A 55,149-nucleotide genomic window follows, 5' to 3' on the forward strand; every position below is an offset into this window, starting at 1 on the left:
TGCACCGCGGCGGCCTGTTGCTCGCGGTGCTGGTGCTGCCGCTGTCGATCCCGGTACTGATCTTCGGTGTGGCGGCGTCGCAGGCGGCGATTACGGGCCCGCTGCCGTTTGGAACACCGTTTTCGATCCTGTGCGCGCTGTCGCTGGTGAGCCTCGTGGTTGGTCCGTTCGCCGCCGCGGCCAGCCTCCGGCATGGGCTCGACTGACCGCGACTTGACGCCGATCAACTCTCGCTGAGGCAAATTGAAACAAACAAAGCCGCATTGCCTGCCCCGCCGCTGACGACTATCAGGATGCCATGACGCTGATCGACCTCGCCAATCCCACCAAATTCCTGTCGCTGACAGCGCGCGTGCTGCCATGGCTGGCGGGAGCCACCGCGATCCTGTTGCTGGTCGGTCTCTATCAGGCGGCGATGGCTCCCGATGACTACCAGCAGGGCGCCACCGTGAAGATCATGTTCGTCCATGTTCCCAACGCCTGGCTGGCGATGTTCGTCTGGGGCGTGATGAGCCTGAGCGCGCTGGGCACGCTGGTGTGGCGGCATCCGCTCGCCGACGTCGCGGCCAAAGCCGCCGCCCCGATCGGCGCGGCATTCACCTTTCTCGCGCTCGTCACCGGCTCGCTGTGGGGCCGGCCGATGTGGGGCACCTATTGGGAATGGGACGCGCGGCTGACCTCGGTCCTGATCCTGTTCCTGATGTATCTCGGGCTGATGGCGCTATGGCGCGCGGTCGACGATCCGTCGCGGGCGGCACGCGCCGCCGCTGTCCTGACGCTGGTCGGCGCCATCAACCTGCCGATCATCAAGTTCTCGGTCGACTGGTGGAACACGCTGCATCAACCGGCGGCCGTGCTGCGAATGGGCGGCACGTCGCTCGACAAGGCGTTCCTGATTCCGCTGCTGGTGATGGCGGTCGCCTTCTCGCTGTTGTTCGTCACGCTGCATCTGGCGGCGATGCGCAACGAGATCCTGCGCCGGCGGGTGCGCAGCTTGCAGATGATGCAAGCCAGCCAGCAGGCGGCGTGACGCGATGTCGCTCGGTCCCTACGCATCCTTTATCGTGACGTCCTACACGCTGGTGGCGGCAGTCGTGCTGCTTCTCATCGTCTGGATCGCCATCGATTATCGTCATCAGAAGGAGCGCCTGCGCCAACTCGATGCCTCTGGGGTGACCCGGCGCTCCGGCCGCCAGGCGACGGACATTCGATGAGCGCGCCCGCAGCATCGGATCAACCACGCCGCTGGCGCTGGGTGGTGGCGCTGCCGCTGATCGCCTTTATGGCCATCGCCGCACTGTTCCTGCTGCGGCTCTACGGCGGCGATCCCTCAAAAATCCCATCTGCCCTGATCGGCCGTCCGGCGCCGCAAACCACGCTGCCGGCGCTGGAGGGCCTGGTTCATAACGGCGTTCCCGTGCCGGGGCTCGACCCTGCCGTGTTCAAGGGCAAGGTCTCCGTCGTCAATGTCTGGGCCTCATGGTGCGTGCCCTGCCACGACGAGGCGCCGCTGCTGACCGCGCTGGCCAAGGACACGCGGATACAGATCGTCGGCATCAACTACAAGGATTCGCCCGACAACGCCCGCCGCTTCCTCGGCCGTTACGGCAATCCGTTCGCCGCCGTCGGCGCCGACGGCAACGGCCGGGCATCGATCGAATGGGGCGTTTACGGCGTACCGGAAACCTTCGTGGTCGGCCGCGACGGCACCATCCGCTACAAGTTGGTCGGGCCGGTGACGCGAGCCAATCTGGACAGTGTGTTGAAGGTTGAGATCGAGAAGGCGTTGAAGGCGGGGAGCTAACCTCTTGCGCCATTCCGGGGGCGCATCGCAGATGCGAACCCGGAATCTCGAAACAGGAATCGACTCCAAATATTCTTCCGGTTTTATCTGCCGTTCATTTGCCAGCCATGGCGCCGCCATGAATTCGCAGCTAGCTTTAGGGTGTTACTTGAACCGTCCTTGGAGGGACACCCAATGCGTCATTTCACGCTCGCTTCTCTTCTCGCCACCGCGCTCACGCTCGGCCTTATGACGGCAACGCCGTCGATGGCCCAGAGCACGCAGCCCGCGGCCAAGTCCGAAAGCAAGATGGCTCCCGCGCCGAAAGCGTCCGAGTCGAAGATGGCGCCCGCGCCAAAGGAAGCCAAGGCCGAGCTGCTGGACATCAACTCCGCGACCGCCGACCAGCTCGACGCGCTGCCGGGCGTCGGCAAGGCCTATTCGGCAAAAATCATCGCCGGGCGTCCGTACAAGGGCAAGGATGATCTCGTGAACAAGAGCATTCTCCCGCAGGCGACCTACGACAAGATCAAGGACAAGATCATCGCCAAGCAGAAGAGCTGAGAACTTCTCTCCCACCTCGCCGCAAGCGGGGAGGTCGCGATCTGTCCTTTCGTCATTGCGAGCCAACGGGTCGCGCGAATGCGCGCCCGATGACAGGCTCCGCGAAGCAATCCATTGTCCCGTTGACGCGGTATGGATTGCTTCGTCGCTTCGCTTCTCGCAATGACGTGTGGGGCGCGATTTGCTAGCCCTTGCTCACATCCCCCGCTTCCGCCTCGCTCGCCTCCAGCGAAGCCGGCTCCAGGTGATAGCGCTTGATGACGGGCATCTGGAAAATCGCAAAGACCATCGTGATCGGGATCGCGCCGAACACCTTGAAATTCACCCAGAAGTCGGTCGACTGCGTGCGCCAGATGAATTCGTTCAGCAGCGCCATGGCGAAAAAGAACAACGCCCAGCGCATGGTCAGGATGCGCCAGCCCTTCGGCGTCAGGTTGAACACCTGATCGAACAGGATCGCGATGAACGAGCGGCCGAATAAAAGACCGCCGCCAAGGATCGCCGCGAACAGGCCGTAGACCATGGTCGGCTTGACCTTGATGAAGGTCTCGTCGTGCAGCACCAGCGTCAGCGTGCCGAACACCAGCACGATGACGGCGGTGACGATCGCCATGACGGGCACATGCCGCACCACCACATAGGAGGCGATCATCGCCGCCACGATCGCCACCATGAAGGCGCCCGTTGCGACGAACAGGTTGAACTTGGCGTTGGCGACAAAGAACACGATCAGCGGACCGAGTTCGGTCGCGAGCTTGAACATCGGATGCGGCTGGGTCTTGTCCATACTAACTTTCAATCCCTGCAATCGCGTTGGCGAAATCCCGCGCGGTGAAGGGCGCGAGATCGTCGATGCCTTCACCGACGCCGATGAAGTGCACCGGAAGCTTGAATTTCTCCGCCAGCGCCACCAGGATGCCGCCGCGCGCGGTGCCGTCGAGCTTCGTCATCACGAGACCGGTGACGCCAGCGGTACGATGAAACGCCTCGACCTGCGACAGCGCATTTTGTCCCACCGTGGCATCGAGCACGAGCAGCACGGCATGCGGCGCTGACGCGTCGACCTTCTTGATGACGCGAACGACCTTTTCCAGCTCGTTCATCAGCTCGGCCTTGTTCTGCAAACGACCCGCCGTATCGACCAGCAGCACGTCGATTTTTTGTTCCTTGGCCGCGCTCAGCGCTTTGAAGGCAAGGCTAGCCGAATCCGAACCCTGCGCACCCGCAATGACAGGCGATTTGGTGCGTTCGCCCCAGATCTTCAATTGCTCGATCGCCGCGGCGCGAAAGGTGTCGCCGGCCGCCATCATCACCTTGCGGCCCTCCGCGCTCAATTTCGCGGCAAGCTTGCCGATGGTGGTGGTCTTGCCGGAGCCATTGACGCCGACGACAAGAATGACGAACGGCTTCTGCGCCGCGTCAATCTCCAGCGGCTTGGCCACCGGCGTCAGCACCTTCTCGACTTCGCTCGCGACGACCGTCTTCACTTCATCGGCCGAAATCGCCTTGTCATAGCGCCCGGCGCCGACAGCGTCGGCAATGCGGACTGCGACGGCCGTGCCGAGATCGGCCCGCAGCAGCACATCCTCGATATCGTCGAGCATGGCGCGGTCGAGCTTGCGCTTGATGACGAGATCGGCAACGGCCGTACCGAGCGCGCTGGAAGTGCGCTTCAGGCCGCTCGAAAGCCGCCGCCACCAGCTCTGTTTTGGAGTTCCGGGAGTGGTATCGCTCATGTCGGGGACGTGTTAGCGGTTTCGCGCCATGAGCGGAAGTCACAACAGATCCATCGAAGTTCCCGGGACATCCTTTGATGTTCCAGGGCTAACGGCAGATGAAATTCAGGCCCGCGTGCTCCATCGCGACGGGCTGATGCTGGTCATTGACAAGCCTGCCGGCCTGCCGGTGCATCGCGGCCCCAAGGGCGGGGCCAATCTGGAGGCGTCCTTCGATGGCCTGCGATTCGGCCTGCCGCGGCCGCCGGTGCTGGCCCACCGGCTCGACAAGGATACATCAGGCTGTCTGGTGCTGGGACGCCATCGCAAGGCCACCGCCTCGCTCGGCCTATTGTTCAAGCATGGCAAGGTCGGAAAGACCTATTGGGCCGTCGTGGAGGACGGACCTGCCGAAGATGAAGGCACCATCGATATGCCGCTGGGCCGACTCAACGCCGAGCGCGGCTGGTGGCAGAAGCCGGACCCGGAAGGCCAGAAAGCCATCACCACCTGGAAGGTCTGCGGCCGCGGCGACGGCTTCGCCTGGCTGGCGCTGGAGCCGGTCACCGGCCGCACCCATCAACTGCGCGTGCACACGTCAGCGATGGGCTGGCCGATCGTCGGCGACAACATCTACGGCAACGGCCCGCGCTTCGGCGAGCCGATCCTGCACCTGCACTCCCGCGAAATCGTGATTCCGATTTCGAAGAACAAGGAGCCAGTACGCGTGACAGCGCCGGCGCCGGAGCATATGCGGGAGCGGCTCAGGAAGTGCGGCTGGAATGGGGGGTGATGGATTCGTAGACGCACCACAACTACCGCTGTCATCATCCGCGAAAGCGGATGATCCAGTATTCCAGAGACGTCTGTAATTAGCCGAGAAGCCGCGGCGTACTGGATCGCCCGGTCAAGCCGGGCGACGACGGTGGAATTTATGGCTCACACCGTCAGCCGCGCGCCGTCATGGCCCTTGATCGCAAGCGGCATCACCGCGCCAGACGTTTCGTCCGATATTGCGACCGGCAGAAAATGTTCAGTCCGCCCCTGCGTCGCGCTCTCGATCAGCACCTGACGCGTTGAACCAATCTCCGATGTCAGCCGCCTTTGCAGCGCCGCCTCGCCGGTTGCCCGCAATCGCTTCGCACGCGTCTTGATCTCGCCGCCCGCCACTTGCGGCATTCGCGCGGCCGGCGTGCCAGGTCGCTTCGAGTAGGGAAACACGTGCAGGAAAGTCAGATCGCACTCATCCACGAGGTCCTGCGAACGAGCGAACATGTCCTCCGTCTCGGTCGGAAAGCCCGCGATTATGTCGGCACCAAAGGTGATGTCCGGACGCAACCGCCGCACCTGCGCGCAGAATTCGATCGCGTCTTGCCGCGAATGCCGCCGCTTCATCCGCTTCAGGATCAGATCGTCGCCGGATTGCAGCGACAGGTGCAGATGCGGCATCAGCCGTTCGTCGCCGGCAATGACATCGAGCAGGTCACGGTCCGCCTCGATGGAGTCGATCGACGAAATCCGCAGACGCTTCAGTTCCGGCACATGCCGCAGGATTTGTTTTGTCAGTTGCCCGAGCTTCGGCGCGCCCGGGAGATCAGCGCCGTAGCTCGTCAGATCGACGCCAGTCAGCACGATTTCGGCGTGGCCGCGCTCGACCAATGCACGCACCTGGTCCACCACCGCGCCCATCGGAACGGAGCGTGAATTACCGCGGCCATAGGGAATAATGCAGAACGTGCAGCGGTGATCGCAGCCGTTCTGCACCTGCACGAACACGCGCGGCAGGCCGGCCTTGAAACCGTCAAGCAGGTGCGGCGCCATCTCCTTCGCCGCCATGATATCGGCGACCGCGATCTTCTCGCTTGCCTCGATACCAAACCCTCTATCGAGCGCCGTGCGCGCATCGCGCCAGGCTTCACCGCGCATCTTCTCGTCATTGCCGACGACGCGATCGACCTCGGCCATTTCGGCAAACATTTCGGCTTGCGTCTGCGCCGCGCAACCGGTGACGACAATGCGCACATCCGGCCGCTCGCGCTTCAGCCGGCGGATCGACTGCCGCGCCTGCGCCACCGCCTCGTTGGTGACCGCGCAGCTATTGATAACGACGGTATCGGAAAGGCCCGCGCGCTCCGCCTCGCGCGCGATCACTTCGGATTCGAACGCGTTGAGACGGCAGCCAAACGTGAGGACGTCGACGCTCATTGTTCTCAGGCGACGCTGGCGAACAGCGCCGGATCGAAGCGGCCTTCATATTCGAAATCGGCCGTCCCCGTCATCAGCACATGATCGTCGCGCTCGCGCCATTCGATCGACAACTTGCCGCCGGGTAACGCGATCTCGACCGCGCGATTGGCGCGCTTCAGCCGGGCGGCGGCAACCGCGGTGGCGCAAGCCGCCGAGCCGCAGGCCCTGGTCAATCCGGCGCCCCGCTCCCAGGTGCGGATCGTGATGTGGTCACGATCGGCGATATGGGCGAGCGTGATATTGGCGCGCTCTGGAAAGATCGGATGATTTTCCAGCAACGGCCCGAAGCGTTCGAGATCGTAGGCGTTGACGTCGTCGACCCAGAAGATCGCGTGCGGATTGCCCATCGAGACCACCGACGGCGAATGCAGCACCGGCGTATCGATCGGGCCGACCTGCAATTCGATGTAACGGGTGTCGCGAAACTCTTCGGCCAGCGGAATATCCTGCCACCCGAATTTTGGTGCGCCCATGTCCACGGTGTAGAGATCGGGCGCCGGGCCCTGCCAGCAGTTCAATAGCCCGGCGCGGGTCTCGAAAGTCACCGCGGTCTGGCCGGTCTTCTCGAACAGGCGGCGCACCACGCAGCGCATGCCATTGCCGCAGGCACCGGCTTCCGAGCCGTCATTGTTGTAGATGCGGATGAAGGCCTCGGTGCCCTGCAGCCGCGGGGGCTGCAATACCATCAACTGGTCATAGGGCACGCCCGCGGGCGAGGCCACGGCGCGGGCGTCTTCCGGCGTCACGGCGGCCTTCGAACCAGCCTTGGAATCGCGCAGGTCCACGACGACGATTTCGTTGCCGATACCGTTCATCTTGGCAAATGCGTGGTTGGCCAGCGCGCTCATGGAATTTCCCAATTTATGCCGCCCTTATATGGCGAATATTGCCGCATTGCCTAGTGCGCGGGGGCATATGACGCATCTGTCATGGGACGAATGCGGACCTTGCGTGTTAGGAAATGGCACCATTCTGGCGGACGCGGACCGGGGACATGCCGCCGCCAGGTGGGGTGGATGGAGAATACCTGAAATGAAGCTTACAAGCACTTTCCGTGCGGCCGCGGTCGCGCTCGCCATGGTTGCGCTGGGCGGGGCCGCGCTGGCGCAATCGCCTGCGCCATCTGCCTCGCCGACCGCAAGCCCGTCGGCTGTGCCCAGCCCCGCACCGTCAGCCGTGCCGGTCCCGCCGCCGGCCGAAACCAAGTCCCCGGCGGATACCCCGACCGCAGAGAAGGCCCCCACGCCCACGCCGCCTCCTCCCGCCGCCAACGTCCAGACCGCCGACCCCTTTGGCGAGGAATTTACCCTCGAGCCCAAGAAGGTCGTGGTGATGAAGGGCACCGCCAATTGGGATTCGGCGTTCGACACCCTGATCGATTCGTTCAAGGCGCTGACCGCCCTGCTCGACAAGCAGGGCATCAAGGCCACGGGCAATTCGATGATCGTCTACACCTCGACCGACGATACCGGCTTTACGTTCCTGGCGCAGATTCCCGTCGATCAGGACGTCAAGAACCTGACCAAGGACATGAGCATGGGCAAGTCGCCCGAGGGCAAGGCGCTGAAATTCGTCCATCGCGGTTCCTACGACAACATGGACAACACCTACGAGGCGATCACCAACCATCTCGACGACAAGAAGCTGGAAGCCAAGGACACCTTCATCGAGGAATACATCACCAATCCGCTGAAGACGGCGGAGGACAAGCTGGTGATCAACGTCTATGTGCCGCTGAGGTGATGGGCATGAAGCATGCGCTCGCCCTTGCCGCCGTAACCGCCGCGTGGCTTGCCGCACCCGCATTGGCGCAGACGGCGCCGCCGCCCGCGATTTCCGTGACCGGCGAAGCGAATGTGTCAGTGGCGCCCGATCAGGCGCAGATCGACGGCGGCGTGACGTCCGACGCCAAGACCGCGCGGGAGGCGTCGGATGCCAATAACGCTGCGATGGGCAAGGTGCTGCTGGCGCTGAAGGGCGCCGGCATCGAGGAAAAGGACTACCAGACCTCGCGGCTGTCGCTGCAGCCGCAATTTGCCACGTCGCCCAGAACCGCGGAGCGCACGGCAGGCATCGTGAGCTTCCGCGCCAGCAACCGCGTCACGGTCAAGATCCGCGATGTCACCAAGGTTGCGAACGTGATCGACGTGCTGGTCAGCGCCGGCGCCAACGATATCGGCGGCATCAGCTTCACGGTAACGCAGGCCTCGAAACATCTGGACGAGGCTCGCGAGAAGGCGATTGCGGATGCGCGCCGCAAGGCGGAGATTTACGCCAAGGCTGTCGGCGTCGCGCTTGGTGAACCGATCAGTGTCGAGGAAGGCGGACCGCCCGGCCCGCTATTCCGCGGCAAGGTGGCAGCCCCGATGGCCGCGGGCGCCCCAGTGGCGCAAGGCGAAGAGACGCTGTCGGTGACGGTGAACGTGTCTTGGGCGATCAAGGCGAAGGAGTAGCCTCCGTCATTGCGAGCGTAAGCGAAGCAATCCATAGTGCCGCAAGCGGATAGGTGGCTTGCTTCGTCGCGGAGCCTGTCATCGGGCGCGCATTCGCGCGACCCGTTGGCTCCTCGCAATGACGTCCTAAATCTCCACCACCTGCCCCGGCTTCAGCGCCGCGAACCGCTCCGGCGGAATCTTCGCTTCCTTGAGCGCGTCGGCCAATGCATTCACTGGTGCGTCGATAGCCTCATCGGTGAGTTGGAACGTGCCGTGGTGATGCGCGAGCGCGGTCTCGGCGCCGCAATCGGCCAATGCTTTCACGGCATCTGACGGATTCATGTGCTGGTCCTTCATGAACCAGCGCGGCTCATAGGCGCCGATCGGCAAGATCGCCAGCCGCAGCGGCCCGTGCTTCTCGGCGACGCGACGAAAGTGCTTGCCCTCGCCATAGCCGGAATCGCAGACGATGTAGAGCTTGCCCGCCGGCGTCTCCAAAACAAAACTCGCCCATAGCGCCTTGTTGCGGTCGAACAAGCCGCGCGCCGACCAGTGCCGCGTCGGCACCAGCGTCACCGCGATGCCGTTGCCAAGCTCGACACGGTCCTGCCAGTCGAATCCCTCGACTTTGATTGCACTGTCCGCATCGCGCATGGTGACGTCGTTGCCGAGCGGCGTGATCACGCGCGGCGAGAATTTTTCCGTAAGCTTCGACAGTGTCGCGATGTCGAGATGGTCGTAATGGCCGTGGCTGACCAGCACGACGTCGATCTTGGGCAGCGCGTCGAAGGCGATGCCGGGATCGTTGTGCCGCTTCGGCCCGGCGAACGTGAGGGGCGAGGCCCGCAACGACCACACGGGATCGACGAGAACGTTGAGGTCCCGCGTCTGGATCAGCCAAGAGACATGGCCGACAAAGGACAGCCGCACCTTATCGCCGGAAACGCGCGGCGGCGGCGTATCGCTGTGCGCGTTCGGCACCCAGTCCGGCCAACTTGCGCGCTTGCGGTCGCGGGCAAACTGCCAGCGCAGCACCTCCGCCAATGATTTCGGCGGCACGCCGTCGGGATCGAAGAAGCGCATGCCGTCGAAATGATCGGAGGCGGGACCTTCATAGGTTTTCATATTGCTGATCCAGACAGACGGCAGGCCGACGGCCGTGGCGGCCCCGGCGAGCAATGCAAAGACGCGGCGGCGGGTAATGGGCATCACGACAGGCGGGAGAGAACAGGAGACATGGGGCGTTATATGGCGTGTCATGGCTCAACTTGGAACCTGCGATAAAAACGACGCGCGCTTCACCAGTCGCCCTGAACGAAAATATATATAATTCAGAGGTTTACGGCTAGGCCACCAGGGCATTACGCCCTAGTTTCTCCTTGACTTTCGCTGCTTCCGGGCGTTTAACCCGCGCACTTTCTCGGAAAGACTTATCTTTTCGACCCGCCGCCCGGCCCATGAGACCGGAGGCCAACGCCCGACAGCGCGATGCGCCCTCGGGCGCGAAAGTGTTTGGAATATCGTCCTGGCGACGATGACGAGTTCAGGCAGCGCCTGCAAGGGCACAAAGGACAACGGCATTGTTCGACAATCTGTCGGAAAGGCTTGGCGGGATACTCGATCGTCTGACGGGGCGCGGTGCGCTGACCGAAAAGGACGTCGATGCCGCGATGCGCGAGGTGCGCCGCGCGCTGCTGGAGGCCGACGTCTCGCTCGACGTCGTCAGGAGTTTTATCGACCGCGTTCGTGAACAGGCGGTCGGCGCCACCGTGGTCAAATCGGTCACGCCCGGCCAGATGGTGGTCAAGATCGTCCATGACGAACTTGTCGCCACGCTTGGCGCTGATGGCCAGACCATCGACCTCAATGCGGTGCCGCCGGTCGCGATCATGATGGTCGGCCTGCAGGGTTCCGGCAAGACCACGACGACAGCCAAGCTTGCCCGCCGCATGACCCAGCGCGACAAGCGCAAGGTGCTGATGGCCTCGCTCGACATCTATCGACCCGCGGCAATGGAGCAATTGGCCGTGCTGGGGCGCGACCTCGACATCCCGACGCTGCCGATCGTCGCCGGCCAGAAGCCGGCGCAAATTGCAAAACGGGCGCTCGAAGCCGGCAAACTCGGCGGCTACGACGTCGTGCTGCTCGACACCGCCGGCCGCACCACGCTCGACGAAGAGATGATGAGCGAGGCGGCCGAGATCAAAGCCACCGCCAGTCCGCACGAAGTGCTGCTGGTTGCGGATTCGCTGACCGGCCAGGACGCGGTCAACCTCGCGCGATCGTTCGATCAGCGCGTCGGCCTCACCGGCATCGTGCTGACGCGCGTCGACGGCGACGGCCGCGGCGGTGCGGCGCTGTCGATGCGCGCGGTGACCGGCAAGCCGATCAAGCTGATCGGCACCGGTGAAAAGACCGATGCGCTGGAGGATTTTCACCCCAGCCGTATCGCCGGCCGCATCCTCGGCATGGGCGACGTGGTCTCGCTGGTCGAGCGCGCCGCCGCCAATATCGACGCCGAGAAAGCCGCACGCACGGCCGAGCGCATGCGCAAGGGTCAGTTCGACCTCAACGACATGCGCGAGCAATTGTTGCAGATGGCGAACATGGGCGGCATCAGCGGGCTGATGGGCATGATGCCCGGCATCGCCAAGATGAAGAACCAGATCGCGGCCGCAGGCATCGACGACAAGATCCTCAAGCGCCAGGTCGCGATCATCGATTCGATGACGCGCGCCGAGCGCAAGAACCCCGACATTCTGAAAGCCAGCCGCAAGAAGCGTATCGCCGCCGGCGCCGGCCAGAATGTCGAGCAGGTCAACAAGCTCCTGAAGATGCACCGGAACATGGCCGACATGATGAAGGCGATGGGTTCGGGCAAGCGCGGCCCGCTCGCCGGCATCGCCCAGGCGATGGGTTTTGGCGGCGGCATGAAGCCGCCTTCGCCGGAAGAGATGAAGGCGCTGGCCGACAAGATGCAGGGCGGCGCGGGCGGCGGCCTCCCGAATTTGCCAAAGGATCTTCCGGTCGGCCTGCGTCAGGGATTGCCGAATGTGCCGGGGCTTACCGGCCTCAGCGGCAAGCCCACGCTGCCGGGCCTCGGCGGCTTTCCGGGGAAGAAGAAATGACCTCTTTCGTCATTGCGAGCGCAGCGAAGCAATCCACTCTTCGCCAAGAACCAAGATGGATTGCTTCGTCGCTTCGCTCCTCGCAATGACGGCGTAACCGACCAACACTTGAATTGAATCACACTCAGGAGAACTAAATGTCAGTCGTTATCCGCCTCGCTCGCGCGGGCACCAAGAAGCGTCCGGTCTATCACGTCGTTGTCGCCGACTCGCGCTTTCCCCGCGATGGCCGCTTCATCGAGCGTCTCGGCCATTTCAATCCGCTGCTGCCGAAGGACAATGAGTCGCGCCTGAAGCTCGACATGGACAAGGTGAAGTCCTGGCTCGCCAAGGGCGCGCAGCCGTCGGACCGCGTGACCCGCTTCCTGGATGCCGCCGGCGTCGTCAAGCGCACCGCGCGCAATAACCCGGAAAAGGCCGTGCCGCGCAAGGAGCGCAAGGCCGCCGAAGCCGCCGCGAAGGCGTAAAACGTAGCGGCGCACGACGGTGAAAACACCGATTTGCGTCGCCCGGATCGGCGCCGCGCATGGCGTGCGCGGCGCGGTAAAACTGTGGACGTTCACCGAAGATCCGCTGGCCGTAAAGCAATACGGCCCGCTGATGACGAGCGACGGCGCGCGCCAGTTCGAGGTGACGCATGTCCGCGAGGCCAGGGACCACCTGGTGGCGACGTTCAAGGGCATCGCCACCCGCGAGGACGCCGAACGGCTCAACGGCATCGAGCTCTATGTCGCGCGCGACAAATTGCCCGAGACCGACGAGGACGAATATTACCACGCCGATCTGATCGGACTTGCGGCGGTCAACGCTGCCAACGATTCGCTCGGCCGTGTCGTTGCGATCCACAATTTCGGCGCCGGCGACATCATCGAGATTGCGCCGCCGCGGGGCGCCACCATGCTATTGCCTTTCACCAATGCGGTCGTGCCGACGGTCGATCTCGCCGGCGGCCGTGTGGTGATCGAGCTGCCGCAGGAAATCGAAGGCGACGAAGCCCCGACGCTCACGTGATGGGTTTGATATGACCTGGCGCGCCACGGTTCTCACCTTATTCCCGGACATGTTTCCCGGACCGCTCGGCGTCAGCCTGGCGGGCAAGGCGCTGGCGTCCGGGCTGTGGTCGCTGGAGGCGCGTGATATCCGCGATTCAGCCACCGACCGCCACCGCAGCGTCGATGACACCCCGGCCGGCGGCGGGCCCGGCATGGTGCTCCGCGCCGACGTGCTGGCGGCTGCGATCGATACCGCCGATGCCGGTCAGGATCGGCCGCACCTCCTGATGAGCCCGCGGGGTCGGCCATTGACCCAGTCGCGGGTCAAGGAACTCGCCCGCGGGCCGGGCCCCCTGATCGTCTGCGGCCGGTTCGAGGGGGTCGACCAGCGGGTGATCGAGGCGCGGAACCTCGAAGAGGTCTCGATCGGCGACTACGTACTGTCGGGTGGCGAAATCGCCGCAATGGCTCTGATCGACGCCTGTGTAAGGCTTTTGCCGGGGGTGATGGGCAAACAGGCCTCGGGTGAGGACGAAAGCTTTTCCGAGGGACTACTGGAATACCCCCAGTTTACCCGCCCGCAGGAGTTCGAGGGCCGCGGCATCCCCGAAATCCTGATCTCGGGCGACCATGCCAAGGTGGCGGCCTGGCGAAAGGCCGAGGCCGAAGCCCTGACCCGGGCGCGGCGGCCGGATTTATGGGCTGCCAGGCCCGGCCAAAAAGCCACAAAAAACAAGACAGAAGGGTGACAAGCGCGGCCCGATGCCTTATACGAGCGCCAAATCCGCGCACGCGCATTTTCAGGCAAAGTGGAATCCGGTTTGCCGTCCGGAAATGCGCTAACTCGTTAGAAGTGCGCGTATTCTTTTCGCAAAACCGGTGTCCACTTTTGCGGAATACGCGCTACAGGATAGATGGACGTCGCGCAGCCCGCTGCCGGGCGCGCCGCCGATGGAGATTTCAATGAACCTCATTCAACAGCTCGAAAAAGAGCAATTCGAAAAACTGTCGGCAACCAAGTCGATTCCGGAATTCGGCCCCGGCGACACCGTGATCGTCAACGTCAAGGTGGTCGAAGGCGAGCGCACCCGCGTGCAGGCCTATGAAGGCGTCTGCATCGGCCGTTCCGGCGGCGGGCTCAACGAGAGCTTCACCGTCCGCAAGATTTCCTACGGCGAAGGCGTCGAGCGCGTGTTCCCGGTGATGTCGCCGATGATCGACTCGATCAAGGTGGTGCGCCGCGGCAAGGTGCGTCGCGCCAAGCTGTATTACCTGCGCAACCTGCGCGGCAAGTCGGCCCGCATCGTCGAGAAGCAGGACCGCGCCGCTGCCGTCGGCGAGTAATTTTTCCCGAAACGGGATGTGACAAAAGCGCGGGGCAAAAACCCCGCGCTTTTTTGTTGCGCTATGCCTATCTAGGCAATGCCCCCCTGCCGCATCGATTGATTGTGGCGGCCGAGGAGCCTGTGTTAGAAATTCAGAATGGTTCTAGATCGCACCAGCGCCGCCTTCGGCTCCATCAGGAGGATCGTCATCGACGATCGCTCGCGCCTGCCCGGCCGGTTCTTCGGACGGTTCGCGACTTCGGCGACGTCAGAGCTTACGCGCGCAGCTTGATGCTGCGCTGACGTCCATTGCTGGCGCGCGTTCCGCGCTTAACCGCTCACACAGAATTTCCTTTGGAGCTTACGCTCATGTCCAAACCGACCACGCTGTATGACAAGATCTGGAACGACCATCTGGTGCACGAAGCCGAAGACGGCACCTGCCTGCTCTATATCGACCGCCATCTGGTGCACGAGGTGACCTCGCCGCAGGCGTTCGAAGGCTTGCGCGCCTCCGGCCGCAAGGTGCGCGCGCCGGAGAAGACGCTGGCCGTCGTCGATCACAACGTTCCGACCACTGACCGCACCAAGCCCAATCCCGATCCTGAAAGCATCGAGCAGATCAAGGCGCTGGCCGAGAATGCCAAGGAGTTCGGCGTCGAATACTACGACGAGTTCGACAAGCGCCAGGGCATCGTGCACGTGATCGGCCCCGAGCAGGGCTTTACGCTGCCCGGCACCACCATCGTCTGCGGTGACAGCCACACCTCCACCCATGGCGCGTTCGGCGCGCTGGCGCACGGCATCGGCACGTCTGAAGTCGAGCACGTGCTGGCGACGCAGACGCTGATCCAGAAGAAGGCGAAGAACATGCGCGCGGTGGTCGACGGCAAATTGCCCGACGGCGTCACCGGCAAGGACATCATCCTCGCCATCATCGGCGAGATCGGCACCGCCGGCGGCACCGGCTACGTGCTGGAATATGCCGGCGACGCCATTCGCGCGCTGACGATGGAAGGCCGCATGACGGTCTGCAACATGTCGATCGAAGGCGGCGCCCGCGCCGGCCTGGTCGCGCCGGATGAAAAGGCGTTCGAATTTCTCAAGGGACGCCCGAAGTCGCCGAAGGGCGCCGACTGGGACGCCGCGATGCGCTACTGGGAAAAGCTGCGCTCGGACGAGGGCGCGCATTTCGACCACGAGATCCGGCTCGACGCTGCAAAGCTGCCGCCGATCGTGACCTGGGGCACCTCGCCCGAGGATGTGGTGTCGATCTCGGGCTTCGTGCCCGATCCTGACAAGATCGAGGACGAGGCCAAGCGGCTCTCAAAACATCGCGCGCTGAAATATATGGGCCTGACGGCGGGGACGAAGATCACCGACATCAAGCTCGATCGCGTCTTCATCGGCTCCTGCACCAACGGCCGTATCGAGGACCTGCGCGCCGCGGCGAAGATCGCCGAGGGCAAGACCGTCAATGCCCACGTCAACGCGATGATCGTGCCGGGGTCCGGCATCGTGAAGGAGCAGGCGGAAGCCGAAGGCCTCGACAAGATCTTCATCAAGGCCGGCTTCGAATGGCGCGAGCCCGGCTGCTCGATGTGCCTTGCGATGAACCCCGACAAGCTGGCGCCGGAAGAGCGCTGCGCTTCGACCTCGAACCGCAATTTCGAGGGTCGCCAGGGCTTTAAGGGCCGAACCCATCTGGTGTCGCCGGCGATGGCCGCGGCGGCGGCGATCGCTGGGCATTTCGTCGACGTCCGGGACTGGCGTTAACGCTTTCTTTGTCTAGATTGCGAGGCGTTCCCGCAACGCTGCGTTAACAGGCAGAGCGCACACTGGTCCCTTGCGAAGGAGCTTTCGCGAGGGACTTTGGCCGTGACGGACAAGCCTGACTTTGTCGATATGATCAGCGAGGCGACGCGGCAGGCGCGACGCCGGATGACATCGCGCATCGTCGACCTGCAACCCGTCGCCACCAAGGAAGCCTCCCGCCTCAGTCACTGGCCGCCGGAGCACTGGCAGCAATGGCGGATGGAGAAGCTCACTCCGTGGAAGATCAAGCCTTGGGAAGGCAAGGACTGGTAGTCCGCAACATTCCCTGCCCCGAGAAAACAGGCGCCCGATTGGGGCGCCTGTTTCGCTTCTGGTCTCACCAATAACCGTAGTAGCGGGCGTGCCAGTAAGGCCGATACCAAGGTCTGCAGATCCTGCGCGGTCCGTAATAGGTCCAGATCACGCGGCAGCGGCGGGGATAATAGTAGGCCGGGTAGTACGAGTAGTAGGCCGGCGTGTAATAGAACCGACGATGGAAGAAGCGCCGGTGGCCGAAGTGTGGCCGATGGAAGACGTGAGGCCGGTGGAACGCGTGACGATGTACGAAGCGATGTCCGCCGCCATGGAAGACGGGCGCCGCACGAAAACCTCCACGGTGGATCGCCACCCCACCACCTCGGAACCCACCGCCGTGAAAGGCCGCGCCGCCACCGCGGAAGCCGCCGCCATGAAACGCCGCTCCGCCGCCGCGGAAGCCACCGCCATGGAAACCGCCGCCGCCACCGCCGCGGAAACCACCGCCGCCACCGCCACGGAAACCGCCGCCGCCCATCCCACCGCGGTGTTGAACCTGGGTAGCCAGTCCATCGGTTGCATATTTCGCTGACTGCGCCGTGCCCGGGCTCGCAAGCGAAAGCGCCTCGGCGCGCTGTTGTGATGCCGCTGCGAGCGCGAATACCGCCGCAGCCGTAACGCCCAGACAGCGGACAAGGCCGCGTCCGGGATCCGATATCGACATGGGTGAATCCTCCCTAACCGGCGACGGCGCCTTGCGCCGCACTGCGGTTGGCCCCGTCGCATCCCTTTGTCCCTTTGCGGTCGCTCCCAACGTGACGTTAGAGACAACCACGTGAACGCGCCATGAATGCGCTGTGCATTATGATCAACGCATCGCAGAACTTCCGCTACGATGTCTCACCACCAGAGCGGTCCAAACCCGATGCCGAAGGTGAACGGCGCCGGTGTGTCATAGGGATATGGCCGATAGTGGACCGGCCGTGCGTAATAATAAGGCCGGTAGTAGTGCGAACGATGATAGCCATAGTGCCGATGGGAGCGCCTGACATAGCGGTGTGCGCTGAAATCCGTGGCACCGGAAGTGCCGGCACTCTGCAGCTTCGTCTGTGGCGCCGCGGCGGCCGGATTGATCGCTGCCGGTGCGGCAACCACGAGCGCAGCGACAAAGGCTGCCCCGATCAAGCTCTTCATGACGGACTTCTCCCTGCCAATCCCGATGTCAGAGATATCGGGCAGAAATCTCGCCGGTTTCAAGGCGACGGCTGGAATCGAAACAGGCCCGCCTATGAACGGGCCTGCTCGGTCGCTGCGTCTGGCTGTCGCACTTACCAGCGATGCCAGTGGCGATGATGGTGATGATGGTGGTGGTGGCGATGATGCCAGCGGTGCCACCGATAATGATGGTGGTGGCGATGGTGCCGCCAATGAACTTCCGTCGTCGCCAGCCTGGCGTCCTCCTGAACCGCGGCGGCGCCACCGGGATTGCTGAGCGACAGCGCATTGGCGCGTTCGACTGGCGCAGCGAACGCAAGCAATGCGCCAACGGCCGCAAGCCCCAGAATTTTCGTGAACTGCATAATCCTCTCCTCGGATCGGGTACCACGTCTGCGTCGAATTGCTCGCCGCAACGCTGCACGCAATCTGGCGCCCGCGACTTGAATAGCCGCTGAATGGATGCGCCACGAAGATGAACGGATGCCGCCGCTTTCGTTGTGATCTGCGCGCGCAGATCACGCGCCGATCGCCGTCACGAATTCACGGCGATCGCAACGGACAATGCGTCAACGACCGATGGAAACGTTCAGCCGCGCCGCCAGTAGCAGTTCATGCGCGGAGTAATCACCGTGCCGCTCGGCCGGTACTCCTGCACGTAATGCGCGGTGCAGTCGCGCACGGCATTGGGGCCTGGGTTGTAGCGCGGCCAGACGTCGGGCGCCCATTCCTCCTGCCGATAGATCGGCACGCGCCGGAGCGGACGCCGGCGCTGCGCGGACACATCAGTGACGACCGCCTCAGGCGCCGGCGCGATCCGCAGTTCCGGCGCTGCCGTCTGGGCTTGGGCTACCGCAGCCGGCAGCAGGAGCCCGGCCAATGCAGCCCAAATTGCAACCGTCACAATCCGTTTCATCTTAAGCCCACCCAAGCCTGATAGCGCCCGCACGGTCTCCGATTGGAGCGCCGAGGTCAACTCCGCAAAACCATAATGCGCACGGGCATAACACACGCTAAATACGTCCTGATGTGGACCGAAGCAAAAGCCCCCTCACTCGCCGAAATGGAAGCCATGGCCCATGAGGTGTTCGAGCGCCTGCCCAAGACGTTTCGAACCCTCTGCCAGGGCGTGATCATCCGCGTCGACGACTTTCCGACCGACGAGGTCCTGGACGAGTTGCAGGCGCAAAGCGAATTCGACCTGCTCGGCCTGTTCCAGGGGATCGGCCTGCCGCAGCAGAGCAATCAGGACGTCGCCCGCCTGCCCAACATGATCTGGCTTTATCGCCGGCCTATCCTGGACTACTGGGCCGAGCACGAGGAAACGCTGGGCCACATCATCCGCCACGTCCTGATCCACGAGATCGGGCACCATTTCGGACTTTCGGACGCCGATATGGAGGCGATCGAGGCCAACGCGGGCTAGGGCTTCCCCCGGACAGGCCGCCTGTTTGTCCGAAACGCGCCAGAACAGGCGGCCTATGCGCAAATTAGCCTTTTGCCGGGGCCATATTCGCGATAAATCAGCGGCCCGTCCCACCTTTTCAACCGGGAAGTGCGATCGATGGAAAAGTTCACCACATTGGAAGGCGTAGCTGCCCCCCTGAAGATCATCAATGTCGACACCGACATGATCATTCCGAAGCAGTACCTGAAGACCATCAAGCGCACCGGCCTTGGCAAGGGCCTTTTCTCGGAACAGCGCTACAAGGACGACGGCAGCGAGAATCCGGACTTCGTGCTCAACCAGCCGGCCTATCGCAACGCCAAGGTGCTGGTCGCCGGCGACAATTTCGGCTGCGGCTCGAGCCGCGAGCACGCGCCGTGGGCGCTGCTGGATTTCGGCATCCGCTGCGTGATCTCGACCTCGTTCGGCGACATCTTCTACAACAACTGCTTCAAGAACGGCATCCTGCCGATCCGCGTCTCGCAGGAAGACCTCGACAAGCTGTTCGACGACGCCGAGCGCGGCGCCAACGCCACGTTGACCATCGATCTCGCCAACCAGGAGATCCGCGGCCCCGACGGCGGCAAGGTGAAGTTCGAGATCGACCCGTTCCGCAAGCACTGCCTGATGAACGGCCTCGATGACATCGGCCTGACCATGGAAAAGAAGTCGTCGATCGACGATTACGAGGCGAAGCTGAAGAAAGAGCGCGCCTGGGCCTGATTGTGCTAGGAGAGCCCCGACCAAATCGGGGCTCTTTTCATATGTGCGGAGGCGACGCGAATGCGGCCTGACGTCGTCACCTTCTGGCACGGCCGGCTCGACGGGTTGCGGCTGACCTGCCTCCGGTCGCAGGTCGCCGCCGGCCACAGGGTCACGGTCTACAGTTTCGATCCCTTGCCCGGCCTGCCCGACGGCGTCAGCAATGCTGAAGCAGAAGCGATCCTGCCGCACTCCTTTTCAGAACGGTTGCGCCCGCCCGAACCGGACGGCAGCTGGCGCGACTGGACCATCCTGCAGTTCAGCGATTTCTTCCGCATGCGGCTGATGGCCGAGCGCGCCGGGCTGTGGCTCGACGCCGACGTGCTCTTGCTCAAACCGATCGAGATCGATCCGGCCAAGCCTTATTTTGCGTGGGAGCGCCGGCGCCAGCTCGGCAACTCGGTGTTGTACCTGCCTGCGAATGATCCGATCGTGCGGGCCTTCGAGGACCTGATGGAGCAAGAGGATCTGACGCCGGACTGGCTGGCGCTGCGCCATCGCCTCACCTTCATGCTGCGCCAGTTGCGCCACCGGTCGAGCCGCCTTTCCGACATTCGCGTCGCCATCTACGGCCCCGCCGCGCTCACCGCGCTCGCCCGCCGCTCGAACGAATTGCAGCACGCACTGCCGAAACAGTCGTTTTACGCGGTGCACGCCGAGCCGAAGCTGTTCTTCGAGCCGACAGATTTTGCAGGCCTGCTCGCCGATCCAGAGATCGTCGGATTGCACATTTCGCCCAAAGGGCGCGGTGGGGAGAAGCCGATGCCAGGTAGTCTTTACGCCTGGGCGGCGGAGAAGTTCGACAAATAGGAAAGACGCCCTCCGTCGACTTCCTCTCGCTCTCGAATTTGATCCAGCGCAATGACGTGCGCAGGCTTTGCGCTCACCTTGGGACATCAGACCCCAGGGAGCCGTGCCATGACCGTTCAGGAAAAGCCTTATCCCACCGTCAGCCGCATGGTTGATATTTTCGGCGACTGGCTGAAACACCGGCGCGAGCTCAGGGAAATGCGCGAGATGGACGCCGCGAATTTCGGCCAGATCGCGAGCGATCTGCGGATGTCTTCCGCCGATCTTGAGGCGCTGGTCCGCCAGGGTCCGCACGCCGCCGATGAGCTGCCGAAGATGCTGACAGCGCTCGGTATCGACCAGGAGAGTCTATCGCGCACCGAGCCTCTCGTGCTCCGTGACATGGAACGCGTCTGCTCCATGTGTATCCACAAGCGCCAGTGCGACAAAGATCTCGCCGCCGGCATGGCGGCTGCGCATTATGAGCAGTATTGCGGTAATGCCGATACGATCGACGGCCTCGGCCCGCGGGTCATTTCGTAACGCGCGTGCTCTCTACCTCCTCCCCTTGTGGGAGAAGGCAAGAACGCTGCCGAGCAAAAGATTTCAATGCCCCATCGCAGCGATTGCATCCGCAATCGCGATCGTCCGCCGCGCCATGTCGGCGTGCAGCCGTTCCACCATCCGCCCGTCGAGCTGGATCGCCCCGCGCGAGGCGTTTTCCGGCTGTTCGAACGCCGCGATGACCTTGCGCGCCTGCTCGACCTCCTCGGCCGGCGGCGTGAAGATGGCGTTGCAGGCCTCGATATGGCTCGGATGGATCAGCGTCTTGCCGTCGAAACCGAGGTCGCGGCCCTGCGCGCATTCGGTGGCGAAGCCGTCGATATTGCTGATGTCGCTGTAGGGACCGTCGAGAATTTCGAGCCCGTGCGCGCGCGTCGCCAGGATGCAATGCGTGATCATCGGGATCATCGCCGCACGGCCCGGCTGCATGCGGATCCGCGTCTCCCGCGAGATATCATTGGGCCCGAACACGAAGCCGGCGAGCCTTGTTTCGGAATCCTTCGATGCCGCTGCCAGCTTGTCCGCATCGAGCACCGCGCGCGCGGTTTCGATCATCGCCCAGACCCGGATCGACATATCGGCGTTGATATCGCTCAGGCGATTCGCAATGGCGTTGAGATCGGCAACGGTGGAAATCTTGGGAACCAGAATGCCGTCGGGCCGGGCCTTGCCGGCCATGGTGACGTCCTCGACCCACCAGGGCGTATCGAGGCTGTTGACACGGATCAACACCTCGCGCTTGCCGAAGCCGCCGGCCGCGATCGCCTTGGCGATCTGGTCGCGGGCCATCGCCTTGGCGTCCGGCGCCACCGAATCCTCAAGGTCCAGAATGATGCCGTCGGCGGACAGATTGCGCGCCTTTTCCAGCGCCCGCGCGTTCGATCCCGGCATGAACAACAGGCTGCGGCGCGGACGGGTCATGGACTGGTTTCCTCTGGGGCGTTTTGAGCCCCACGCCCTAACATTTCAAACCACGGTCCGAAAGCCTTGTTCCGGTCATCGGCTTGTGGTTAGGCAGGACCCAGAACAGGCACAGGCAACATGACAACGTCATTCCCGCAACATCTGCTCGACGGCTACCGGGCCTTTACCTCGCAGCGGCTGCCCACCGAACAGACGCGCTACCGGGAACTTTCCGAGCGCGGCCAGTCGCCCGCCGTGATGGTGATCGGCTGCTGCGATTCCCGCGTCTCGCCGGAAGTGATTTTCGATGCCGGCCCTGGCGAGCTGTTCGTGGTGCGCAACGTCGCCAATCTGGTGCCGGTCTATCAGCCGGACGGCGGCGCCCACGGCGTTTCGGCGGCGCTGGAATATGCCGTCAACGTGCTCCGCATCAGGCACATCGTGGTGCTCGGCCACGCCCAGTGCGGCGGCATCCGCGCCTTCATCGACAAGATCGACCCGCTGTCGCCGGGCGATTTCATCGGCCGCTGGATGGCGATGTTCATCAAGCCGGGCGAAATCGTCGAGCAGCGCGAGCGCGAAACGATGCAGGACTTCACCGTCAGGATCGAAAAGGCCGCGATCTTCCGCTCAATCGAAAACCTGATGACGTTCCCGTTCGTGCGCACCCGCGTCGAGCGTGGCGAGATGGAATTGCACGGCGCCTATTTCGGCGTCGCCGAGGGCTCTCTGTTCGTGCTCGATCAGGAAGCGAAGGAATTCCGCAGCGTGCGGGAAGCGGCGTAGGTGCCGTAGGGTGGGCAAAGGCGCAACGCGCCGTGCCCACCATCTATCGTCGACCGCAATGCTGAATGGTGGGCACGCTTCGCTTTGCCCACCCTACGAATTCCGCTTACGCCGCCTTCTTCTTCGCGCTGATCAGCTTGCGGTTGATCAGGCATTCGGCGATCTGCACCGCATTCAGCGCAGCGCCCTTGCGCAGATTGTCGGAGACGCACCACAGCGCGAGGCCGTTCTCCACCGTCGCGTCCTCGCGGATGCGGCTGATATAGGTTGCGTCCTCGCCGGCCGACTCATAGGGCGTGACGTAGCCGCCGGGCTCCTGCTTGTCGATGACGAGGCAGCCCGGCGCATTGCGCAGGATGTTGCGCGCTTCATCGGCGGTGATCGGATTCTCGAACTCGATGTTGACGGCCTCGGAATGGCCGACGAACACCGGCACGCGCACGCAGGTGGCGGTGAGCTTGATCTTGGGATCAAGAATCTTCTTGGTCTCCGCCATCATCTTCCACTCTTCCTTGGTGTAGCCGTCCTCCATGAAGACATCGATGTGGGGGATGACGTTGAAGGCGATGCGTTTGGGGAATTTCTTGTTGACCAGCTCGTCATTGGTGTAGACGGCCTTGGTCTGCGAGAACAGTTCGTCCATCGCATCCTTGCCGGCGCCGGAGACCGACTGATAGGTCGCGACCACGACGCGCTTGATGACGGCCTTGTCGTGCAGCGGCTTCAGCGCCACCACCAGCTGCGCGGTCGAGCAGTTCGGATTGGCGATGATGTTCTTCTTGGCAAAACCCTTGGCCGCGTCCGCGTTCACTTCGGGCACGATCAGCGGCACGTCCGGGTCCATCCGCCAAGCCGACGAATTGTCGATCACGACAGCGCCGGCGGCGGCGATCTTGGGCGACCATTCCTTCGACACCGAGCCGCCGGCCGACATCAGGCAGATATCGACGTCGGAGAAGTCGTAGTGCTCGAGCGCTTTGACTTTCAGGGTCCGGTCGCCATAGGAAACCTCGACGCCGACGCTGCGGCGCGAGGCCAGCACCACGACCTCATCGGCGGGGAATTTGCGCTCGTCGAGTATGTTGAGCATTTCGCGCCCGACATTGCCGGTCGCACCGACGACAGCGACTTTGTAACCCATCGTTCACTCTCCGAGGAAAAATGCCGCCCCGCCGCCTCAGGCGGAAAGGGAGAAGGCAGCGCTTCTATGCGAGAAACGCCCTTATGACAACGTGTGACGGTTGCGTTTGGGCGTTTGATGCATTCGTTTCCGGCCAGAACGGCCAATTTCCAATATAGGGCGAGAATTCACCCGGCGCTGGCAAGCTTTGTGGACGAAGTCTGCGGCACGCTGGCACGGCTCTGCGCCTATCTGATGACGCTGGCGCTGATGGCCATTGGCGGTATCGCGCTATGGCAGCATCTCCCGGAAGTCACGGCGACGGAGGCCTCGCCCAAGACCTGGAGCCAGGCCGGACGCACGGCGCCGGCCTTTGCCGTCAGCCAGTTCGTTTTTCCAGGCAAGACAGAGACTTACGAAATTTTCAGACACCCCGAGGGCGGCCGGAAGGACGTGTTCCACTGGAGCGGCGCCGGCGGCACGCCGGTCGCTGAACTCGAAATCTACCGCGCGGGTGAAGAAATCGACCAGGTCGGCTCGGCGGCCGGCTACCTCGCCGCACGAATGGATCCGGCGGGCGCGCGCGAGCTGGAGGCTGCCGGAATCATCGACAGCAAGTTCGGTGCCGTGACCCTGTTTCGCCGGCTCGGCGGCACCGAGGCCGCCCGCGCCTGCCTGCGATTTTTCAAACATGTCGATGAACCGAAATTCCGCCTCTCGGGCTGGTCATGCCTGGGCGAGGATGTCCCCGCCCGCCGCGCCGCGATCAGCTGCATGCTGAACCGGCTGGTGCTGCTGACGGCCGGCAGCGACGCCAAGCTGGCGGAATTGTTTGCCCGCGCCGAGGTCAGGCGCAGCGACTGCGGGACATCGGGCGCACCGGTCTTGTCTGCGGACTGGGTGATGGGCGCGGATAATCCGCGGCTGCGCGGCGCCCTGTAGCCCGGCGTCGGCGGGGCTAAGCCTTCGACCGCCCCTGACAATTGTGGCAACAAGCGGCCAAGACACTGGTTTTCATGAAACTTTTTCGCTTCGCGAGGTATTATTCCGTCGCGGTGTGGCGCAATTGACCTAGCGACGATAGTCCCGCCGTGGCTACAATGTGCACAACCACAGATTTGGCGATCCGCCAGCCCGTCACGGGCGGACAATGACGAGGATGCAATGACCCGAAAATTCCCTGCTGCGAGCAAGCTCGCGATGATGCTTGCTGCCGCCGCCCTCGTCGCGGTCAGCGCGACCTCCGCCAGCGCCCAGTCCAGGCAGCAATATGACCGGGACGGCCGCCCCTATTACGGCGCGAACGGTCCCAATCGCTCGTACCAGCAGGGCCGCACCCGCGTTTACGTCACCACCCGCTCCTGGCTCGATGCCGGCACCGAAGTGTTGCCGGGCGACCGGAAGTTCATGGACTACGCCTTCCCGTCGCCGTTCGGGTACCCAACGTTCGCGCGCGAAAACCTCAACCGCCCGATCGACCGCCAGCCGCTTAACCCGCCGTCGGACATGGGTGGCTACCCGCTGGCCATCCCGCTCCCGCCGTATTGAGCGACAGCCATATGACGAAAAATGCCCGGTTGAGACCGGGCATTTTTTACGTCGATCATTGGACCCCACGCCCTTCCGGTTTTCGATCTATCGACCCGCAGAGAGTGCCGGATCGTAGCGCTTGCAAAACTGCTCGATCGCTTCGGAGCGGAAATCGCTCAGGCGCTCGAAGATGACCTCATCCGGCCAATCCCACCAGGCGATGCGGCGCAGGCTTTCGGCGACAGAATCAGGAAAGCGCTTGCGGATCGGGCGCGCAGGAACCCCGCCGACGATGGTATAGGGCGGCACATCACGGCTGACGACCGCGCCCGCGGCAATGACTGCGCCATCGCCAACGGTCACGCCCGGCAGGATGATGGCGGCATGCCCGATCCAGCAATCATTGCCGACGATCACCCGGTCGCTTCGACGCTCCGCAAAGAAATCGCGATCCCGCGTTGCCGTCGCCTCATAATATTCCGGGCAGTAGGTGAAGCGATGCTGGGACGGGCGACCAATCGGGTGGTTCGGCGCGCCGATCCGGACCGAGTTGGCGATTGCCGTGAACTTCCCGATCACGGCGTCGGCGACCTCGCAATTCTCCCCGATATAGGAGTAGTCGCCGAGCGAGGCATATTCGATGCGCGTATTGCGCAGGACTTCGCAACGCCGGCCGATCTTCGCCTCGCGCAGGCGCACCGTTTCATGGATGATTGTTTCCGCGATCTTGGGTCGATGCGACGCGTCCATGAACCGGCTCCGATGAAGTGCAGCGCGTAGCCCGGATGGAGCCAAGCGCAATCCGGGAATCCTGCGCTTGCGAGATAGGCCCCGGATTTCGCGGAGCCTGTCATCGGGCGCGCATTCGCGCGACCCGTTGGCTCCATCCGGGCTACGACCTTACATCACTCACGCGTGCAGCTTCTGCAACTCCTTCAAAATAGCCTCGCCCATCTGCGTGGTTGAGGCAGCCGTCGTGCCCTCGGACTTGATATCAGCGGTACGAAGACCGCTGGCGAGCACGGCGGCGATCGCCGCGTCGACCTTGTCGGCCAGCGCGCCCATATCGAAGGAATAGCGCAGCGCCATTCCGAACGAGGAGATCATCGCGATCGGGTTGGCGAGGCTTTGGCCTGCGATATCGGGGGCGGAGCCGTGCACCGGCTCGAACAGCGAGCGGCGCTTCTTGGTCTTGGCGTCAATCTCGCCGAGCGAGGCCGAGGGCAGCATGCCGAGCGATCCCGTGAGCATCGCCGCGATATCGGACAACATGTCGCCGAACAGATTGTCGGTTACGATGACGTCGAACTGCTTTGGCGCCTTCACCAGCATCATGCCGCCGGAATCGGCGAGCTGATGCTCCAGCGTCACGTCTTTGTATTCGCGCGCATGCACGGCCGTCATGACCTCGTTCCAGAGCACGCCCGACTTCATGACGTTGCGCTTCTCCATCGACGTCACCTTGTTGCGGCGCTTGCGCGCCAGATCGAAGGCGACGCGGCCGATGCGCTCGATCTCATAGGTGTCGTAAACCTGGGTATCGATGGCGCGCTTCTGGCCATTGCCGAGATCGGTGATGGTTTTCGGCTCGCCGAAATAGACACCGCCGGTCAATTCGCGCACGATCATGATGTCGAGGCCCTCGACCGCCTCGCGCTTCAGGCTGGAAGCCTCGGCCAGCGCCGGGTAGCACACCGCAGGCCGCAGATTGGCGAACAGGCCGAGATCCTTGCGCAGCCGCAGCAGACCAGCCTCGGGCCGCACCTCGTAGGGCACGCTATCCCACTTCGGACCGCCGACCGCGCCGAAGATGATGGCGTCCGCGGCCTTGGCCTTGTCCATGTCGCCTTCGGAGATCGATACCTTGTGCGCGTCATAGGCGGAGCCGCCAACGAGCCCCTGTTCGGTCTCGAATTTCGCGATGCCTTGCGCGTTGATCCAGTCGATCAGGCGCTGCACCTCCCCCATCACTTCGGGGCCGATACCGTCGCCAGGGAGAAGCAGCAGTTTATGGGTCGCCATGGTCGTTTACCTCGATATTGCTGTTTGTCGTCATTGCCGGGCTTGACCCGGCAATCCATCCCGCTTCGCAAAATCTTCTGAAGATGGATGGATGCCCGGGTCGAGCCCGGGCATGACAAGCGAAGGAAATCCGGGCGGAGTGCTAAAACGCCGGAAGCGGATTGGCAAGGCATCGGAGACAGGTCAAAAAGGCAGGGAACGAGCAGCCCGCAAGCCCCCTCAAGAAGGCACCAAGACGGACCTCATGACCGCAGCCATTATCTACGCCTTTGCCTCGGCGTTCTTCCTGGGCGCCGGGGTCGTCCTGGCGCAACTCGGCCTGCGGACCGTCGATCCGCTATCGGGAGCCGCGATCAGCGTTCCCTCCTTCACGCTCCTGTTCCTTCTGCTGTCGCCGCTGATCCTCCAGGGCGAGCCCGTGGTCTGGGCCGGCCTGCCGATCTTCATCGCCATCGGCCTGTTTTTTCCGGCCTCGCTGACGCTTTTGACTTTTGCCTCGAACCGGGCGCTCGGACCCGTCATTACCTCGACACTCGGCAACCTCGCGCCGCTGTTTGCGGTGGCGACGGCGGTGATTCTGCTGCACGAGCCGCTGCAGCCACCGCAACTGCTCGGTCTCCTCGTTGCCGTCGCCGGTGCCGCGATCATCACGGTAACCCGCCCTCGCGACCTCGGCCATTGGCGGAGCTGGGCACTGTTATTGCCACTGTGCAGCGCGCTGATCCGCGGCATCGTGCCGCCGGTGGTCAAGCTCGGGCTTGCGGTCTGGCCAAGCCCGCTCTGGGCCTGCCTGGTCGGCTACGTCATGTCGTCGCTGGTGGTGCTGTCCGTTCAGCGCGCCCGCACCGGCAGCTTTTTGGTGCAGGCCCCCCGCGCCGGGCTTTTCTGGTTCGCCATGACCGGGATCAGCAATGGACTGAGCGCGCTCACGCTGTTCGCAGCGGTCCGCAACGGCCCGATCACGCTGGTGGCGCCGCTGGCTGCGATCTATCCGCTGGTCACGGTGGGCTTAAGCGCCGTCGTGCTGAAGCACATCGAAATCACCGCGCGCATCGTGGCGGGCACCGCGCTGACCGTGCTCGGCGTCGTGCTGGTCTTGATCGGCTGATGCCGTTGCAGGATTGGCACGACACCGTTGCGAACGGCGCACCTGTGCAATCCCCGCGCTGCCTGCCAGAATAACGGATTGCCGGAGCCTGACGTGCGATTCCCACACATTCACCAGACATACGCCCATCCCGCGCGGCTAATCCTGATCCTGTCGCTGGCACCCACCGTCGGGCTCGGCATTGGCCGCTTCGCCTATGCGCTGGTGCTGCCTGATATGCGCGATACGCTGCTCTGGTCCTATTCTGCGGCCGGCTTCATGAACACGGTCAATGCGGCCGGCTATCTCGCGGGCGCGCTGCTCGCCTCGCGCATGATCCGGCGATTTGGCCTGGTCGCTTCGGTGCGCTGGGGCACGCTGGCTTGCGTGTTGTCGCTGGCGCTGTGCGCCGTCACAGGCAATTTCTACGTTCTGAGTTTTGCGCGGCTGCTGGCGGGCGTCGGCGCTGCGGCCGGATTCGTCGGCGGCGGCACGCTCGCTGCGACCATCGCGCAGTCGCGGCCCGAGCGGGCGAATTTTCTGCTCAGCCTGTTCTATGCCGGACCCGGGATCGGCATTCTCGCATCCGGGCTGGTTGCCCCGTTTGTGCTGCAAGGGTTTGGGCCCGGCTCGTGGTGGATCGTCTGGTGGGCGATGACGGCGCTTGCGGTCATCTTGACGATCCCGGTGCTGCTCGCGCCGCTTCATGACGGCGCGACGGCCGCCGCAACGGCAACGGCCAAATTCGCGATTGCCCCGGTCGTGATCTACCTCGCGGGCTACTTCCTGTTCGGCGCCGGCTATATCGCCTACATGACCTTCATGATCGCCTATGTCCGCGATGCCGGCGGCGGCGCGGCCGCCCAGAGCGCGTTCTGGAGTCTGATCGGCGTGAGCGCGTTCGCGACGCCGTGGGTGTGGCGCCGCGTGCTCGCGCTCGACCGCGGCGGCCTCGCCACGACAATCATTCTCGGCGTCAACGCGATCGGCGCCGCATTGCCGATCTTCGGACAGTCGGTGTGGCTGCTCGCGATATCGGCGCTCGTGTTCGGCGTCGCCTTCTTCGCCGTGGTCGGCTCCACCACCGCCTTCGTTCGCTTCAACTATCCGCCGCAGGCCTGGCCGACGGCGATTGCGGCGATGACGATTTCATTCGGCATCGGCCAGACGCTCGGCCCGATTGTGGTCGGCGCGATCACGGATGCGGTGGGCAGCCTGTCGTTCGCGCTGAACGTTTCCGCGGCGATGCTGGCGCTGGCTGCGGTGCTGTCGGCGTTTCAGAAGAAGATGGCACGGAATGCATAGGCTGGGGCAAGGGCGCTCTTGCGCCGTGCCCACCATGGATCTTGCGCGCTGGCAATGGTGGGTACGCTTCGCTTTGCCCACCCCACGATTCAGCGGCTTTCGCCGCCTGCGGCAGTTTGCGGCGTCAAGCGCCGTCGCCCTGTGATACAGTGACCGCTCGGCACCGCACTTAAGCGGATGGCACTCCGAAGCACCCGGCAATGCAGAAACGGAGAAGCGATATGGAGATGAAGGGGGACGAAACCTATTTCGATCTCGGGCCGTACAGCCGCAAAATCACCACCTCATCGCCTGACGCCCAGCTTTGGTTCGACCGGGGCCTCAACTGGCTGTTCGGGTTCAACCACGCCGAAGCGATCAAGTGCTTCCAGAAGACGCTGGAGCACGACGCCGAATGCGCCATGGCGCACTGGGGCATCAGCTATGCCTCGGGTCCGAACTACAACCTGCCCTGGGTTCGCTACGATCCGCTCGGACGGCAGATGGCGCTATCGGCATCTTATGAAGCCATGCAGGCCGCCCTTGCGCATGCCGGCAAGGCGAGCCCGGTCGAGCAAGCGATGATCCAGGCCCTCCGCGCGCGCTATCCGCAACGCGAGGCGATCGAGGATATGGCGCCTTGGGACAAGGCCTACACCAGGGAAATGCGCAAGATCTTCGATGCTTATCCCGACGATCTCGACGTCCGGGCGGTCTTTGCCGAGTCGCTCATGAACGAGACGCCGTGGCAGATGTGGGACCTGCCCTCCGGCAAACCGGCGGGAGCGGGCACCGAGGAATGCAGGGCGGTGCTGGAATTCGCTCTCGAGCGGGTCCCCGCTGCATGGGATCACCCGGGCCTATTGCATCTCTACGTCCACCTGATGGAGATGTCGCCGTTTCCGCAAGCCGCACTGCGCGCCGGCGACCGCTTGCGCGAGATCGTCCCGGATTCCGGCCATCTCATCCACATGGCGACACATCTCGACGTGCTGTGCGGACACTACAAGGACGTCCTTGTCTATAATCAGAAGGCGCTGGCGACCGACCGCAGGTTCCTCGCCTACTCGGCGGATCCGGGCGTCTACCTCGTCTACGTCATTCACAACTTCCACTTTGCGATCTACGGCGCCATGTTCCTCGGCCAGTACACGCCCGCCATCGCGGCGGCCGAGGAACTGATCGCCACGATTCCCGAGGCGGTGTTGCGGATCGAATCGCCGCCGATGGCGGATTTCCTCGAAGGCTATCTGACGATGAAGCAGCACGTGCTGGTGCGCTTCGGCAAATGGCGCGAGATCATCGCACAAGAACTCCCGGCGGATCGCGACCTCTACTGCTCGAATGTTGCGATGATGCACTACGCCAGGGCGGTCGCTCATTCGGCGCTCGGCAATGTCGCCGAAGCCGAGACGGAGAAGGCCTTGTTCATGGCGGCGAAGACCCGCGTGCCCGAGAGCCGCCGCGTCCACAACAACAAGATCGTCGATCTCCTGGGCGTGGCCGAAGCGATGCTGGACGGCGAGCTGGAGTATCGGAAGAGCAACCATGACACGGCCTTCGCGCACCTGCGCAGGTCGGTCGAACTCAGCGACGGACTGCCCTATGACGAGCCGTGGGGATGGATGCAGCCGACCCGACATGCCCTAGGGGCACTTCTCCTCGAGCAAGGACGGATCGAGGAAGCCGAGGCGGTATATCGCTCCGACCTCGGGCTTGACGGCAAGCTGAGCCGCGCCTGCCAGCATCCCGACAATTTGTGGTCACTGCACGGCCTGCACGAATGCCTGGTCCGTCGCGGCGAAAAGGCCGAGTCGGCGCTGATCAGGCAGCGGCTCGACCTGGCGCAGGCGCGCGCGGAGATTCCGATCAAGGCGTCCTGCTTCTGTCGTCGCATGGACATGGCGGCCGCGTAATCGTTCGCGGCGCCGCAAGGGGCACGCAGCGAAGGCTCGGCGGTTGTTGCCGGCGGCATCCTATGACAACATCCAGGCTTCGGTTTTTATGACTTCTGGATGCCTATGCCACGGCGGAAATATACTTGGGAAAAACTGTCGGATGAGCAGCTGCTCAAGCAACGCCTCAGCAGTCTGAGGGTGACGGTCGAAGACACCTGGCTCGAAGATTGTCTCAGCGCTCTCTATGAAGAGCTCGGAGCGCGGGACATACGGCTGCGGCCGCATGCATGGGTATCGAGCGAATGGTTTAGCCCGGCAGATGTGCCCGGTATTGCCATTCCATTCTATCTCGCCCATCCCCGCCTGATGAAGATCGAGAAGAAAATGATGCTCGACGTCGAGGGCGGCACCTGGTCCGAGTGCATGGCCATTCTCCGCCACGAGGCAGGCCACGCCATACAGCACGCCTACCAGCTGCAACGCCGCCGGCGCTGGCAGCAGCTGTTCGGACCGTCCTCGAAACACTACCCGCGTTACTACCGGCCCAATCCAGCTAGCCGGAGTTATGTCCAGCATCTTCGGCTCTGGTACGCGCAGAGCCATCCGGACGAAGATTTTGCCGAAACCTTCGCGGTGTGGCTGCGGCCGCGGTCGAACTGGCGGACGCGATATGCCGGTTGGCCAGCACTGAAGAAACTCGAATATGTCGACGAACTGATGGACGAAATCGCCGGGAAGCGACCGCTAATCACGACGCGGGAGCGTGTCGATCCGCTCCGTGAGCTCGATCAGACACTTGGCGACCACTATCAAAAAAAGCAGGCATTCTACGCCTTCAAGGCGCCGAAGACTTACGACCGTGACCTCTCCCGGCTCTTTTCCGCCGATCCACGGCATCGCCGGGAGCAACCGGCTTCGCTCTTCATCAGGCGGCACCGGGCTCAAATCAGGCAGATGGTTGCGCGATGGACGGGCGAGAACCAACTTACGCTTGATGCTGTGCTTGACGACATGATCGCCCGCTGCCGCGAGCTCGATCTGCGTGCCGTCGGCTCCAGACAGAAGCTGGTGATCAATTTCACCATACTGTTGACCGCCAAAACCATGCACGCGCTGTTCGGCCCATCGCGGCGCAAATGGATCGCTCTATGAGACGCCTGCGCATTCTAGTGTTGATGCATCCGGACTTCATGCCCCCGGACTCTACCGACGGATACACCGCGCGGCAAATCAATGAATGGAAAACAGAATTCGACGTCGTAAGCACCTTGCGTGCGGCTGGCCATGAAGTTCACCCACTCGGCGTGCAGGAGGAAATCAAGCCGGTGCGCGACGAGATCGAAGATTTCAAGCCGCATGTGGTGTTCAACTTGCTCGAGCAGTTTCACCATGAGCCGGTGTATGACCAGCACATTCCAAGCTATCTCGAGCTGATGAAGATCCCATATACCGGGTGCAATCCGCGTGGCCTGATCCTGGCGCGCGGCAAGGATCTGTCCAAGACGTTGGTGCACCATCGCCGGATCGCGGTGCCGGCCTTCGCCGTGTTTCCGATGCGCCGCAAGGTCAACCGGCCAGCACGTCTTGCGCTGCCGCTGATCGTCAAGAGCTTGAACGAGGATGGATCGTTCGGTATCTCGCAAGCGTCCATCGTTGATACGGACGAGAAGCTCGCAGAGCGCGTCGCCTTCATTCACGAGCGGGTCGGAACTGCCGCCATCGCCGAGCAATATATCGAGGGACGTGAGCTCTACGTAGGCGTACTCGGCAATACCAGGCTGCGCGTCCTGCCGGTTTGGGAATTGAAATTCGGCAGCATGGGCGGCCAGGGCGCACGGCACATTGCCACCCAGAAGGTCAAACACGATCCCGATTATCAGGAGCGGGTCGGAATCGAAGATGGGCCGGCCAAGGATCTTGCGCCGGAAGTACACGCCCGTATTCAGCGAATAGCAAAACGCATCTACCGAACGCTAGGGCTCGATGGATACGCGCGCATCGACTTTCGCCTCGCTGCCGACGGCACGCCGTATTTCATTGAAGCGAACCCCAATCCCGAAATCGCAAAGAGCCAGGAGTTCGCTACCGCGGCTCTGCATGACCGCCTCGATTACCCGGACCTGCTGCATCGCATTCTGGCGCTCGGAATAAGCCGGGCAAAGGCAGGCGTATCCGTGGGCTGAAAGGCAACATCAAACGGGGCATGCACAGCGGTGGTGCGCTCCGAAATTCAGGCCGCATCACGTCGTGAAATGAGGCGGACTAAACACCGCTGAACGAATTATACCCCTGGTCTTCCCAGAAGCCGCCCTTGTAGTCGTTGGTGACTTCCATCGAGATCACGTATTTCGGGCTCTTGAAGCCGAGTTTTGTCGGCACCCTGATCCTCATCGGGAAGCCATAAATGCGCGGCAAAATCTCGTCGCTGAACTTGAAGCTCATCTGGGTCTGCGCATGCAGCGCGGACGGCATGTCCAGCGGCGAGTTGTAACCGTCCCTGTCGGCGCACTGGAACCAGACATATTTCGCGCGCGTATCTGCGCCGATCAGTTTCAGGAAATCGCGCAAGGGGACGCCGGTCCAGCTTCCGATCGCGCTCCAGCCTTCGACGCAGATGTGGCGCGTGACCTGCTTGACCTGCGGCAACTGATAAAGCTCGTCCAGCGTCCAGGACTTCTTGTTTTCAACGAGGCCACGCACCTCGAGCTTCCAGCTCTTGCCGTCGATTTCAGGCGCGTCGTCGACGTCATAATAGCCATTGAACGGGAACGGCTTTGTGATGGCGCTTTCCGGATATGTCGGCGCCATGGCGTTCGGATTGAAGATCAACGCCTGCACGCCGTCATTGAACTTGGAAACCTGCTTCAGCATTTCTTCGGCCGAGAAACTGTCGGTCACGTCGCAGCCGGTGAGCAGCGTCAGCGCACCAAGGCTGGCGCCGCCGGAGATGAAGCGCCGGCGGGTGAGGTCGGGCATGGTCTTGACGGCGTCTCGGATGAGCAGCGTCTTGTCGACGCCGGGGATCAGGAGATTGCGCATGCGGCCCATGGTCATACTCCCTTAATTAGCGGCCGATGATCATGGCGCGCAGGCTCCTCGGCACCAGAAGAGCGAGCACGACATGGATCACCATGAAGGCGACAATGCCGGCCATGCAGAAGAAGTGGACGTAGCGGGCGGCCTCGTAGCCGCCGAACAGCGCCGTCAGATACTGAAACTGGACCGGTTTCCAGATCGCCAGACCCGACAGGACAATGAGGATGCCGACGATGATGACGCCGGCATAGAGCAGCTTCTGCACCTGATTGTATCTGGTGAGATCCGCATGCGACAGCTTGCCGGTCAGCGCCGCCTTGGTGTCCGAGATCACGCCCTCCGGCGTGATCGGCAGCAGCTTCTTGCGGAAGCGGCCGGTGGCAAGGCCCACAATCAGATAGATCAGGCCGTTGACCATCAGTAGCCACATCGCGGCGAAATGCCAGAGCAGCGCACCGGCGAGCCAGCCGCCCAGCGTGATGCTCGAGGAGAATGTGAAACCGAACAGCGGCGAGGCATTATAGATCTGCCATCCCGACATGATCATCAGGACCATCGCGAAGGCGTTGGTCCAGTGCAGCGCCCGCACCCAGGCCGGCTGGATGATCTTTGCCTTGGCTGGCGCGGCATGTTCGTTGCTGGCTGTTACGGCCGACATGGCTTTTCCCCGCTTGAAAATCGTTATCGTTTATACGCCGGGAACCGGCTTTTCGTTACTGCCATGGCGCGAGCAGATCGACGCATGGCGGCTATCGCCTTCACAAAAAAGCGAGCCGGGTTGCCCCGGCTCGCCCAATCCACGCGCCCCTGTTGGGACCAGTCAGGTGCGCGCGGGGAGTTTTAGGACGCCGGCATCAGCACGGTATCGACCACATGGATCACGCCGTTCGACTGGTTGACGTTGGTGATCGTGACCGTCGAGGTTCCGCCCTTGGCGTCGACGATCCAGGTCTTGCCGTCGGCCTTCTTGACCGTCAGCTCCTCGCCTTCGGCAGTCTTGAGCTTCTTGCCATCGGTCAGGTCGGACGCGGCGAGCTTGCCGGGCACGACATGGTAGGTGAGGATCTTGGTCAGGGTCGCCTTGTTCTCAGGCTTCACCAGCGTCTCTACCGTGCCGGCCGGCAGCTTGCCGAAGGCGGTGTTGGTCGGCGCGAACACCGTAAACGGGCCCTTGCCTTCCAGCGTCTCGACCAGGCCGGCGGCCTTCACCGCGGCAACCAGCGTGGTGTGGTCCTTCGAGTTGACGGCGTTCTGGATGATGTTCTTGGACGGGAACATCGCCGCGCCGCCGACCATCACGGTCTTTTCTTCCGCGCTTGCGGGCGCGGTGACGGTGGCGGTGAAAGCCAGTGCGCTGAACACGGCGGCCGACAGCAGTGCAATACGTTTGGACATGGAATCTTCTCCCGAGGATTGCGATGGCCGGCGGGGCATCCGCCGGTGATGAAAACAACGACGCTGGTCGATGGACCGGTTGTGTTCGTCGTCGTTGAGCCGAGCTACGGGAGGTTTTTGGCCCGGTTTCGGGGAATAAATTATCGTGATGGCTGAAACTTTTGGGGGCGCGGATCGTGGCCGAGCACCAGAAGCCGGATGGAGCGAAACGCAATCCGGGAGAACTCGGTCCGCTCGTGAGACCGTCCCGGTTACGCTGCGCTCCACCCGGGCTACGGAGGAGACTAATCCCTGTTCGCTGGCGTCTGGATGAACCCGCGATTATGCGTCGGGCTGATCAGGATCTCGTTGACGCACACGCGAGCCGGCAGGCTGGCGACAAAGGCGATGGTGCGGCCGCAATCTTCCGGTTGCAGCATTTTCGCCTGCTCTTCCTCCGACGGCACCACCGGGCGCAGCTTCAGGATCGGGGTTGCGACCTCGCCGGGCGACAGGCAGCAGGCGCGCAGGCCGTTGACGCATTCGTCCATGTTGAAGGAATGGGTCAGCGCCAGCACCGCGTGCTTGGTCGTGGTGTAGGCCGGGCCCGGCATTTTCGAGACGTGGCGGCCGGCCCAGGACGCGACGTTGATGATGCAGCCGTCCTTTTGTTTCCTCATTGCCGGCAGCACCGCGCGCATGCAGTAGAGCACGCCGTTGAGGTTGATCTCGACGACCTTGTCCCAGCCCTCCAGCTCCATGTCGGCCCAGCTTCGCTTCGGCACATTGAGGCCGGCGCTGTTGACCAGCAGGTCGATCCGGCCGTGTTTGGCCAGGATCTGGTCCGCGGCCTTGTTCACATCGGCCTTATTGCTGACATCGAGCTGGATCGCCTCGGCCTTGCCGCCCTTTTTGGTGATGTTGGCGACGACGCGTTCGAGTTCTTCCTTGCGCCGTCCCGAAACCACCACGGTCCAGCCGTCGGCCGCCAGAAATTCCGCCCCAGACTCGCCGATTCCGCTGCCACCGCCGGTTACCCAAGCCACCCGTTTCCCGTTATTTGTCATGCAAACTGTCTCCGTTGCTTTTAGAAGGGCGTTCTTGCTAATCCAGCCGGCGAAATTCCGCCCGGGCCAGCGCCCTTCAGGGAATGTTGCATGAACACGACCGCCAACGCCAACCTGTTTTCCCGCCTGTTCGATACGCTCGACGATCCGAACCGGCTCGCGATCGAAATGCTCGACGGCACGCGCATCAGCTATGGCGAGCTGATCGCCCGCGCCGGTCAGATGGCGAATGTGCTGGTCTCGCGCGGCGTCAAGCCCGGTGACCGCGTCGCGGCGCAAACCGAAAAATCGGTGCCGGCGCTGATCCTCTACCTCGCGACGGTTCGCGCGGGCGCGGTCTATCTGCCGCTCAACACCGCCTATACGCTCAACGAGCTCGACTACTTCATCTCCGACGCCGAGCCGTCGCTGGTCGTCTGCGATCCCTCGAAGGCGGAAGGCATCGGTACGATCGCCGCCAAGGTGAAGGCCAAGGTCGAGACGCTCGGCGCCGACGGCAAGGGATCGCTGACGGATGCCGCGGCCAAGGCGGGGGCCGCGTTCGCGACCGTCGCCCGCGCCAATGACGACCTCGCCGCGATTCTCTACACGTCAGGCACCACCGGCCGCTCCAAGGGCGCGATGCTGACGCACGACAATCTCGCGTCAAACTCCTACAGCCTGGTCGACTACTGGCGCTTCACCGACAAGGACGTGCTGATCCACGCGCTGCCGATCTATCACACCCACGGCCTGTTCGTGGCGAGCAACGTCACTTTGTTCGCACGCGCCTCGATGATCTTCCTGCCAAAGCTCGACCCTGAAACGATGATCAAGCTGATGGCGCGCGCGACCGTCATGATGGGAGTGCCAACGTTCTACACGCGGCTGCTGCAGAGCCCGGCGCTGTCGAAGGAATCGACCAAGCACATGCGGCTGTTCATTTCGGGCTCCGCGCCGCTGCTCGCCGACACCCACCGCGAATGGTCCGCGCGCACCGGCCACGCCGTACTGGAACGCTACGGCATGACCGAAACCAACATGAACACGTCCAACCCCTATGACGGCGAGCGCGTGCCCGGCGCGGTCGGCCTTCCCCTGCCCGGCGTCTCCGTGCGCGTCACCGACCCCGAGACCGGCAAGGAGCTTGCGCGCGACGAGATCGGCATGATCGAGGTCAAGGGCCCCAACGTGTTCAAGGGCTATTGGCGGATGCCGGAAAAGACAAAATCCGAATTCCGCGACGACGGCTTCTTCATCACCGGCGATCTCGGCAAGATCGACGCCAAGGGCTATGTGCACATCCTCGGCCGCGGCAAGGACCTGGTGATATCAGGCGGCTTCAACGTCTACCCGAAAGAGATCGAGAGCGAGATCGACGCCATGCCGGGTGTGATCGAGTCCGCCGTGATCGGCGTGCCGCATGCCGATTTCGGCGAAGGCGTCACTGCGGTCGTGGTCTGCAACAAGAACGCAGGCGTCACCGAGGCCGGCGTGTTGAAGGCGCTCGATGGACGGCTGGCCAAATTCAAGATGCCGAAGCGCGTCTTCGTCGTCGACGAGCTGCCGCGCAACGCCATGGGCAAAGTGCAGAAGAATATTTTGCGGGATACCTATAAGGATATCTATGCGAAAGCGTAGGAGCCAATCGCTCCGGGGAGCAAATCATGAACCGGGAACAGGCCAAAGGTATTCTTGACCACCTGCTCGCGGCCGCATTCGAACTCGACGAAGCGAGGGCAGCAGCAGAGATTCTTGAAGATCAAGATGAGGATGCCGCCTCGCTCAAGAGGCTTATCATCAAGCTCAATTCCGAACTGCTGCAGACGGCCTATGATCGCTTTCCAGGTCTCATCCCGTTCGAAGAATTTCCCGAAATCAGCAGCTCGCTCTGTTGGGATCAAGTACAGCTTCCGCCTTCTGTATCGGTGGCCGAGATCGACCGGATCATCTTCTCCGTCATGAAGCCGCGATGGCAGAAAATGGCCATGGTGGTTGGCAATGCGTCCGTGCGGAGCGAGGCGATCGAGGTGCCGGTCAGCCACGAAATGTTCGCTGCTCGCATCCAGGCTTTGGCTGCGGCCGGCCGTCTCGAGAATCAGGGCGACCTCCGTAGATGGCGCCATAGCGAGATCAGATTGAAGGCTGAACCTGCGCCTCAGTAGCCCGGATGGAGCGAAGCGTAATCCGGGAACGGTCTGTCCATCCGCGCAAGAGTCCCGGATTTCGCTTCGCTCCATCCGGGCTACGCGCTACTGCCCGTTCAACAAGCTGATCACGAACCTTCCGCCGACGATGAACATATAGGTGCTGAACGCCGCCTCCAGCGCGCGTTTCGACAATGCATGCGCCACCTTCACCCCGAGCGGTGCCGTAACAAGCGTGGTCGGCATCACCAACAGCGCGCCGATCAGCGAGACATAGCCGAGCGAGAATGGAAGCTGCAGCGCGGCGACATCGGGAAAGCGCGCGGCGGCCGGCCAGCCGGCGTAGACATAGCCGATCGCACCGGGAATCGAGATCAGTACTGCAATCGCCGACGAGGTCGCGACCGCCTGATGGATCGGCCGGCCGTAGAAGGTCATCAAGAGGTTCGCGAACAAGCCACCGCCCACGCCCATCAAGGTCGACAACAACCCGACGAAGAAGCCGTAAACGCGCATCAGAAAGCCCTTCGGCACGTCGTCGCCGAGCTTCCAGGTTTCCCGCGACAGCAACAGCCGCGCCGCCGCCGACCACGCCACTACCACGAACACGATCTTGAACAGCCGCTCCGGCGCAAAGCGCGCCGTGACGCTGCCGGCCACAACACCAAGCACGATCGGCAGCCACCAGCGCCTGAGAATGCCCATGTCGACCGCGCCCCTTTTGTAATGGGCGCGAAACGAAGCGAGCGAGGTCGGGATGATGATGGCGAGCGAAGTACCGATGCAGAGCGGCATCCGTACTTCCAGCGGGACGCCGGCGAGGCGGAAGCATTCATAAAAAACCGGGACCAGGATCGCACCGCCGCCGATACCGAACACGCCGGCAAGAAACCCCGACAGCGCCCCGACTGCGATCAGCAGCAATGCGAGTTCGATGAGTTCTCTCGGATCGAGGCCGGCGATCATGTCTTGCGCATCTCGCGTTCTGGATTTGCGGCCGCGATAGCCGCCGCGGGGCAGCCTTAGCTGTTTCTGAAATGCGGGAGTATCCATTCTCTCATGGGGCACCCTTGCCGCGCGATCGCGACCATCATCACTGCCTGGTGTTCTCAGGTGCCCGGCACCGCTGAGCGGCGCTTCTCGGGCAACACAAAGGCGGGCCGCAAAATCCGCATATCGGGTCGGCTCTGGATGAATAGCCTCGATGCCCTTGCCCACCGCCGCGAAGGAGGGCGTTGGCATCGTGCGGGTGCCGTCATGGCAGGCCGAAGCCGATCTCGCGGCCGGCCATCTGGTCCGCCTGCGATTACGAACCCGCTCCGGCCCGCTGCACCTGATGTTTCAGCCATCGCGGCGAGGCTTCTCCGAAGGTCCGCGTCTTCGACGACCTACCTCGTTGAGCGATGGCGCGGCGTCGATGCGTTCGGGTTTCCGCCGCGGCCGCCAATGAACAGAACCAATATTCAATTCTTCAACCGTGCCAACCGGCTCTGGTATACCAAGCCGCTGATCAATCGCATTTCATAGCCGTGCTAGTAATGAACCGCGGTTCGATTCCAAGCCATTTGGCCGTTGCGCGGACTGTTTCGACTCCGTAAATAGAATTCATCTACCGCGTTCCCCGATGGGCCGGCCGCGGTCCCACACAACATAAAGCTGCCGAATGACCGCCAGGATCGAACGACCGATATCGCCCCATTTGCAGACCTATCGCGTGACCCTGACGATGGCGCTGTCCGTCATCCATCGCGCCACCGGTATTGCGCTCTATTTCGGTACCCTGCTGCTGTCCTGGTGGCTGATCGCCGCCGCCTCCGGGCCCGGGGCCTATGCCAATGTCCAGGCCTTCACCGGCAGCATCATCGGCAAGCTGATCGTGTTCGGCTACACGTGGGCGCTGCTGCATCATCTGTGCAGCGGTTTCCGCTACTTCTTCTGGGACCTCGGCTACGGCTTCAAGGCCAATGAGCGCGAGGCGCTGACCTGGGGCGCGCTGATCGCGGGCATTTCGCTGACCGTCCTTGTCTGGATCGTCGCGTATACGGTCGGAGGCGGACGATGAGCAGCCGTTCGTCGATGCGCACGCCGCTCGGCCGGGTCCGCAATCTCGGTTCCTCGCATTCCGGCACCAGCGATTTCTGGCGCCAGCGTCTCACCGCGGTGGCGATGGCGCTCCTGATCCTGCCCGTTATCGTCATCGTGCTGATGCTGATCGGCCGCAACCAGGCGGGTGCGGCGCAAATTCTCGGCTCGTTGCCGATCGCGATCATCCTGGTCCTCTTCATCATCGCCAGCGCCTGGCACATGAAGATCGGCATGCAGATCGTGATCGAGGATTATATCCACAACGAGAAGCTCAAGCTCGCCAGCGTGATGGCGAACAATTTCTTCTGTATCGCGGTGGCGCTTGCCTCGATTTACGCGATCATCAAACTGTCATCGGGAGTGTAGCCCATGGCTGCTGACGGCAACGGCAAGGCTACCAACGGCAGTGGCCCGGCCACCAACGGAAAAGCCTATCCGATCGAGGACCACACCTACGACGTGGTGGTGGTCGGTGCCGGCGGCGCCGGCTTGCGCGCCGTGGTCGGCTGCTCGGAAGCCGGCCTGCGCACCGCCTGCATCACCAAGGTGTTCCCGACCCGCTCGCATACGGTCGCCGCGCAAGGCGGCATCTCGGCCTCGCTCGGCAACATGCATCCGGACGACTGGCGCTGGCACATGTACGACACGGTCAAGGGGTCGGACTGGCTCGGCGACCAGGACGCGATCGAATACATGGTGCGCAACGCGCCCGAAGCCGTCTACGAGCTGGAGCATTGGGGCGTGCCGTTCTCGCGCACCGAGGACGGCAAGATCTACCAGCGCCCGTTCGGCGGCATGACCATGGACTACGGCAAGGGCCAGGCCCAGCGCACCTGCGCCGCCGCCGACCGCACCGGCCACGCCATGCTGCACACGATGTACGGTCAGGCGCTGCGCCACTCGGCCGAATTCTACATCGAATTCTTCGCCATCGATCTGATCATGGACGACCAGGGCGTCTGCCGCGGCGTGATCGCGCTCAAGCTCGATGACGGCACGCTGCATCGCTTCCGCGCCCAGACCACCATCCTTGCCACCGGCGGCTATGGCCGCGCCTACGCCTCCTGCACCTCGGCGCATACCTGCACCGGCGATGGCGGCGGCATGGTGCTGCGCGCCGGCCTGCCGCTGCAGGACATGGAATTCATCCAGTTCCACCCGACCGGCATCTATGGCTCGGGCTGCCTCGTCACCGAGGGCGCCCGCGGCGAAGGCGGCTATCTCGTCAATTCCGAGGGCGAGCGCTTCATGGAGCGTTACGCGCCCTCCGCCAAGGACCTCGCCTCGCGCGACGTCGTCTCGCGCTCGATGACCATCGAGATCCGCGAAGGCCGCGGCGTCGGCAAGAAGAAGGACCACATCTACCTGCACCTCGATCATCTCGATCCCAAGGTACTGAACGAACGGCTTCCGGGCATTTCCGAATCGGCGAAGATTTTCGCCAATGTCGACGTTACCCGTGAGCCGATCCCGATCGTGCCGACCGTGCATTACAACATGGGCGGCATTCCGACCAATTATCACGCCGAAGTGCTGACCAAGAGGGACGGCGACGACAATGCCGTGGTGCCCGGCCTGATGGCGATCGGCGAAGCCGCCTGCGTGTCCGTGCACGGCGCCAACCGGCTCGGCTCCAACTCGCTGATCGACCTCGTCGTGTTCGGCCGCGCCGCCGCGCTGCGGCTTGCGGAAAAGCTGACGCCGAACGGCAAGCAGCCGGACCTGCCGAAGGATTCGTCCGATCTGGCGCTCGGCCGGCTCGACCATTATCGCTACGCCTCCGGCGGCACGCCGACCGCAAAACTGCGCGAAGGCATGCAGCACGTCATGCAGAGCAATTGCGCGGTGTTCCGCACCGGCGAGATCCTGCACGAAGGCCAGAACCTGATCCACAAGGTCCATGGCGGCATCGGCGACGTCGCGACGACCGACCGCTCGCTAGTCTGGAATTCCGACCTGATCGAAACGCTCGAATTCGACAATCTGATCGTGCAGGCGGTCGTCACCATGGATTCGGCGGCGAACCGCACCGAAAGCCGCGGCGCGCATGCGCGCGAGGACTTTTCCGAGCGCGACGACAAGAACTGGATGAAGCACACGCTGGCCTGGATCGACGATCACGGCAACACCACGATCGACTATCGCCCCGTGCACAATTACACGATGACGAACGACGTTCAGTACATCCCGCCGAAGGCGCGGGTTTATTGATGACGACAGCGAAGGCTTGCAAGCATGGCTGAATTCACACTTCCCAAGAACTCAAAGATCACCGGCGGCAAGGCCTGGCCGAAACCGGCGGGCGCGACCGAGACGCGCGAGTTCCGGGTCTATCGCTGGAACCCGGACGACGGCAAGAACCCGAGCGTCGACACCTATCATGTCGACATCAATGATTGCGGGCCGATGGTGCTGGACGGCCTGATCTGGATCAAGAACAACATCGACCCCACGTTGACCTTCCGCCGCTCCTGCCGCGAAGGCGTCTGCGGCTCCTGCGCCATGAACATCGACGGCCAGAACACGCTGGCCTGTACCAAGTCGATGCACGACGTCGCTGCGGGCGGCGCGGTGAAGGTCAATCCGCTGCCGCACCAGCCGGTCGTGAAGGACCTGGTCCCGGATCTGACCAATTTCTACGCGCAATACGCTTCCATCGAGCCGTGGCTGAAGACGACCACGCCGACGCCGCAGAAGGAATGGAAACAGAGCCACGAGGACCGCGAGAAGCTCGACGGCCTCTACGAATGCATTCTCTGCGCCTGCTGCTCGACCTCCTGCCCGAGCTATTGGTGGAACAGCGACCGCTTCCTGGGACCGGCGGCACTCTTGCAGGCAAACCGCTGGGTGACGGATTCCCGCGATGAAGCCACCGGCGAGCGGCTCGACAACCTCGAAGATCCGTTCCGGCTCTACCGCTGCCACACCATCATGAACTGCGCCAAGGCGTGCCCGAAGGGCCTCAACCCGTCGGAAGCAATCGCCGAGCTCAAGCTGAAGATGGTCGAGCGCCAGATCTAGGCCGAGATGCCGTAGCCCGGATGGAGCGCAGCGAAATCCGGGACAGGTTTAGCCGGCTGTGAGAATCCCCCGGATTGCGCTCCGCTCCATCCGGGCTACGAGAATCCTCATCCCGGGGCATGGGCCGCTCGTTGGCTATGCCCGGCCGGACTAGAATAATTATCAATTTATCGATCCGCATTAACGCCGTCCGGCGGCGCAAAAAAGTTCCGCTCCTCACACGCTTTATTCCCAACCAAGGATTGCGTTAAGCTCGGGCGGGGAGCTGGAGCGAGCGTGCAGACCGCGCAACGTAATTCGTTGAGACTGTTGCAATGGATGATGGTCGCCTCGCTGGCCCTTCCGTTGGCGCTCTTTGTATTTGCGTCCGCCGTCTCCTGGGTCTCGATCCGCGAAACCGCCGATCGCGAAATCGAGCATTCGCTGGATGTCGCGCACGAGCACGCGCTGAAAGTATTCGAGACCATCGACCGCAGCCTGTCGGAGATGGCCGAGATCATCCGCGACGTTCCCGATGCCGACATCGTGGCCCGCGAGCAGACGCTGCATCTGCGGCTGAAGCGACTGGTCATCTCGCTGCCGCAGGTGAAGTCGGCCTGGATCTTCGACGCCAAGGGCCACGCCCTCGTCAACAGCCTTGTCGTCCCGGCGCCAGGGATCGATTTTTCCGACCGGGACTATTTCAAGGCCCACGTTGACGCCGACATTGGAACCTATATCGGTGAAGCGCTGAAACCGCGGCCGCCCTATCAGGGCGCCGCGTTCTTTGGCGTCAGCCGGCGGCGCCCGAGCGAGGACGGCAGCTTCGCCGGCGTGCTGCAGGCTTCCGTATTCCCGGAATATTTCGAGAATTACTACGCCCGGCTCGGCCGCGAGCCCGGCAGCTACTTTGCGCTCGGCCGCGCCGACGGCACGGTGCTGGCGCGCTTTCCCATCAGCGACCGCGACATCCGCCTCGACCGCAACGGGCCGATCGGAAAACTGGTCTCGGCCAATCCCATGGCCGGCCTCATCACCGTGACCTCGCCGACCGACGGTGTCGAACGCCGCCTCGGCTATCGGCGGCTCGCGGAATATCCGATCTATATCGGCGCGGGCCTCGAGACTTCGGCGATCCGCGCGCGCTGGCTGTCCACCACGAGCCAGCATCTGATCTTCGGCGCGCCGGCCACCGCGCTGCTGTTTGCCTTGCTGGGGCTGGCCTTGCGCCGCACGCGCCATCTTCATCTCGAGGCCGAAAGGCGGCAGCAGGCCGAGGAAGCGCTGAAGCACGGCCAGCGGCTGGAGGCGCTGGGCCGGCTGACCGGCGGCGTTGCACACGACTTCAACAATCTGCTCACCGTGATCCGTGCTTCCGTCGACCTGCTGCGGCGCCCCGACCTGCCGGATGCGCGCCGGCTGCGCTATGTCGATGCGATCTCGGATACGGTAACCCGCGCCGCCAAGCTGACCGGACAGTTGCTGGCCTTCGCGCGGCGGCAGACGCTGAAGCCGGAGGTGTTCGACGTCGGCAGAAGCGTGCAGATGCTCAGCGAAATGATCGGCACGCTGGTCGGTCCGCGGATCGAGATTGTCATCCTCGGGCCGGACGAGCCGTGCTTCGTCAACGCCGACGCCAGCCAGTTCGAGACGGCCATTATCAACATCGCCGTCAACGCGCGGGACGCCATGGAGGGTCATGGACGGTTGACGATGGCGGTGGGAATGGCGGCCAGCCTGCCCAATGCCGCCCCGCTGCCGCAACATCCCTATGGCTATGTAGCCGTATCCGTCGCCGACACCGGCAGCGGCATTCCGCCGGATCGGCTCGAACGCATCTTCGAACCCTTCTTCACGACCAAGCAGGCCGGCCATGGTACCGGGCTCGGCCTGTCGCAGGTGTTCGGCTTCGCCAAGCAATCCGGCGGCGAAGTAGCCGTCGCCAGCGAAGTCGGCAAAGGCAGCATTTTCACGCTGTATCTGCCGCGCACCGCCCGCAGCGGGAAATCGCGACAGCCGGCGGCAGATGCCGCCGCGATCGATGGGAGCGGGATGTCGGTGCTGGTGGTCGAGGACAATGCCGAGGTCGGACGCTTCACGACCGATGCACTGGCCGAGCTCGGCTACGCTACCAAACTCGTCGGCAACGCTACGCATGCGCTCGAAGAACTCGCAAGCAGCGCCGAGCGATTCGACGCCGTGTTCACTGACGTCGTGATGCCCGGAATGTCCGGCATCGAACTCGCCCAGGAAATCCGCCGCCGCCATCCCCAGCTGCCGGTCGTGTTGACCAGCGGCTACAGCCACGTGCTGTCGGAGCACGGCAGCCACGGTTTCGAGCTGCTGCAAAAACCCTATTCGATCGAGCAGCTCTCCCGCGTGCTGCACCGTGTTGCCCGGCGAGACGTTGCACAAGCAGCGGCCTCCGCATCATCCTGAAAGCAACTGCACCGCTGGCGGACAGGTCGACGCGGTCGCGCATTTTTCGTGCGCCGCCTTCTGGTGCTGCCGGCATAGGCGGTCCGGAATCCGGGGGAACCTTTTGATTTGGTTGCCGTTGTGCCGCCATGGGCAAAGCAACCGTCAAATCTTCAGCGAAAAAACCGAACGAGCCCGCCAAGGCAAGCAAGAAACCGGACGCCGGCGCAAGCACGCCGGATTCCGAAGAAAAGGCCGAACTCGCCGAAGTCGTTGCCGAAACCGGCGATCACGTCGCACCGCCGCCGCCGGAGGTCGTCGAGCCGGATCCGGAATTGTCCCCTGAAGAGGCCGAACAGGCCCGCAAGGATTACCTGCTGACGCGGTTCTGGATCAGCGCGCGCGGCTATTGGGGCCGCAACGGCGACCGGTTGGCGTGGCTGTTCTCGATCGGCCTGCTGCTCCTGATCGTCGCCAATGTCGGCTTTCAATACGGCATCAACGTCTGGAATCGCGCAATCTTCGACGCCATCGAGAAGCGCGATGCCGCGACCGTGTACTATCTCGCCGCGGTGTTCTTTCCGCTTGCGATCGGCAGCGTGCTGCTCGGCGTGGCGCAGGTGTTCGCCCGCATGGGCATCCAGCGCCGCTGGCGCGCCTGGCTGACCAGTGCGGTGTTATCGCGCTGGCTTTCCAACGGCCGCTACTACCAGCTCAACCTCGTCGGCGGCGATCACAAGAATCCGGAATATCGCATCGCCGAGGATCTGCGGATCGCGACCGACTCGCCGGTGGATTTCGTCGCCGGCGTCACGTCGGCATTCCTCTCGGCGGCCACCTTCATCGTCGTGCTCTGGACCATCGGTGGCGCGCTGACGCTGACGGTGGGCGGCTCCACCATCACCATTCCCGGCTTCCTCGTGATCGCCGCGATCATCTATGCCGCAATCGCCTCCGGCTCGATCACGGCGATCGGACATAGTTTCGTGCAGGTGTCCGAAGACAAAAACCAGGCCGAGGCCGAATACCGTTATGTCCTGACCCGCGTGCGCGAGAACGGCGAAAGCATCGCGCTACTCGGCGGCGAAGAGGAAGAGCGTGACGGCATCGACAGGACGTTTTCAAACGTGCTGCGGCAATGGGCGCGCGTGGCGGGGCAACATATGCGCACCACGCTGGTATCGCAGGGATCGGGCCTCATCGCACCGGTCGTTCCACTGCTGCTATGTGCACCGAAATATCTCGACGGCAGCATGACGCTCGGACAGGTGATGCAGGCGGCGTCCGCGTTCACCATCGTGCAGACTGCATTCGGCTGGCTGGTCGACAATTATCCGCGGCTGGCCGACTGGAACGCCGGGGCGCGCCGGATCGCCTCATTGATGATGTCGCTCGACGGCCTTGAGCGCGCCGAACAGGGCGACGGCATCGGCCGCATCGAACGCGGTGAGACCAAAGGCGACGCCATGCTGAGTCTCAACGATCTCTCGGTGACGCTCGACGACGGCACTGCTGTTGTCGACGAAACCGAAATCGTGATCGAACCCGGCGAGCGACTATTGGTGGCTGGCGAGTCCGGCACCGGCAAGAGCACGCTGATCCGCGCGCTCGCCGGGCTGTGGCCCTGGGGCGGGGGCAGCATCAACTTCCACCCCGACCGCCGGCTCTTCATGCTGCCGCAAAAGCCGTACATCCCCTCCGGTACGCTGCGGCGCGCGATCACCTATCCCGGCGCGGCCGATGACTGGCTCACGGAGCAGATCTGCGACGCGCTGCATAAGGTCGGCCTCGACCATCTCAAGGAGAAGATCGAGGAAGAGGGACCATGGGACCAGACGCTGTCCGGCGGCGAGAAGCAGCGGCTGGCATTCGCGCGGCTGTTGCTGCACAACCCCGATATTGTGGTGCTGGACGAGGCGACGTCGGCGCTCGATGAAAAGAGCCAGGACAAGATGATGGAGATCGTCATCAAGGAGCTACCGAACGCAACCATCGTCAGCGTCGCCCACCGCGCCGAGCTGGAGGCATTCCATAGCCGCAAGATCGTGCTGGAGCGGCGCAAGGGCGGCGCCAAGCTGGTCAGCGACGTCGCCCTGATCCCGCGCAAGGACAAACGCCGCCTGCTCGGCCGCTTCCTGCGCCATCGGAAGACCGCGAAGAAAGCGGCGTAGTGCCCATCTAGCCGTCATTGCGAGCGCAGCGAAGCAATCCACCTCTCCACTTGCCGCGCTATGGATTGCTTCGCTTCGCTCGCAATGACGCGTATAGGCCGCGGCACATTGGCTACCCCGCCTTCGAGGGCACGACGGGGCGGTCGATCGCGGCAACAATTCAACCTGTTTCGCCGCCACAAAACCGGCTATGCATGCGGCGCTTCTACCCGAGGACTACCGTTTGACGCCCGACAACGATCCTTCGCCCGCGCCGTTCGGCGCATTCGCCCCGAATGCCGCACAGGCTGCGATCATTTCGCTCGCCCATCGCACGCGGCTGAAGCGCGGTGCGTTTCGCCCCTGGCTGTCGCGGCTGGTGAATCTCTTGCGCTCAGGTCCGGTCGACGTGCCATATCAAGGCGCCTCGTTTCGCTTCTATCACCAGGCCAGCGCCACCGAGCGCGGCGCGCTGTTCAATCCCGCCTACAACATCGAGGAGCTGGATTTTCTGCGTGCGCATGTGCCCACTGGAGGCACCTTCGTCGATGTCGGCGCCAATGTCGGGACCTACGCACTTGCATTGGCGCGTCATGTCGGCACCGGCGGCAAGGTGATCGCGATCGAGCCGCATCCGGTCACCCATGCGCGGCTCGCCTTCAACAACGCCGCCTCCGGCTACACCCAGGTGCGGCTGGTCGCGGCGGCTGCCGGCCCCGCCGACGGCGACTTGCTGATCGAAACCGACGGCGACAATCTCGGCGCCAGTCACATCGTCTCGGGCGAGGCCTCCGGCAAGGCGATCAAGGTGCCGTCGCTGCGGCTGCAGCGTATCCTCGAAGAGGCCGGTGTCTCTCATGTCGACGCGCTCAAGATCGACGTCGAAGGGTTTGAGGACCGTGTACTGACGGGCTTCTTCGCCGACGCGCCGCAGGCGTTGTGGCCCCGTGCCGTCGTGATCGAGCATCTGTCGAAGGACGAATGGCTGGACGACTGCATCGCCGACATGCGCGCGCGGGGTTATATCGAGACGGGCAAGACCCGCAGCAACACGCTGCTGGCACGAGGTTGAATTTCCGCATTCCTCAAACCGCAGGAGAGCTTGATGATCGACCACGTCGGATTTCCGGTTTCGGATTATGAACGCTCCAAGGCCTTCTATCTGAAGGCATTGGCGCCGCTCGACTACACCCTCGTGATGGAAGTCACGCAGGAGCAACACGGCCACGACCCCGCCGCAGGTTTCGGCGCCAATGGAAAGCCCGATTTCTGGATCGGCGGCGAAGGCGGGTTGGACAAGCCGCTGCATGTCGCGATCGTGGCGAAGGACCGTGCGACGGTGGACGCCTTCTACAAGGCAGCCATTGCCGCCGGCGGGCGCGACAACGGCGCCCCGGGAATTCGCTCGCACTATCATCCGAACTATTACGGCGCGTTCGTGCTCGATCCCGACGGCCACAACATCGAGGCGGTCTGCCACGCGCCCGCTTGATCCGATCCACGGGTTCCATTTTAGAATCGGAAGGGAACTTTAAGGCGTCGCAGTCGTTGTCGCACCCGGAGCTGACTGTTCAGGAGATGTGATGCCGATCGAACCGCCGGAGATACCGCCGGCGACGCCAGGACAACCAACCGAGCCGCCACGGGAGGCCCCACCCGGGAGCCCTCGCCCGGAGGTCCCACCACCATTACGTGAACCAGGTCAGCCGCCACAACCGCAAGAGTTGCCGGGCAAAATGCCGGATGAGTTGCCGGTACGCGGGCCGAACGGTCCTCGCACGCCCAATCCCGCCACCGATCCGGGGGCCGGATGAACGCCTCGCCTGAACGCGCAATGAACAGGGATGCATGCAACCCATTGCGCCAATGAAATAAAAAGCATCCGAGCATTTGTAGGCCGCCACATTCCGGCCTAATGATTAGCCGCTCATCGACCAACTGACATGTCAATGAGGGCCCTTCCGTTGCTGTCAGGCCTATCTTCGGGGACCAAGGACATCATGACAAACCTCCGCATTCTGCTGCTCGCCACGACTGCTTTGACGGCGACGCAGTTCGTGACCTCCGCATCGCATGCGCAGGCGGCGCCGATCGTCGTGGCGCAAGCCAAGGAAGACGACGGCCGACCCAAGGGCGGCCAGCAGGGAGGCCAGCCACCGCAGAAGGGTGCGCCCCCGCCACCGGCTGCCGCACCGAAGGCGCCCGCGCCCGCCGCCCCGCCGCCGCCGGCTGCGACGCCTCCGCGTCCGGCCGCGCCGCCGCCACCGCCCCCTGCGGCAGCGCCGCCGCCGCGTCCCACGCCTCCGCCGCCACCGCCCGCGGCGGCCCCACCGCCACGTCCGACGCCGGCACCGCCGCCGCCTGCGGCTGCACCTGCGCGCCCGACACCTCCTTCGGACGCCGCCCCCAAGGCACCGGCAGCACCTCCGCCACCTCCCGCGGCGGCACCTGCACGTCCGACCACACCGCCTCCTCCGCCGCCGGCAGCAGCGCCTGCAGCGCCGAAGCAACCTGCTGCCCCGACACCGACGCCACCGCCGCCTTCATCCCAGAAGGGGACGCCTTCGCCTGTGCCGCCACCGGCCGCCGGCGCCAAGCAGCCACCCGCGCCTGCCGCCACACCAGCTGCACCAGCGGCATCGCCGACGACCACGCCTCCGCCCAGCGGAAGCACAGCCGCGCCGCCGCCGCGTCCCGGTGCGACACCGACACCGACAACGCCTCCGGCCGCTGGCGCACCGACCGCAGCGCCTCCCGCCGCGGGCGCGCCGACGACCGCGCCAGCCGCAGGCGCGCCAGCCGCCCCAACCGGCCGCCCCGGCGCGCCACCGCCCGCCGGAACGGCGGCGCCTGCGCCGACAACCAGTCCCGCACCGGCTGCCGGCGCACCTGCCGCGCCGGGCGGCATGGCCGCGCCGACGGCGCCTACGGCTGTGCCGGGCGCGCCCAACGCCACGCCGCCCGCCGGCCAGGTCCGCAATGCGCCGCCAACCGTCGCGCCGGCATTCCAGCGTGCGCCTCAGGTCACGGCTCCATTGCCGCCACCGCCTCCGCCTGCGGAGGGCATGAGGGCAGTTGCCCCGGGTGCTGCGCCTGTTGGCCCGCAGCGACTGGACGACTTCCGCGGCCAACGTCGCGAGACGCAGCAGGGCGGCCGCACCATCATCACCGAGCCCGGCCGGATCATCATTCGCGATCCCGGCGGACAGCAATATGTCCGCCACAGCGAAGTGGACCGCTTCCGCTACGGTGCGCGTGACATCCAGACCCAGACCGTCGGTGGCGAGACCCGCACCGTCGTGATCAGGCCTGACGGCACGCAGGTGATCACCGTGGTCGGCCGCGATGGTCAGTTGCTGCGCCGCATCCGCCGCGACGAGCGGGGCCGCGAGGTCATCATCATCGACAACAGCTACCGCGATCCGCGCGGGGGCGGCGGATTCTATGTCGCCCTGGCGCCGCCGGTGGTGCGCATTCCCTATAACCGTTACATCGTCGACGCCGAGGAGGCGTCGCCGGAGGTGCTCTACGAGACCATGATGGCGCCGCCGGTGGAACGGATCGAGCGGCGTTATTCGCTGGACGAAATCCGCTACAGCCCCACGGTGCGGCAGCGGATGCCGAGCATCGACGTCAACACCATCAACTTCGCAACCGGATCGTGGGAAATCCCGCCCGATCAGGCGGCGAAGCTGCAGGCGATCGCGGACGGCCTCAACCGCGCGATCCAGGAGAATCCGCGCGCGGTGTTCCTGATCGAGGGCCACACCGACGCGGTCGGCAACGACGTCGACAATCTGTCGCTGTCGGATCGCCGCGCCGAATCCGCCGCCACCCTGCTGACGCAGCAGTTCAACGTGCCGGCGGAAAACCTGACCTCGCAGGGTTATGGCGAGCAGTACCTGAAGGAGCAGATCGACGGGCCGAGCCCGATCAACCGGCGCGTGACCATCCGCAACATCACGCCGCTGCTCAATGGCGGGCAGGCCTCGCTGCCGCCGCCCCCGCCCGGCACCGCGCCACCGCGCCGATAAGAAAGGTCATCGCAAATGAAAATGGCCGGGAGCAATCCCGGCCATTTTAATTAAAGCGTTTTCAAGCGAAGTGGGCACCGGTTCGCGTCAAGAAAACGCGTCATAACAAGATTTCTCACGCGCTGAGCGCCCGCGGTGTCACGCAGGCCTCGCAAATGGCCGATGCGTGCCGGTGGTCGGTGCCGCAGCAGCCGCCGAAAATCCGCATCTTCGGAAACGCGCTCCGAAGGCCCGCGTAACGCCGCCCGAGATCGGCCGGGTCGCCCGCATCGAGCGTTTCGGATTCGTCGAGTTCGGCATGGCTCTTGGTCGAGGCGTTGGCCCTGATGCCATGGATACGTTCCGTCCAGGCTTCGCCCGCCTGCAACGCATCCTCGAAATGCGTCGGGTGCGCACAGTTGATCAGGAAGTATTCGGGCGCGCCATCGGTCTCGCGATCCACGGCCTCGATCGCCTCGCGCAACGTCTCGCCCTTCACCAGACGGCCATTGGTCTCCACGGTGAACGAGATCGCCGCCGGTATCTCCAGCGCTTTCGCGGCGCGCGCGATGCCGATCGCTTCATTGATGCTGGTGAGCGTATAGGCGGTCACCATGTCGGCGCCACCCTCGACAAAGGCCGCGATCTGCGCCCGATGATAGTCCTCGGCTTCCGCCGCATCCATGTTGCCCGCCTTGTAGCCATCGCCGCGCGGACCGATGGCGCCGCTGATGATGCAGGACGCGCCCGGCCGTTCCCAGCCGGCGCGCAATTCCTCCAGGAATGCGATCGAACGGACATTGATCGCCTTGAGCGCGGACGCATCGTACCCGAGCTTGGTGCCCCAGTCCGGATTGGCGCGCCATGTCGGACTGTCGAGCACGAAGCCCGTGCCATGGTCGCGCGCAACTGCAAGATAGGCGGCGTAATATTGCTTGAGCTGCTCCCGCCCTTCGGCGCTGTCGAGCAGCACAAAGGCGCCAAAGTGCGGCAGCTCCAGGCCTTGGTGGAAGATCAGCGTCGTTTCCATGCCGCCATCGGTCAGGAAAATACCGCCGCGGCGCTGCGGCAGGGCATGTCGGTATTTGGCCATTTCAACATCTCCGCGATTAGGGACCCTCGATACGTCTCTCCCGATCTGACAGGTCCGGCGATGTTGGTGCCTCATAGTGTCGCGGCCTCCTAGGCGGCTTGCGGTGCGGATGAACCGGAAGCTGCAAAGTGGTACGAAATCAGATGGTTGTAGATTGACCGGCAGCGCGGTCGCACCGACCGCCGCGGAGAAACCGTACCATGAGTACAGTTCTGGAGCCCCGGATGAGCAAGGGCGAAGCGACGCGCGAGCGAATTCTCGAAATCGCGGAGGCGGCGGTTCTCGCCAAGGGATTTGGCGCCACCTCGATCGAGGAAGTGATCGCGGAAGCCGGCCTCACCAAGAGCGGCTTCTTCTATCACTTCAAGGACAAGAACGCGCTCGCGCGCGAAATGCTCCGCCGCTATGTCGCAACCAACGACCTGCTCTTTGACGACATCTTCGGGCGCGGCCGCGAGCTTTCCGACGACCCGCTGCAGGCGTTCCTGATTTCGCTGAAGCTGCTCGCGGAAACGATGGCCGATCTGCCGAGCGGCCATCCCGGCTGTCTCATTGCCAGCATCTGCTATCAGGAGCGGCTGTTCGATCGCGAGATACGCGACCTCACCGCGCAATCCGTGCGCGACTGGAACGCGCGCTTCCGCGCCATTCTCGACGGCATCGCGTCGGTCTACCCCCCGCGGGAGCCTGTCGACCTCGACGATGTCGCCGACATGCTGTCCTGTATCGTCGACGGCGCCATCATCATGTCCAAGACGCTGAACGATCCGAGCCGCCTCGAACGCCAGATCCTGATCTTTCGAAGCTGCATCAAGCTGATGTTTGCTCCGCCGTCGACTCCATGAGGCTCGCAAGCCCGTGCGAAGCTACTGGCCCGCCGTTGCAAGGCCGAGCGCCTCCGCCATCACGCGAAAGACTTCGGTATTGTCCATCGAGCCCCGCACCCGCTCGCTGCCGGGCCCGGTCGCGGTCAGGATGACGTCTTCGCCGGAATGCACGCTTGCGCCAACCAGCGCCGGCAGGTTGCCCGGCCGCAGCACCGCTCCGGGAACATCCTTGTATTTTTCATTGGCCTTGAAGGTTGCTGGATCGTCGCCCTTCACGGTCGGCTCGTTCGGACC

At 63.7% G+C, this 55,149-nt stretch carries 61 protein-coding genes (2 of these 61 only partly in view); 43 read left to right on the top strand and 18 right to left on the bottom strand.

Going from position 1 to position 55,149, the window contains the following annotated elements:
- The 5 genes from ccmB to ACH79_RS09740 all read left to right on the top strand — a co-directional run.
- Positions 1-206: the 3' portion of a heme exporter protein CcmB gene (gene ccmB / locus ACH79_RS09720; RefSeq protein ID WP_161850830.1), read on the top strand. Its footprint begins 463 nt before the window's first position; the window shows 206 of its 669 coding nt (coding positions 464-669); the start codon falls outside the window, past its left edge; the stop codon is at positions 204-206.
- A gap of 92 nt (positions 207-298) precedes the next feature.
- Positions 299-1,030, top strand: a complete 732-nt coding sequence (locus tag ACH79_RS09725) for a heme ABC transporter permease (protein WP_161850831.1) — start codon at positions 299-301, stop codon at positions 1,028-1,030.
- A 4-nt stretch (positions 1,031-1,034) separates the two neighbouring features.
- Positions 1,035-1,214 carry a heme exporter protein CcmD gene (gene ccmD, locus ACH79_RS09730; RefSeq protein ID WP_161850832.1) on the top strand — a complete coding sequence of 60 codons (180 nt, stop codon included), beginning with the start codon at positions 1,035-1,037 and terminating at the stop codon, positions 1,212-1,214.
- Entirely contained in the window at positions 1,211-1,804 is a 594-nt protein-coding gene (locus ACH79_RS09735) for a DsbE family thiol:disulfide interchange protein (protein ID WP_161850833.1), read from the top strand. Before ccmD ends, ACH79_RS09735 begins: the two co-directional genes overlap by 4 nt.
- Before the next feature lie 174 nt (positions 1,805-1,978).
- A complete protein-coding gene (locus ACH79_RS09740) occupies positions 1,979-2,347 on the top strand; it encodes a helix-hairpin-helix domain-containing protein (protein ID WP_161850834.1) in 369 nt (122 codons plus the stop codon).
- 184 nt (positions 2,348-2,531) lie between these two features.
- Here ACH79_RS09740 and ACH79_RS09745 read toward each other — a convergent pair whose 3' ends face one another.
- Positions 2,532-3,134, bottom strand: a complete 603-nt coding sequence (locus ACH79_RS09745) for a septation protein A (RefSeq protein ID WP_161850835.1) — start codon at positions 3,132-3,134, stop codon at positions 2,532-2,534.
- Between the two features lies 1 nt (position 3,135).
- On the bottom strand, positions 3,136-4,083 hold the full coding sequence (gene ftsY / locus ACH79_RS09750) for a signal recognition particle-docking protein FtsY (RefSeq protein ID WP_161850836.1): 948 nt from the start codon (positions 4,081-4,083) through the stop codon (positions 3,136-3,138).
- Positions 4,084-4,219: 136 nt separating this feature from the next.
- Between ftsY and ACH79_RS09755 the strand changes: the two genes are divergently transcribed.
- On the top strand, positions 4,220-4,855 hold the full coding sequence (locus ACH79_RS09755) for an RluA family pseudouridine synthase (RefSeq protein ID WP_246738490.1): 636 nt from the start codon (positions 4,220-4,222) through the stop codon (positions 4,853-4,855).
- 146 nt (positions 4,856-5,001) lie between these two features.
- Here the strand turns inward: ACH79_RS09755 and mtaB are convergent, their stop codons facing one another.
- Positions 5,002-6,267 carry a tRNA (N(6)-L-threonylcarbamoyladenosine(37)-C(2))-methylthiotransferase MtaB gene (gene mtaB / locus ACH79_RS09760; RefSeq protein ID WP_161850838.1) on the bottom strand — a complete coding sequence of 422 codons (1,266 nt, stop codon included), beginning with the start codon at positions 6,265-6,267 and terminating at the stop codon, positions 5,002-5,004.
- Between the two features lie 5 nt (positions 6,268-6,272).
- Positions 6,273-7,157 (bottom strand): diaminopimelate epimerase, encoded by an 885-nt coding sequence (gene dapF, locus ACH79_RS09765; protein WP_161850839.1) that lies wholly within the window; start codon positions 7,155-7,157, stop codon positions 6,273-6,275.
- A 184-nt stretch (positions 7,158-7,341) separates the two neighbouring features.
- Here dapF and ACH79_RS09770 point away from each other — a divergent pair, with 184 nt between their 5' ends.
- Positions 7,342-8,052, top strand: a complete 711-nt coding sequence (locus ACH79_RS09770) for a GyrI-like domain-containing protein (protein WP_161850840.1) — start codon at positions 7,342-7,344, stop codon at positions 8,050-8,052.
- A 5-nt stretch (positions 8,053-8,057) separates the two neighbouring features.
- Positions 8,058-8,762, top strand: a complete 705-nt coding sequence (locus ACH79_RS09775) for an SIMPL domain-containing protein (RefSeq protein ID WP_161850841.1) — start codon at positions 8,058-8,060, stop codon at positions 8,760-8,762.
- A gap of 126 nt (positions 8,763-8,888) precedes the next feature.
- Here the strand turns inward: ACH79_RS09775 and ACH79_RS09780 are convergent, their stop codons facing one another.
- Positions 8,889-9,953, bottom strand: coding sequence for an MBL fold metallo-hydrolase (locus ACH79_RS09780; protein WP_161856291.1), 1,065 nt, complete (start codon positions 9,951-9,953; stop codon positions 8,889-8,891).
- Between the two features lie 371 nt (positions 9,954-10,324).
- On the opposite strand from ACH79_RS09780, the gene ffh reads away from it, so the two are divergent.
- The 8 genes from ffh to ACH79_RS45040 all read left to right on the top strand — a co-directional run bounded on the left by ffh (position 10,325) and on the right by ACH79_RS45040 (position 16,851).
- Positions 10,325-11,872, top strand: coding sequence for a signal recognition particle protein (gene ffh / locus ACH79_RS09785; protein WP_161850842.1), 1,548 nt, complete (start codon positions 10,325-10,327; stop codon positions 11,870-11,872).
- Between the two features lie 137 nt (positions 11,873-12,009).
- Complete coding sequence (rpsP, locus tag ACH79_RS09790) at positions 12,010-12,339, top strand: 30S ribosomal protein S16 (protein WP_161850843.1); 330 nt, start codon at positions 12,010-12,012, stop codon at positions 12,337-12,339.
- Positions 12,340-12,358: 19 nt separating this feature from the next.
- On the top strand, positions 12,359-12,883 hold the full coding sequence (gene rimM, locus ACH79_RS09795; RefSeq protein WP_161850844.1) for a ribosome maturation factor RimM: 525 nt from the start codon (positions 12,359-12,361) through the stop codon (positions 12,881-12,883).
- 10 nt (positions 12,884-12,893) lie between these two features.
- Positions 12,894-13,613: a tRNA (guanosine(37)-N1)-methyltransferase TrmD gene (gene trmD, locus ACH79_RS09800; protein ID WP_161850845.1), complete on the top strand. Its 720-nt coding sequence runs from the start codon at positions 12,894-12,896 to the stop codon at positions 13,611-13,613.
- Between the two features lie 214 nt (positions 13,614-13,827).
- A complete protein-coding gene (gene rplS / locus ACH79_RS09805; protein ID WP_057837799.1) occupies positions 13,828-14,208 on the top strand; it encodes a 50S ribosomal protein L19 in 381 nt (126 codons plus the stop codon).
- A gap of 350 nt (positions 14,209-14,558) precedes the next feature.
- Positions 14,559-15,965 (top strand): 3-isopropylmalate dehydratase large subunit, encoded by a 1,407-nt coding sequence (leuC, locus tag ACH79_RS09810; RefSeq protein ID WP_161850846.1) that lies wholly within the window; start codon positions 14,559-14,561, stop codon positions 15,963-15,965.
- 102 nt (positions 15,966-16,067) lie between these two features.
- Positions 16,068-16,277 (top strand): hypothetical protein, encoded by a 210-nt coding sequence (locus tag ACH79_RS09815; RefSeq protein WP_161850847.1) that lies wholly within the window; start codon positions 16,068-16,070, stop codon positions 16,275-16,277.
- Between the two features lie 220 nt (positions 16,278-16,497).
- Positions 16,498-16,851, top strand: coding sequence for a hypothetical protein (locus ACH79_RS45040; protein WP_161850848.1), 354 nt, complete (start codon positions 16,498-16,500; stop codon positions 16,849-16,851).
- Between the two features lie 308 nt (positions 16,852-17,159).
- Here the strand turns inward: ACH79_RS45040 and ACH79_RS09825 are convergent, their stop codons facing one another.
- Entirely contained in the window at positions 17,160-17,453 is a 294-nt protein-coding gene (locus ACH79_RS09825) for a hypothetical protein (protein ID WP_161850849.1), read from the bottom strand.
- 149 nt (positions 17,454-17,602) lie between these two features.
- Between ACH79_RS09825 and ACH79_RS45045 the strand changes: the two genes are divergently transcribed.
- A complete protein-coding gene (locus tag ACH79_RS45045; RefSeq protein WP_210255653.1) occupies positions 17,603-17,932 on the top strand; it encodes a hypothetical protein in 330 nt (109 codons plus the stop codon).
- Between the two features lie 131 nt (positions 17,933-18,063).
- Here the strand turns inward: ACH79_RS45045 and ACH79_RS09835 are convergent, their stop codons facing one another.
- Entirely contained in the window at positions 18,064-18,390 is a 327-nt protein-coding gene (locus tag ACH79_RS09835) for a hypothetical protein (protein WP_161850851.1), read from the bottom strand.
- Between the two features lie 111 nt (positions 18,391-18,501).
- On the opposite strand from ACH79_RS09835, the gene ACH79_RS09840 reads away from it, so the two are divergent.
- The 4 genes from ACH79_RS09840 (at position 18,502) to ACH79_RS09855 (ending at position 21,015) form a co-directional block, all read left to right on the top strand.
- Positions 18,502-18,900 (top strand): metallopeptidase family protein, encoded by a 399-nt coding sequence (locus tag ACH79_RS09840; protein WP_161856292.1) that lies wholly within the window; start codon positions 18,502-18,504, stop codon positions 18,898-18,900.
- Positions 18,901-19,038: 138 nt separating this feature from the next.
- Positions 19,039-19,644 (top strand): 3-isopropylmalate dehydratase small subunit, encoded by a 606-nt coding sequence (gene leuD / locus ACH79_RS09845; RefSeq protein ID WP_065744777.1) that lies wholly within the window; start codon positions 19,039-19,041, stop codon positions 19,642-19,644.
- A 60-nt stretch (positions 19,645-19,704) separates the two neighbouring features.
- Positions 19,705-20,493 carry a hypothetical protein gene (locus tag ACH79_RS09850; protein WP_161850852.1) on the top strand — a complete coding sequence of 263 codons (789 nt, stop codon included), beginning with the start codon at positions 19,705-19,707 and terminating at the stop codon, positions 20,491-20,493.
- 108 nt (positions 20,494-20,601) lie between these two features.
- Positions 20,602-21,015 (top strand): hypothetical protein, encoded by a 414-nt coding sequence (locus tag ACH79_RS09855; RefSeq protein WP_161850853.1) that lies wholly within the window; start codon positions 20,602-20,604, stop codon positions 21,013-21,015.
- A 63-nt stretch (positions 21,016-21,078) separates the two neighbouring features.
- Here ACH79_RS09855 and ACH79_RS09860 read toward each other — a convergent pair whose 3' ends face one another.
- Positions 21,079-21,957 carry a CoA ester lyase gene (locus ACH79_RS09860; protein WP_161850854.1) on the bottom strand — a complete coding sequence of 293 codons (879 nt, stop codon included), beginning with the start codon at positions 21,955-21,957 and terminating at the stop codon, positions 21,079-21,081.
- Between the two features lie 120 nt (positions 21,958-22,077).
- Here ACH79_RS09860 and ACH79_RS09865 point away from each other — a divergent pair, with 120 nt between their 5' ends.
- Complete coding sequence (locus ACH79_RS09865; RefSeq protein ID WP_161850855.1) at positions 22,078-22,725, top strand: carbonic anhydrase; 648 nt, start codon at positions 22,078-22,080, stop codon at positions 22,723-22,725.
- Between the two features lie 106 nt (positions 22,726-22,831).
- Here the strand turns inward: ACH79_RS09865 and ACH79_RS09870 are convergent, their stop codons facing one another.
- Entirely contained in the window at positions 22,832-23,866 is a 1,035-nt protein-coding gene (locus tag ACH79_RS09870; RefSeq protein WP_161850856.1) for an aspartate-semialdehyde dehydrogenase, read from the bottom strand.
- A 189-nt stretch (positions 23,867-24,055) separates the two neighbouring features.
- Here ACH79_RS09870 and ACH79_RS09875 point away from each other — a divergent pair, with 189 nt between their 5' ends.
- Entirely contained in the window at positions 24,056-24,787 is a 732-nt protein-coding gene (locus ACH79_RS09875) for a hypothetical protein (RefSeq protein ID WP_371419380.1), read from the top strand.
- 222 nt (positions 24,788-25,009) lie between these two features.
- Positions 25,010-25,393: a hypothetical protein gene (locus tag ACH79_RS09880; RefSeq protein ID WP_161850858.1), complete on the top strand. Its 384-nt coding sequence runs from the start codon at positions 25,010-25,012 to the stop codon at positions 25,391-25,393.
- 87 nt (positions 25,394-25,480) lie between these two features.
- On the opposite strand, the gene ACH79_RS09885 is transcribed toward ACH79_RS09880, so the two are convergent.
- Both ACH79_RS09885 and leuB read right to left on the bottom strand, forming a co-directional pair.
- Positions 25,481-26,125: a DapH/DapD/GlmU-related protein gene (locus ACH79_RS09885; RefSeq protein WP_161850859.1), complete on the bottom strand. Its 645-nt coding sequence runs from the start codon at positions 26,123-26,125 to the stop codon at positions 25,481-25,483.
- Positions 26,126-26,284: 159 nt separating this feature from the next.
- Positions 26,285-27,397: a 3-isopropylmalate dehydrogenase gene (gene leuB, locus ACH79_RS09890; protein ID WP_161850860.1), complete on the bottom strand. Its 1,113-nt coding sequence runs from the start codon at positions 27,395-27,397 to the stop codon at positions 26,285-26,287.
- Positions 27,398-27,641: 244 nt separating this feature from the next.
- Here leuB and ACH79_RS09895 point away from each other — a divergent pair, with 244 nt between their 5' ends.
- The 5 genes from ACH79_RS09895 (at position 27,642) to ACH79_RS09915 (ending at position 33,849) form a co-directional block, all read left to right on the top strand.
- Entirely contained in the window at positions 27,642-28,505 is an 864-nt protein-coding gene (locus tag ACH79_RS09895) for an EamA family transporter (protein WP_161850861.1), read from the top strand.
- A gap of 93 nt (positions 28,506-28,598) precedes the next feature.
- Positions 28,599-29,789 (top strand): YbfB/YjiJ family MFS transporter, encoded by a 1,191-nt coding sequence (locus tag ACH79_RS09900; RefSeq protein ID WP_161850862.1) that lies wholly within the window; start codon positions 28,599-28,601, stop codon positions 29,787-29,789.
- Positions 29,790-30,010: 221 nt separating this feature from the next.
- Positions 30,011-31,684, top strand: a complete 1,674-nt coding sequence (locus ACH79_RS09905) for a hypothetical protein (protein WP_202639211.1) — start codon at positions 30,011-30,013, stop codon at positions 31,682-31,684.
- Between the two features lie 180 nt (positions 31,685-31,864).
- Entirely contained in the window at positions 31,865-32,818 is a 954-nt protein-coding gene (locus ACH79_RS09910) for a putative zinc-binding metallopeptidase (protein ID WP_246738493.1), read from the top strand.
- Positions 32,815-33,849: an ATP-grasp domain-containing protein gene (locus tag ACH79_RS09915; protein WP_161850863.1), complete on the top strand. Its 1,035-nt coding sequence runs from the start codon at positions 32,815-32,817 to the stop codon at positions 33,847-33,849. Before ACH79_RS09910 ends, ACH79_RS09915 begins: the two co-directional genes overlap by 4 nt.
- Positions 33,850-33,928: 79 nt before the next feature.
- Here the strand turns inward: ACH79_RS09915 and ACH79_RS09920 are convergent, their stop codons facing one another.
- From ACH79_RS09920 to ACH79_RS09935, 4 genes are all read right to left on the bottom strand, one after another.
- Complete coding sequence (locus tag ACH79_RS09920) at positions 33,929-34,714, bottom strand: molybdopterin-dependent oxidoreductase (RefSeq protein ID WP_161850864.1); 786 nt, start codon at positions 34,712-34,714, stop codon at positions 33,929-33,931.
- Between the two features lie 16 nt (positions 34,715-34,730).
- Complete coding sequence (locus tag ACH79_RS09925) at positions 34,731-35,360, bottom strand: cytochrome b/b6 domain-containing protein (protein ID WP_161850865.1); 630 nt, start codon at positions 35,358-35,360, stop codon at positions 34,731-34,733.
- A gap of 182 nt (positions 35,361-35,542) precedes the next feature.
- Positions 35,543-36,097, bottom strand: a complete 555-nt coding sequence (locus ACH79_RS09930) for a fasciclin domain-containing protein (protein ID WP_161850866.1) — start codon at positions 36,095-36,097, stop codon at positions 35,543-35,545.
- A gap of 284 nt (positions 36,098-36,381) precedes the next feature.
- A complete protein-coding gene (locus ACH79_RS09935) occupies positions 36,382-37,143 on the bottom strand; it encodes an SDR family oxidoreductase (protein WP_161850867.1) in 762 nt (253 codons plus the stop codon).
- Between the two features lie 90 nt (positions 37,144-37,233).
- Between ACH79_RS09935 and ACH79_RS09940 the strand changes: the two genes are divergently transcribed.
- Both ACH79_RS09940 and ACH79_RS09945 read left to right on the top strand, forming a co-directional pair.
- A complete protein-coding gene (locus ACH79_RS09940; RefSeq protein WP_161850868.1) occupies positions 37,234-38,763 on the top strand; it encodes a malonyl-CoA synthase in 1,530 nt (509 codons plus the stop codon).
- A gap of 26 nt (positions 38,764-38,789) precedes the next feature.
- The gene (locus ACH79_RS09945; RefSeq protein ID WP_161850869.1) at positions 38,790-39,287 is read left to right on the top strand and encodes a DUF3658 domain-containing protein; all 498 of its coding nucleotides are present in this window, start codon (positions 38,790-38,792) and stop codon (positions 39,285-39,287) included.
- A gap of 87 nt (positions 39,288-39,374) precedes the next feature.
- On the opposite strand, the gene ACH79_RS09950 is transcribed toward ACH79_RS09945, so the two are convergent.
- The gene (locus tag ACH79_RS09950) at positions 39,375-40,235 is read right to left on the bottom strand and encodes a sulfite exporter TauE/SafE family protein (protein ID WP_161856295.1); all 861 of its coding nucleotides are present in this window, start codon (positions 40,233-40,235) and stop codon (positions 39,375-39,377) included.
- Positions 40,236-40,473: 238 nt separating this feature from the next.
- Between ACH79_RS09950 and ACH79_RS09955 the strand changes: the two genes are divergently transcribed.
- The 11 genes from ACH79_RS09955 (at position 40,474) to ACH79_RS10005 (ending at position 52,956) form a co-directional block, all read left to right on the top strand.
- On the top strand, positions 40,474-40,719 hold the full coding sequence (locus ACH79_RS09955) for a hypothetical protein (RefSeq protein WP_161850870.1): 246 nt from the start codon (positions 40,474-40,476) through the stop codon (positions 40,717-40,719).
- 213 nt (positions 40,720-40,932) lie between these two features.
- Entirely contained in the window at positions 40,933-41,331 is a 399-nt protein-coding gene (gene sdhC, locus ACH79_RS09960; RefSeq protein WP_057837772.1) for a succinate dehydrogenase, cytochrome b556 subunit, read from the top strand.
- Positions 41,332-41,345: 14 nt separating this feature from the next.
- A complete protein-coding gene (sdhD, locus tag ACH79_RS09965; protein ID WP_161856296.1) occupies positions 41,346-41,720 on the top strand; it encodes a succinate dehydrogenase, hydrophobic membrane anchor protein in 375 nt (124 codons plus the stop codon).
- Between the two features lie 3 nt (positions 41,721-41,723).
- The gene (gene sdhA / locus ACH79_RS09970; RefSeq protein ID WP_161850871.1) at positions 41,724-43,565 is read left to right on the top strand and encodes a succinate dehydrogenase flavoprotein subunit; all 1,842 of its coding nucleotides are present in this window, start codon (positions 41,724-41,726) and stop codon (positions 43,563-43,565) included.
- Positions 43,566-43,589: 24 nt separating this feature from the next.
- The gene (locus ACH79_RS09975) at positions 43,590-44,375 is read left to right on the top strand and encodes a succinate dehydrogenase iron-sulfur subunit (RefSeq protein WP_161850872.1); all 786 of its coding nucleotides are present in this window, start codon (positions 43,590-43,592) and stop codon (positions 44,373-44,375) included.
- A gap of 276 nt (positions 44,376-44,651) precedes the next feature.
- Entirely contained in the window at positions 44,652-46,793 is a 2,142-nt protein-coding gene (locus tag ACH79_RS09980) for a hybrid sensor histidine kinase/response regulator (RefSeq protein WP_161850873.1), read from the top strand.
- Between the two features lie 128 nt (positions 46,794-46,921).
- Complete coding sequence (locus ACH79_RS09985) at positions 46,922-48,943, top strand: ABC transporter ATP-binding protein/permease (RefSeq protein WP_161850874.1); 2,022 nt, start codon at positions 46,922-46,924, stop codon at positions 48,941-48,943.
- A gap of 223 nt (positions 48,944-49,166) precedes the next feature.
- On the top strand, positions 49,167-49,994 hold the full coding sequence (locus tag ACH79_RS09990; RefSeq protein ID WP_161850875.1) for an FkbM family methyltransferase: 828 nt from the start codon (positions 49,167-49,169) through the stop codon (positions 49,992-49,994).
- Between the two features lie 33 nt (positions 49,995-50,027).
- Entirely contained in the window at positions 50,028-50,414 is a 387-nt protein-coding gene (locus tag ACH79_RS09995) for a VOC family protein (protein WP_161850876.1), read from the top strand.
- Between the two features lie 91 nt (positions 50,415-50,505).
- Positions 50,506-50,736: a hypothetical protein gene (locus ACH79_RS43790; RefSeq protein ID WP_161850877.1), complete on the top strand. Its 231-nt coding sequence runs from the start codon at positions 50,506-50,508 to the stop codon at positions 50,734-50,736.
- A 186-nt stretch (positions 50,737-50,922) separates the two neighbouring features.
- Positions 50,923-52,956 (top strand): OmpA family protein, encoded by a 2,034-nt coding sequence (locus ACH79_RS10005; protein ID WP_161850878.1) that lies wholly within the window; start codon positions 50,923-50,925, stop codon positions 52,954-52,956.
- Positions 52,957-53,071: 115 nt separating this feature from the next.
- Here ACH79_RS10005 and ACH79_RS10010 read toward each other — a convergent pair whose 3' ends face one another.
- Positions 53,072-54,028, bottom strand: a complete 957-nt coding sequence (locus tag ACH79_RS10010; RefSeq protein WP_161850879.1) for a homocysteine S-methyltransferase family protein — start codon at positions 54,026-54,028, stop codon at positions 53,072-53,074.
- A gap of 224 nt (positions 54,029-54,252) precedes the next feature.
- Between ACH79_RS10010 and ACH79_RS10015 the strand changes: the two genes are divergently transcribed.
- Positions 54,253-54,873 (top strand): TetR/AcrR family transcriptional regulator, encoded by a 621-nt coding sequence (locus ACH79_RS10015; RefSeq protein ID WP_161856297.1) that lies wholly within the window; start codon positions 54,253-54,255, stop codon positions 54,871-54,873.
- Positions 54,874-54,894: 21 nt separating this feature from the next.
- On the opposite strand, the gene ACH79_RS10020 is transcribed toward ACH79_RS10015, so the two are convergent.
- A protein-coding gene (locus ACH79_RS10020; protein ID WP_202639212.1) for an alkaline phosphatase crosses the window boundary here: on the bottom strand, positions 54,895-55,149 show its end. The gene runs 1,503 nt beyond the window's last position; the window shows 255 of its 1,758 coding nt (coding positions 1,504-1,758); its start codon lies beyond the right edge, outside the window — the gene reads right to left on this strand; its stop codon occupies positions 54,895-54,897.

It is taken from the genome of Bradyrhizobium sp. CCBAU 051011, assembly GCF_009930815.1.
GTDB lineage: Bacteria > Pseudomonadota > Alphaproteobacteria > Rhizobiales > Xanthobacteraceae > Bradyrhizobium.

Excerpts from the sequence above, each read along its gene's own strand:
- ACH79_RS09860 (WP_161850854.1), bottom strand. The coding sequence starts at position 21,957 with ATGACCCGTCCGCGCCGCAGCCTGTTGTTCATGCCGGGATCGAACGCG.
- ACH79_RS09865 (WP_161850855.1), top strand. The coding sequence starts at position 22,078 with ATGACAACGTCATTCCCGCAACATCTGCTCGACGGCTACCGGGCCTTT.
- ACH79_RS09920 (WP_161850864.1), bottom strand. The coding sequence starts at position 34,714 with ATGGGCCGCATGCGCAATCTCCTGATCCCCGGCGTCGACAAGACGCTG.
- sdhA (WP_161850871.1), top strand. The coding sequence starts at position 41,724 with ATGGCTGCTGACGGCAACGGCAAGGCTACCAACGGCAGTGGCCCGGCC.
- ACH79_RS45040 (WP_161850848.1), top strand. The coding sequence starts at position 16,498 with ATGGAAGAAGCGCCGGTGGCCGAAGTGTGGCCGATGGAAGACGTGAGG.
- ACH79_RS09925 (WP_161850865.1), bottom strand. The coding sequence starts at position 35,360 with ATGTCGGCCGTAACAGCCAGCAACGAACATGCCGCGCCAGCCAAGGCA.
- ACH79_RS10010 (WP_161850879.1), bottom strand. The coding sequence starts at position 54,028 with ATGGCCAAATACCGACATGCCCTGCCGCAGCGCCGCGGCGGTATTTTC.
- ACH79_RS09950 (WP_161856295.1), bottom strand. The coding sequence starts at position 40,235 with ATGATCGCCGGCCTCGATCCGAGAGAACTCATCGAACTCGCATTGCTG.
- sdhC (WP_057837772.1), top strand. The coding sequence starts at position 40,933 with ATGACCGCCAGGATCGAACGACCGATATCGCCCCATTTGCAGACCTAT.
- ACH79_RS10005 (WP_161850878.1), top strand. The coding sequence starts at position 50,923 with ATGACAAACCTCCGCATTCTGCTGCTCGCCACGACTGCTTTGACGGCG.
- ACH79_RS09895 (WP_161850861.1), top strand. The coding sequence starts at position 27,642 with ATGACCGCAGCCATTATCTACGCCTTTGCCTCGGCGTTCTTCCTGGGC.
- ACH79_RS09780 (WP_161856291.1), bottom strand. The coding sequence starts at position 9,953 with ATGCCCATTACCCGCCGCCGCGTCTTTGCATTGCTCGCCGGGGCCGCC.
- ACH79_RS09740 (WP_161850834.1), top strand. The coding sequence starts at position 1,979 with ATGCGTCATTTCACGCTCGCTTCTCTTCTCGCCACCGCGCTCACGCTC.
- ACH79_RS09955 (WP_161850870.1), top strand. The coding sequence starts at position 40,474 with ATGCCCTTGCCCACCGCCGCGAAGGAGGGCGTTGGCATCGTGCGGGTG.
- leuD (WP_065744777.1), top strand. The coding sequence starts at position 19,039 with ATGGAAAAGTTCACCACATTGGAAGGCGTAGCTGCCCCCCTGAAGATC.
- leuC (WP_161850846.1), top strand. The coding sequence starts at position 14,559 with ATGTCCAAACCGACCACGCTGTATGACAAGATCTGGAACGACCATCTG.
- rpsP (WP_161850843.1), top strand. The coding sequence starts at position 12,010 with ATGTCAGTCGTTATCCGCCTCGCTCGCGCGGGCACCAAGAAGCGTCCG.
- ACH79_RS09775 (WP_161850841.1), top strand. The coding sequence starts at position 8,058 with ATGAAGCATGCGCTCGCCCTTGCCGCCGTAACCGCCGCGTGGCTTGCC.
- dapF (WP_161850839.1), bottom strand. The coding sequence starts at position 7,157 with ATGAGCGCGCTGGCCAACCACGCATTTGCCAAGATGAACGGTATCGGC.
- sdhD (WP_161856296.1), top strand. The coding sequence starts at position 41,346 with ATGCGCACGCCGCTCGGCCGGGTCCGCAATCTCGGTTCCTCGCATTCC.
- ACH79_RS09880 (WP_161850858.1), top strand. The coding sequence starts at position 25,010 with ATGACCCGAAAATTCCCTGCTGCGAGCAAGCTCGCGATGATGCTTGCT.
- ACH79_RS09850 (WP_161850852.1), top strand. The coding sequence starts at position 19,705 with ATGCGGCCTGACGTCGTCACCTTCTGGCACGGCCGGCTCGACGGGTTG.
- ACH79_RS09930 (WP_161850866.1), bottom strand. The coding sequence starts at position 36,097 with ATGTCCAAACGTATTGCACTGCTGTCGGCCGCCGTGTTCAGCGCACTG.
- ACH79_RS09725 (WP_161850831.1), top strand. The coding sequence starts at position 299 with ATGACGCTGATCGACCTCGCCAATCCCACCAAATTCCTGTCGCTGACA.
- leuB (WP_161850860.1), bottom strand. The coding sequence starts at position 27,397 with ATGGCGACCCATAAACTGCTGCTTCTCCCTGGCGACGGTATCGGCCCC.
- ACH79_RS09855 (WP_161850853.1), top strand. The coding sequence starts at position 20,602 with ATGACCGTTCAGGAAAAGCCTTATCCCACCGTCAGCCGCATGGTTGAT.
- ACH79_RS09915 (WP_161850863.1), top strand. The coding sequence starts at position 32,815 with ATGAGACGCCTGCGCATTCTAGTGTTGATGCATCCGGACTTCATGCCC.
- ACH79_RS09905 (WP_202639211.1), top strand. The coding sequence starts at position 30,011 with ATGGAGATGAAGGGGGACGAAACCTATTTCGATCTCGGGCCGTACAGC.
- ACH79_RS09945 (WP_161850869.1), top strand. The coding sequence starts at position 38,790 with ATGAACCGGGAACAGGCCAAAGGTATTCTTGACCACCTGCTCGCGGCC.
- ACH79_RS09745 (WP_161850835.1), bottom strand. The coding sequence starts at position 3,134 with ATGGACAAGACCCAGCCGCATCCGATGTTCAAGCTCGCGACCGAACTC.
- ACH79_RS10015 (WP_161856297.1), top strand. The coding sequence starts at position 54,253 with ATGAGCAAGGGCGAAGCGACGCGCGAGCGAATTCTCGAAATCGCGGAG.
- ACH79_RS09985 (WP_161850874.1), top strand. The coding sequence starts at position 46,922 with ATGGGCAAAGCAACCGTCAAATCTTCAGCGAAAAAACCGAACGAGCCC.
- ACH79_RS09840 (WP_161856292.1), top strand. The coding sequence starts at position 18,502 with ATGTGGACCGAAGCAAAAGCCCCCTCACTCGCCGAAATGGAAGCCATG.
- ACH79_RS09870 (WP_161850856.1), bottom strand. The coding sequence starts at position 23,866 with ATGGGTTACAAAGTCGCTGTCGTCGGTGCGACCGGCAATGTCGGGCGC.
- ACH79_RS09940 (WP_161850868.1), top strand. The coding sequence starts at position 37,234 with ATGAACACGACCGCCAACGCCAACCTGTTTTCCCGCCTGTTCGATACG.
- ACH79_RS09825 (WP_161850849.1), bottom strand. The coding sequence starts at position 17,453 with ATGAAGAGCTTGATCGGGGCAGCCTTTGTCGCTGCGCTCGTGGTTGCC.
- ACH79_RS09755 (WP_246738490.1), top strand. The coding sequence starts at position 4,220 with ATGCTGGTCATTGACAAGCCTGCCGGCCTGCCGGTGCATCGCGGCCCC.
- ACH79_RS09835 (WP_161850851.1), bottom strand. The coding sequence starts at position 18,390 with ATGAAACGGATTGTGACGGTTGCAATTTGGGCTGCATTGGCCGGGCTC.
- mtaB (WP_161850838.1), bottom strand. The coding sequence starts at position 6,267 with ATGAGCGTCGACGTCCTCACGTTTGGCTGCCGTCTCAACGCGTTCGAA.
- ACH79_RS43790 (WP_161850877.1), top strand. The coding sequence starts at position 50,506 with ATGCCGATCGAACCGCCGGAGATACCGCCGGCGACGCCAGGACAACCA.
- ccmD (WP_161850832.1), top strand. The coding sequence starts at position 1,035 with ATGTCGCTCGGTCCCTACGCATCCTTTATCGTGACGTCCTACACGCTG.
- ACH79_RS09735 (WP_161850833.1), top strand. The coding sequence starts at position 1,211 with ATGAGCGCGCCCGCAGCATCGGATCAACCACGCCGCTGGCGCTGGGTG.
- rplS (WP_057837799.1), top strand. The coding sequence starts at position 13,828 with ATGAACCTCATTCAACAGCTCGAAAAAGAGCAATTCGAAAAACTGTCG.
- ACH79_RS09975 (WP_161850872.1), top strand. The coding sequence starts at position 43,590 with ATGGCTGAATTCACACTTCCCAAGAACTCAAAGATCACCGGCGGCAAG.
- ftsY (WP_161850836.1), bottom strand. The coding sequence starts at position 4,083 with ATGAGCGATACCACTCCCGGAACTCCAAAACAGAGCTGGTGGCGGCGG.
- ACH79_RS09935 (WP_161850867.1), bottom strand. The coding sequence starts at position 37,143 with ATGACAAATAACGGGAAACGGGTGGCTTGGGTAACCGGCGGTGGCAGC.
- ACH79_RS09885 (WP_161850859.1), bottom strand. The coding sequence starts at position 26,125 with ATGGACGCGTCGCATCGACCCAAGATCGCGGAAACAATCATCCATGAA.
- trmD (WP_161850845.1), top strand. The coding sequence starts at position 12,894 with ATGACCTGGCGCGCCACGGTTCTCACCTTATTCCCGGACATGTTTCCC.
- ACH79_RS09995 (WP_161850876.1), top strand. The coding sequence starts at position 50,028 with ATGATCGACCACGTCGGATTTCCGGTTTCGGATTATGAACGCTCCAAG.
- ACH79_RS09770 (WP_161850840.1), top strand. The coding sequence starts at position 7,342 with ATGAAGCTTACAAGCACTTTCCGTGCGGCCGCGGTCGCGCTCGCCATG.